General features: G+C 61.5%; 52 protein-coding genes (2 of these 52 only partly in view). 28 read left to right on the top strand and 24 right to left on the bottom strand.

Features of this window, described 5'->3' with window-relative positions; genetic code table 11:
• Positions 1 to 1,241: the 5' portion of a Zn-dependent hydrolase gene (locus BLV61_RS28185; protein ID WP_090468867.1), read on the bottom strand. The gene continues 43 nt to the left of window position 1, outside the view; only the first 1,241 of its 1,284 coding nucleotides appear in the window; it begins with the start codon at positions 1,239 to 1,241; the stop codon falls past the left edge of the window.
• Positions 1,242 to 1,367: 126 nt separating this feature from the next.
• Positions 1,368 to 2,852 carry an NCS1 family nucleobase:cation symporter-1 gene (locus BLV61_RS28180; RefSeq protein ID WP_090468865.1) on the bottom strand — a complete coding sequence of 495 codons (1,485 nt, stop codon included), beginning with the start codon at positions 2,850 to 2,852 and terminating at the stop codon, positions 1,368 to 1,370.
• Between the two features lie 545 nt (positions 2,853 to 3,397).
• On the opposite strand from BLV61_RS28180, the gene hydA reads away from it, so the two are divergent.
• The 3 genes from hydA to preA all read left to right on the top strand — a co-directional run bounded on the left by hydA (position 3,398) and on the right by preA (position 7,638).
• Complete coding sequence (gene hydA / locus BLV61_RS28175; protein ID WP_047528235.1) at positions 3,398 to 4,837, top strand: dihydropyrimidinase; 1,440 nt, start codon at positions 3,398 to 3,400, stop codon at positions 4,835 to 4,837.
• 158 nt (positions 4,838 to 4,995) lie between these two features.
• Positions 4,996 to 6,363: an NAD(P)-dependent oxidoreductase gene (locus BLV61_RS28170; protein ID WP_090470009.1), complete on the top strand. Its 1,368-nt coding sequence runs from the start codon at positions 4,996 to 4,998 to the stop codon at positions 6,361 to 6,363.
• Positions 6,364 to 7,638 carry an NAD-dependent dihydropyrimidine dehydrogenase subunit PreA gene (preA, locus tag BLV61_RS28165; protein WP_047528233.1) on the top strand — a complete coding sequence of 425 codons (1,275 nt, stop codon included), beginning with the start codon at positions 6,364 to 6,366 and terminating at the stop codon, positions 7,636 to 7,638.
• Positions 7,639 to 7,780: 142 nt separating this feature from the next.
• Here preA and BLV61_RS28160 read toward each other — a convergent pair whose 3' ends face one another.
• The gene (locus BLV61_RS28160) at positions 7,781 to 8,401 is read right to left on the bottom strand and encodes a TetR/AcrR family transcriptional regulator (RefSeq protein ID WP_047528232.1); all 621 of its coding nucleotides are present in this window, start codon (positions 8,399 to 8,401) and stop codon (positions 7,781 to 7,783) included.
• 140 nt (positions 8,402 to 8,541) lie between these two features.
• Here BLV61_RS28160 and copC point away from each other — a divergent pair, with 140 nt between their 5' ends.
• The 11 genes from copC to BLV61_RS28105 all read left to right on the top strand — a co-directional run bounded on the left by copC (position 8,542) and on the right by BLV61_RS28105 (position 18,130).
• Positions 8,542 to 8,907: a copper homeostasis periplasmic binding protein CopC gene (gene copC / locus BLV61_RS28155; protein WP_090468863.1), complete on the top strand. Its 366-nt coding sequence runs from the start codon at positions 8,542 to 8,544 to the stop codon at positions 8,905 to 8,907.
• Positions 8,908 to 8,910: 3 nt separating this feature from the next.
• Positions 8,911 to 9,768: a copper homeostasis membrane protein CopD gene (copD, locus tag BLV61_RS28150; RefSeq protein WP_090468861.1), complete on the top strand. Its 858-nt coding sequence runs from the start codon at positions 8,911 to 8,913 to the stop codon at positions 9,766 to 9,768.
• A gap of 285 nt (positions 9,769 to 10,053) precedes the next feature.
• On the top strand, positions 10,054 to 10,437 hold the full coding sequence (locus BLV61_RS28145; protein ID WP_090468859.1) for a hypothetical protein: 384 nt from the start codon (positions 10,054 to 10,056) through the stop codon (positions 10,435 to 10,437).
• A complete protein-coding gene (locus BLV61_RS28140; RefSeq protein WP_139213655.1) occupies positions 10,421 to 10,849 on the top strand; it encodes a hypothetical protein in 429 nt (142 codons plus the stop codon). The genes BLV61_RS28145 and BLV61_RS28140 overlap by 17 nt, the downstream gene beginning before the upstream one ends.
• 127 nt (positions 10,850 to 10,976) lie before the next feature.
• Entirely contained in the window at positions 10,977 to 12,272 is a 1,296-nt protein-coding gene (locus tag BLV61_RS28135) for an OprD family porin (RefSeq protein WP_090468854.1), read from the top strand.
• Positions 12,273 to 12,477: 205 nt separating this feature from the next.
• Positions 12,478 to 13,302, top strand: coding sequence for an NAD-dependent epimerase/dehydratase family protein (locus tag BLV61_RS28130; protein WP_047528221.1), 825 nt, complete (start codon positions 12,478 to 12,480; stop codon positions 13,300 to 13,302).
• Between the two features lie 55 nt (positions 13,303 to 13,357).
• On the top strand, positions 13,358 to 14,245 hold the full coding sequence (locus tag BLV61_RS28125) for an SMP-30/gluconolactonase/LRE family protein (RefSeq protein WP_090468851.1): 888 nt from the start codon (positions 13,358 to 13,360) through the stop codon (positions 14,243 to 14,245).
• A gap of 66 nt (positions 14,246 to 14,311) precedes the next feature.
• Positions 14,312 to 15,295, top strand: a complete 984-nt coding sequence (locus BLV61_RS28120; protein WP_047528217.1) for a TRAP transporter substrate-binding protein — start codon at positions 14,312 to 14,314, stop codon at positions 15,293 to 15,295.
• Positions 15,296 to 15,374: 79 nt separating this feature from the next.
• Positions 15,375 to 15,902: a TRAP transporter small permease gene (locus BLV61_RS28115; RefSeq protein WP_090468849.1), complete on the top strand. Its 528-nt coding sequence runs from the start codon at positions 15,375 to 15,377 to the stop codon at positions 15,900 to 15,902.
• On the top strand, positions 15,903 to 17,183 hold the full coding sequence (locus BLV61_RS28110; protein ID WP_090468847.1) for a TRAP transporter large permease: 1,281 nt from the start codon (positions 15,903 to 15,905) through the stop codon (positions 17,181 to 17,183).
• 77 nt (positions 17,184 to 17,260) lie between these two features.
• Positions 17,261 to 18,130, top strand: a complete 870-nt coding sequence (locus tag BLV61_RS28105; protein WP_090468845.1) for an aldose 1-epimerase — start codon at positions 17,261 to 17,263, stop codon at positions 18,128 to 18,130.
• Here the strand turns inward: BLV61_RS28105 and BLV61_RS28100 are convergent.
• The 13 genes from BLV61_RS28100 to pedF all read right to left on the bottom strand — a co-directional run bounded on the left by BLV61_RS28100 (position 18,127) and on the right by pedF (position 31,601).
• Positions 18,127 to 19,854 carry a PAS domain-containing hybrid sensor histidine kinase/response regulator gene (locus tag BLV61_RS28100; protein WP_047528209.1) on the bottom strand — a complete coding sequence of 576 codons (1,728 nt, stop codon included), beginning with the start codon at positions 19,852 to 19,854 and terminating at the stop codon, positions 18,127 to 18,129. The genes BLV61_RS28105 and BLV61_RS28100 overlap by 4 nt on opposite strands.
• A complete protein-coding gene (gene ercA / locus BLV61_RS28095) occupies positions 19,838 to 21,001 on the bottom strand; it encodes an alcohol dehydrogenase-like regulatory protein ErcA (RefSeq protein WP_090468843.1) in 1,164 nt (387 codons plus the stop codon). The genes BLV61_RS28100 and ercA overlap by 17 nt, the downstream gene beginning before the upstream one ends.
• 235 nt (positions 21,002 to 21,236) lie before the next feature.
• Positions 21,237 to 22,379, bottom strand: a complete 1,143-nt coding sequence (pqqE, locus tag BLV61_RS28090) for a pyrroloquinoline quinone biosynthesis protein PqqE (RefSeq protein WP_047528206.1) — start codon at positions 22,377 to 22,379, stop codon at positions 21,237 to 21,239.
• On the bottom strand, positions 22,357 to 22,629 hold the full coding sequence (pqqD, locus tag BLV61_RS28085; protein WP_090468842.1) for a pyrroloquinoline quinone biosynthesis peptide chaperone PqqD: 273 nt from the start codon (positions 22,627 to 22,629) through the stop codon (positions 22,357 to 22,359). The genes pqqE and pqqD overlap by 23 nt, the downstream gene beginning before the upstream one ends.
• Positions 22,626 to 23,378, bottom strand: coding sequence for a pyrroloquinoline-quinone synthase PqqC (gene pqqC, locus BLV61_RS28080; RefSeq protein ID WP_090468841.1), 753 nt, complete (start codon positions 23,376 to 23,378; stop codon positions 22,626 to 22,628). Before pqqC ends, pqqD begins: the two co-directional genes overlap by 4 nt.
• 50 nt (positions 23,379 to 23,428) lie before the next feature.
• Positions 23,429 to 24,343 carry a pyrroloquinoline quinone biosynthesis protein PqqB gene (gene pqqB / locus BLV61_RS28075; RefSeq protein ID WP_090468839.1) on the bottom strand — a complete coding sequence of 305 codons (915 nt, stop codon included), beginning with the start codon at positions 24,341 to 24,343 and terminating at the stop codon, positions 23,429 to 23,431.
• Between the two features lie 56 nt (positions 24,344 to 24,399).
• Entirely contained in the window at positions 24,400 to 24,471 is a 72-nt protein-coding gene (gene pqqA / locus BLV61_RS28070) for a pyrroloquinoline quinone precursor peptide PqqA (protein ID WP_003253598.1), read from the bottom strand.
• A gap of 258 nt (positions 24,472 to 24,729) precedes the next feature.
• Positions 24,730 to 26,250 carry an acetaldehyde dehydrogenase ExaC gene (gene exaC / locus BLV61_RS28065; RefSeq protein ID WP_090468837.1) on the bottom strand — a complete coding sequence of 507 codons (1,521 nt, stop codon included), beginning with the start codon at positions 26,248 to 26,250 and terminating at the stop codon, positions 24,730 to 24,732.
• Between the two features lie 238 nt (positions 26,251 to 26,488).
• The gene (locus BLV61_RS28060) at positions 26,489 to 28,264 is read right to left on the bottom strand and encodes a PQQ-dependent methanol/ethanol family dehydrogenase (protein ID WP_047528200.1); all 1,776 of its coding nucleotides are present in this window, start codon (positions 28,262 to 28,264) and stop codon (positions 26,489 to 26,491) included.
• A 264-nt stretch (positions 28,265 to 28,528) separates the two neighbouring features.
• On the bottom strand, positions 28,529 to 29,467 hold the full coding sequence (locus tag BLV61_RS28050; protein ID WP_090468834.1) for a quinoprotein relay system zinc metallohydrolase 1: 939 nt from the start codon (positions 29,465 to 29,467) through the stop codon (positions 28,529 to 28,531).
• A gap of 16 nt (positions 29,468 to 29,483) precedes the next feature.
• A complete protein-coding gene (locus tag BLV61_RS28045; RefSeq protein ID WP_090468833.1) occupies positions 29,484 to 30,251 on the bottom strand; it encodes a quinoprotein dehydrogenase-associated SoxYZ-like carrier in 768 nt (255 codons plus the stop codon).
• Positions 30,252 to 30,260: 9 nt separating this feature from the next.
• Complete coding sequence (locus tag BLV61_RS28040; RefSeq protein WP_047528197.1) at positions 30,261 to 31,136, bottom strand: substrate-binding periplasmic protein; 876 nt, start codon at positions 31,134 to 31,136, stop codon at positions 30,261 to 30,263.
• Positions 31,137 to 31,139: 3 nt separating this feature from the next.
• The gene (gene pedF / locus BLV61_RS28035) at positions 31,140 to 31,601 is read right to left on the bottom strand and encodes a cytochrome c-550 PedF (protein ID WP_047528196.1); all 462 of its coding nucleotides are present in this window, start codon (positions 31,599 to 31,601) and stop codon (positions 31,140 to 31,142) included.
• 253 nt (positions 31,602 to 31,854) lie between these two features.
• Here pedF and exaA point away from each other — a divergent pair, with 253 nt between their 5' ends.
• Positions 31,855 to 33,747, top strand: coding sequence for a quinoprotein ethanol dehydrogenase (gene exaA / locus BLV61_RS28030; protein WP_090468832.1), 1,893 nt, complete (start codon positions 31,855 to 31,857; stop codon positions 33,745 to 33,747).
• Positions 33,748 to 33,929: 182 nt separating this feature from the next.
• Positions 33,930 to 34,577, top strand: a complete 648-nt coding sequence (locus BLV61_RS28025; protein ID WP_090468831.1) for a pentapeptide repeat-containing protein — start codon at positions 33,930 to 33,932, stop codon at positions 34,575 to 34,577.
• 539 nt (positions 34,578 to 35,116) lie between these two features.
• Here the strand turns inward: BLV61_RS28025 and BLV61_RS28015 are convergent.
• Genes BLV61_RS28015 through BLV61_RS31910 form a run of 3 tightly spaced genes read right to left on the bottom strand, consistent with a single transcriptional unit; the run spans position 35,117 to position 37,139 of the window.
• Positions 35,117 to 35,755 (bottom strand): response regulator, encoded by a 639-nt coding sequence (locus BLV61_RS28015; RefSeq protein ID WP_090468829.1) that lies wholly within the window; start codon positions 35,753 to 35,755, stop codon positions 35,117 to 35,119.
• A complete protein-coding gene (locus tag BLV61_RS28010; protein WP_047528191.1) occupies positions 35,752 to 37,014 on the bottom strand; it encodes a sensor histidine kinase in 1,263 nt (420 codons plus the stop codon). Before BLV61_RS28010 ends, BLV61_RS28015 begins: the two co-directional genes overlap by 4 nt.
• A 2-nt stretch (positions 37,015 to 37,016) precedes the next feature.
• Positions 37,017 to 37,139, bottom strand: a complete 123-nt coding sequence (locus tag BLV61_RS31910; protein ID WP_262984254.1) for a hypothetical protein — start codon at positions 37,137 to 37,139, stop codon at positions 37,017 to 37,019.
• 157 nt (positions 37,140 to 37,296) lie between these two features.
• Between BLV61_RS31910 and BLV61_RS28005 the strand changes: the two genes are divergently transcribed.
• The 6 genes from BLV61_RS28005 (at position 37,297) to BLV61_RS27980 (ending at position 42,392) form a co-directional block, all read left to right on the top strand.
• Positions 37,297 to 38,481, top strand: coding sequence for an ABC transporter substrate-binding protein (locus BLV61_RS28005; protein WP_047528190.1), 1,185 nt, complete (start codon positions 37,297 to 37,299; stop codon positions 38,479 to 38,481).
• 39 nt (positions 38,482 to 38,520) lie between these two features.
• Positions 38,521 to 39,480, top strand: a complete 960-nt coding sequence (locus BLV61_RS28000; protein WP_047528189.1) for a YVTN family beta-propeller repeat protein — start codon at positions 38,521 to 38,523, stop codon at positions 39,478 to 39,480.
• Complete coding sequence (locus BLV61_RS27995; protein WP_090468828.1) at positions 39,477 to 40,208, top strand: ABC transporter ATP-binding protein; 732 nt, start codon at positions 39,477 to 39,479, stop codon at positions 40,206 to 40,208. The genes BLV61_RS28000 and BLV61_RS27995 overlap by 4 nt, the downstream gene beginning before the upstream one ends.
• Positions 40,205 to 40,996, top strand: coding sequence for an ABC transporter permease (locus BLV61_RS27990; RefSeq protein ID WP_047528186.1), 792 nt, complete (start codon positions 40,205 to 40,207; stop codon positions 40,994 to 40,996). Before BLV61_RS27995 ends, BLV61_RS27990 begins: the two co-directional genes overlap by 4 nt.
• Positions 40,997 to 41,112: 116 nt before the next feature.
• Positions 41,113 to 41,670, top strand: coding sequence for a PQQ-dependent catabolism-associated CXXCW motif protein (locus BLV61_RS27985; protein ID WP_090468826.1), 558 nt, complete (start codon positions 41,113 to 41,115; stop codon positions 41,668 to 41,670).
• 56 nt (positions 41,671 to 41,726) lie between these two features.
• Positions 41,727 to 42,392 (top strand): response regulator transcription factor, encoded by a 666-nt coding sequence (locus BLV61_RS27980; RefSeq protein ID WP_047528184.1) that lies wholly within the window; start codon positions 41,727 to 41,729, stop codon positions 42,390 to 42,392.
• Between the two features lie 396 nt (positions 42,393 to 42,788).
• Here the strand turns inward: BLV61_RS27980 and nahK are convergent, their stop codons facing one another.
• The 3 genes from nahK to BLV61_RS27965 all read right to left on the bottom strand — a co-directional run bounded on the left by nahK (position 42,789) and on the right by BLV61_RS27965 (position 47,976).
• A complete protein-coding gene (gene nahK, locus BLV61_RS27975) occupies positions 42,789 to 45,383 on the bottom strand; it encodes a hybrid sensor histidine kinase/response regulator NahK/ErcS' (protein WP_047528183.1) in 2,595 nt (864 codons plus the stop codon).
• Positions 45,352 to 46,515, bottom strand: a complete 1,164-nt coding sequence (gene nosP / locus BLV61_RS27970) for a nitric oxide-sensing protein NosP (protein ID WP_047528182.1) — start codon at positions 46,513 to 46,515, stop codon at positions 45,352 to 45,354. Before nosP ends, nahK begins: the two co-directional genes overlap by 32 nt.
• A gap of 276 nt (positions 46,516 to 46,791) precedes the next feature.
• Complete coding sequence (locus BLV61_RS27965; protein WP_047528181.1) at positions 46,792 to 47,976, bottom strand: porin; 1,185 nt, start codon at positions 47,974 to 47,976, stop codon at positions 46,792 to 46,794.
• 299 nt (positions 47,977 to 48,275) lie between these two features.
• Here BLV61_RS27965 and BLV61_RS27960 point away from each other — a divergent pair, with 299 nt between their 5' ends.
• Positions 48,276 to 49,139 (top strand): MBL fold metallo-hydrolase, encoded by an 864-nt coding sequence (locus BLV61_RS27960; protein WP_090468824.1) that lies wholly within the window; start codon positions 48,276 to 48,278, stop codon positions 49,137 to 49,139.
• Here BLV61_RS27960 and BLV61_RS27955 read toward each other — a convergent pair.
• Together BLV61_RS27955 and bkdR are read right to left on the bottom strand one after the other, a co-directional pair.
• The gene (locus tag BLV61_RS27955) at positions 49,126 to 50,829 is read right to left on the bottom strand and encodes a phosphatidylinositol-specific phospholipase C domain-containing protein (RefSeq protein ID WP_090468821.1); all 1,704 of its coding nucleotides are present in this window, start codon (positions 50,827 to 50,829) and stop codon (positions 49,126 to 49,128) included. The two genes, BLV61_RS27960 and BLV61_RS27955, sit on opposite strands and share 14 nt — an antisense overlap.
• Positions 50,830 to 50,965: 136 nt before the next feature.
• Positions 50,966 to 51,454, bottom strand: a complete 489-nt coding sequence (bkdR, locus tag BLV61_RS27950; protein ID WP_047528178.1) for a Bkd operon transcriptional regulator BkdR — start codon at positions 51,452 to 51,454, stop codon at positions 50,966 to 50,968.
• A gap of 185 nt (positions 51,455 to 51,639) precedes the next feature.
• Between bkdR and BLV61_RS27945 the strand changes: the two genes are divergently transcribed.
• The 5 genes from BLV61_RS27945 to BLV61_RS27925 all read left to right on the top strand — a co-directional run.
• Positions 51,640 to 52,875, top strand: coding sequence for a 3-methyl-2-oxobutanoate dehydrogenase (2-methylpropanoyl-transferring) subunit alpha (locus BLV61_RS27945; RefSeq protein ID WP_090468819.1), 1,236 nt, complete (start codon positions 51,640 to 51,642; stop codon positions 52,873 to 52,875).
• Position 52,876: 1 nt separating this feature from the next.
• The gene (locus BLV61_RS27940) at positions 52,877 to 53,935 is read left to right on the top strand and encodes an alpha-ketoacid dehydrogenase subunit beta (protein WP_047528172.1); all 1,059 of its coding nucleotides are present in this window, start codon (positions 52,877 to 52,879) and stop codon (positions 53,933 to 53,935) included.
• Positions 53,936 to 55,210, top strand: a complete 1,275-nt coding sequence (locus tag BLV61_RS27935) for a dihydrolipoamide acetyltransferase family protein (protein WP_090468816.1) — start codon at positions 53,936 to 53,938, stop codon at positions 55,208 to 55,210.
• Positions 55,211 to 55,227: 17 nt separating this feature from the next.
• Positions 55,228 to 56,610 (top strand): dihydrolipoyl dehydrogenase, encoded by a 1,383-nt coding sequence (gene lpdA / locus BLV61_RS27930; RefSeq protein ID WP_090468814.1) that lies wholly within the window; start codon positions 55,228 to 55,230, stop codon positions 56,608 to 56,610.
• Between the two features lie 250 nt (positions 56,611 to 56,860).
• Positions 56,861 to 57,197, top strand: the beginning of a protein-coding gene (locus tag BLV61_RS27925; protein ID WP_047528166.1) for a branched-chain amino acid aminotransferase. 683 nt of this gene lie beyond the right edge of the window; the window shows 337 of its 1,020 coding nt (coding positions 1-337); the start codon lies at positions 56,861 to 56,863; its stop codon lies beyond the right edge, outside the window.

Here is a 57,197-nt window from a genome sequence, read left to right as displayed (position 1 = left end):
AGCATGGCCCGCAACAACACCGCACAACCGGCCGCCAGGTCATCCGGCGCGGCGTTTTCGATTTCGTTGTGGCTGATGCCGCCTTCGCAGGGGACAAAGATCATACCGGCGGGTCCGAGTTCAGCGAGGAAGATCGCGTCGTGCCCTGCTCCGCTGACGATGTCCATGTGCGACAGGCCCAATCCTTGCGCCGCACCGCGCACCGCTTCAACGCAGCCCTTGTCGAAGTACAGCGGCGGGAAGTCGGCGGTCGGGGTGAGTTCGTAGGTCAGGCCGTGCTCCTCGCAAGTGGTTTCGATGACTTCGCGGACTTCGGCGATCATCGAGTCCAGCCGTGCCGGATCGAGATGGCGGAAGTCCAGAGTCATGCGCACTTCGCCGGGAATGACGTTGCGTGAACCGGGATAGGCTTGCAGGCAACCGACCGTGCCGCAGGCGTGGGGTTGATGACCGTGGGCGGCGCGATTGACCGCGCCGACGATCACCGCGGCACCGACCAGGGCGTCCTTGCGCAGGTGCATCGGCGTCGGCCCGGCATGGGCTTCGACGCCGCGCAGTTTCAGGTCGAACCATTTCTGCCCGAGCGCGCCCATGACCACGCCAATGGTTTTGTGCTCGTCCTCGAGAATCGGGCCTTGCTCGATATGCGCTTCGAAATAGGCGCCCACCGCGTGGCCACTGACCGCGCGTGCCCCCGCGTAACCAATCGCGCTCAACGCCTCGCCCACGGTAACGCCGTCGGCGTCCACCTTGGCCAGGGTTTCCTCGAGGGTGAATTTTTCCGCGAACACGCCGGAGCCCATCATGCACGGGGCGAAACGCGAGCCTTCTTCGTTGGTCCAGACCACCACTTCCATCGGCGCTTCGGTTTCCACGCCCAGATCATTGAGGGTGCGCAGCACTTCGACCCCGGCCAGCACGCCGAAGCAGCCGTCGAACTTGCCGCCGGTGGGTTGGGTATCGATGTGGCTGCCGGTCATCACCGGCGGCAGGTCCGGGTTGCGCCCGGGGCGCCGGGCGAAGATGTTGCCCACGGCATCGATGCTGACGGTGCAGCCTGCCTCTTCACACCATTTGACGAAAATATCCCGGGCCTGGCGATCAAGGTCGGTCAGGGCCAGGCGACAAACACCGCCCTTGACCGTGGCGCCGAGTTTGGCCAGTTCCATGAGCGACTGCCACAGACGGTCGCGGTTGATGTGCTGATGGGTGGACTGCAGAACCTCTACAGCAGCGTTCATGATGATCTCCTCAAGCAATTCTTATGGTTTCTGTCAGGCATTTCGTCGGTGTGTTTGAGGCCGTCATCGCGAGCAGGCTCGCTCCCACAGGGGTAACGCGTACCCAGCTCGCGATTGGGCCAGCCGCTACACCACCGATTTCACGGCCGACGGCTGCGCCCGCATCGAGCACAACCCGTAATAAATCAACCCGCCCAGGGCCGAGCCGGTGAACCAGCCGTAGCTGTAGAACCAGCTGAAGGCATCGCTGCCCAGCGACAGCAGCGTCAGCGCCACCGGCACACCGAACGCCAGGAACCCATTCCAGTTCCACGCCGGATACACGTCATCGCGGTACAGCCCGGCGAGGTCCAGTTGCTGTTTCTTGATCAGGAAATAGTCCACCACCATGATCCCGGCAATCGGCCCCAATAGACTGGAGTAGCCCAGCAACCAGTTGGAATAGACGGTTTCCAGACTCACGTCAGAAACGATCAGGCCCAGTTTTTTCAGCAGCTCATGGGCCATCAGCGCCAGGCCGACAAACCCGGTCAGCAGTACGGCTTTGGTGCGGTTGATCACCTTGGGGGCGATGTTCTGGAAATCGTTGGTCGGCGAAACGATGTTGGCCGCGGTATTGGTGGACAAGGTAGCGATGATGATCAGCGCCATGGCCAATGCGACCCAGACCGGGCTCTGGATATGGCCGATCAGCGTCACCGGATCGGAGACAGTCACGCCCACCAGTTTCACCGACGCGGCGGTCATCACCACGCCCAGCGAGGCGAACAGGAACATGGTCAGTGGCAAACCGATGATCTGCCCGACAATCTGGTCCTTCTGGCTTTTCGCATAGCGGCTGAAGTCCGGGATGTTCAGCGACAACGTGGCCCAGAAGCCGACCATCGCGGTCAATCCGGCGGCGAAATAACTGGCCACGCCGGCCCCTTCGGGACGCTTGGCCGGAATCGCCAGCAGTTCAGTCATCGACACATTGGGCATGGCCCACACCAGCAAGCCTGCGCCTACCGCCACCAGCAATGGCGCAGACAGGGTTTCCAGCCATTTGATCGACTCGGCGCCACGAATCACCACCCACAGGTTCAGCGCCCAGAAGATCATGAAGCCGATGACTTCACCGGTGCCGCCCAGGGATTTCCAGCCGTCGAACACCGACCCCAGGAACAGGTGAATCGCCAGGCCGCCGAACATGGTTTGAATGCCGAACCAGCCGCACGCCACCAAGGCGCGGATCAGGCACGGAATGTTGGAACCGAGGACGCCGAAGGACGAGCGCAGCAACACCGGAAACGGGATACCGTACTTGGTGCCGGGAAAGGCGTTCAGGGTCAGCGGGATCAATACGATGATGTTGGCAAACAGGATTGCCAGCAGCGCTTCACCGACGCTCAGCCCGAAATAGGCCGTCAGCACGCCGCCCAGGGTGTAGGTCGGCACGCAAACCGCCATTCCGATCCACAAGGCCGTGATGTGCCATTTGTTCCAGGTTCGTTCGCGCACCTTGGTCGGTGCCATGTCGTGGTTGTATCGGGGACTGTCGAGGACGTCGCTGCCGGCCTCCAACTCAAACAAGCCGTCGCGCTCGGTCACGTGTGATCTGATCTGTTGCATGGCCGCTCCATTGTTGTTTTGTATTGCTCATCGAGGGCTGGCGGCATCAATAAACGTGCCGGATACCCCGCTTACGCATCGGGCAGTTCCATAAACGTTTTATAAACAACTGATTATTATCAATTTTATTTATTCAACCATTAAGTCTTCGGTCACTTGCCATGCCACTCAGGCCGAATGCCAAGCAAGTTGTCCGAACAGTCAGGACTCAATCTGGTGCGTGAATCTTTTTTTAAACGTTGCGCATCAACCATAGACCATCCTCAAACAGCTGATTTCACATAAGAAATCTTGACCATATTTGAATCCTGTCAAGTGCGTCAAAATGGTGAGAGGCCTCACCATTTTGGTGATTTTGAATTTTTTCTTTTAAAAATCAATGATTTAAAACCTATATAAGCTTATAAAAATTATTCTTGCTGATTTCAATAACACCAGCTAGCTTTCAATCTTGACAGCGATGACAGGAATACACCTGTGCAACTCGCTTCATATAAAACATTGAGAGCCGGCATCAGCCGGTCATTGCCTGCGAGGAACTCGGAATGTCTCTGTTGATCCGTGGCGCCACCGTTATTACCCATGATGAAAGTTATCGCGCCGATGTGTATTGCGCAGACGGCGTGATCAAGGCCATCGGCGAAGACCTCGAGGCTCCCACAGGTGCCGACATACTCGACGGCAGCGGCCAATACCTGATGCCCGGCGGCATCGACCCGCACACCCACATGCAACTGCCCTTCATGGGCACCGTGGCCAGCGAAGACTTTTACAGCGGCACGGCGGCCGGTCTGGCCGGCGGCACCACGTCGATCATCGACTTCGTGATTCCCAACCCCCAACAATCACTGATGGAAGCGTTCCATCAGTGGCGTGGCTGGGCCGAGAAGTCGGCTTCCGATTACGGCTTCCACGTCGCCATCACTTGGTGGAGCGAGCAGGTCCGCGAAGAAATGGCCGAGTTGGTGAAACACCACGGGGTCAACAGCTTCAAGCATTTCATGGCCTACAAGAATGCGATCATGGCCGCCGACGACACGCTGGTGGCGAGTTTTGAACGCTGCCTGGAGCTCGGCGCGGTGCCCACCGTGCACGCGGAAAACGGCGAGCTGGTCTATCACCTGCAACGCAAGTTGATGGCCCAGGGCATGACCGGGCCGGAGGCGCATCCCCTGTCGCGTCCGTCGCAAGTGGAAGGTGAAGCCGCGAGCCGGGCGATCCGCATCGCCGAAACGCTCGGCACACCGTTGTACCTGGTGCACGTCTCGACCAGGGAAGCCCTCGACGAAATCACCTATGCCCGCGCCAAGGGCCAACCGGTTTACGGCGAAGTACTGGCCGGGCACCTGTTGCTGGACGACAGCGTCTATCGACACCCGGACTGGCAGACCGCCGCCGGTTACGTGATGAGCCCGCCGTTCCGTCCTGTCGGGCATCAGGAAGCGCTCTGGCATGGCCTGCAAGCCGGCAACCTGCACACCACCGCCACCGACCACTGCTGCTTCTGCGCCGAGCAGAAGGCCGCCGGCAAGGACGATTTCAGCAAGATCCCCAATGGCACTGCCGGCATCGAAGACCGCATGGCCGTGCTCTGGGACGAAGGGGTGAACACCGGGCGTTTGTCGATGCAGCACTTCGTTGCGCTGACCTCCACCAACACCGCGAAAATCTTCAATCTCTACCCGCGCAAAGGCGCGATCCGCGTCGGCGCCGATGCCGACCTGGTGCTGTGGGACCCGCAGGGCACGCGCACGATTTCCGCCAAGACCCACCACCAGCAAGTCGACTTCAACATCTTCGAAGGCAAGACCGTGCGCGGCGTGCCCAGCCATACCATCAGCCAGGGCCGGGTGGTCTGGGCTGACGGCGATCTGCGGGCCGAACGCGGAGCCGGGCGCTACATCGAGCGGCCGGCGTATCCGGCGGTGTTTGATTTGCTGAGCAAGCGCGCCGAGTTGAATCAGCCGGTTGCCGTGAAACGCTGAAATCGGCCTTCGACCTATCGCGGGCAATCCCGCTCCCACAGGTTTTGTGAACACCTGAAATCCCTGTGGGAGCCAGCCTGCTGGCGATGGCGTCAGCCCGAACCACACAAAAAAATGCCCGACAGAGGCAGCACCGCCATCACCGTGAGGCCAATACCGTGATCAAGACCCTGAACCACCTCCCCCATCCTGTTGAGCAGGCGGCCGTCCTCGCCAGTCATTTCACCGACCTGGCACCGCCGCTCAACGACCGCCAGGCTCACCTTGAAGCCTCGCGCTGTCTGTATTGCTACGACGCGCCCTGCGTGAACGCCTGCCCGAGCGAGATCGATATTCCATCGTTCATCCGCAATATCCATCAGGACAACGTGCAGGGTGCGGCGCAGAAAATTCTCTCCGCGAACATCCTGGGCGGCAGTTGCGCCCGGGTCTGCCCCACCGAGATCCTCTGCCAGCAAGCCTGCGTGCGTAACAACGCTCAGGAGTGCGCACCGGTGCTGATCGGCCTGCTACAACGTTACGCCGTGGACAACGCGCACTTCAGCGAACACCCCTTCCCCCGCGCCGCCGCCACCGGCAAACGCATCGCCGTGGTCGGTGCCGGGCCGGCGGGTTTGTCCTGCGCCCATCGCAGCGCCATGCACGGCCATGACGTGGTGATTTTCGAGGCACGGGAAAAGGCCGGCGGCCTCAATGAATACGGGATCGCCAAGTACAAACTGGTGGATGACTATGCGCAGAAGGAGCTGGAGTTCCTGCTGCAGATCGGTGGGATCGAGATCCGTCACGGGCAAAAACTCGGCGAGAACCTGAGCCTGACTGAACTGCATCAACAATTCGATGCGGTGTTCCTCGGCCTGGGTCTGGCGGCGAGCAAGCAATTGGGGCTGGCCCATGAAAGCGCGCCGGGGCTGGTGGCCGCGACCGACTACATCCGCGAGCTGCGCCAGGCCGATGACCTGACTCAACTGCCCTTGGCTGATCGTTGCATCGTGCTCGGCGCCGGCAATACCGCCATCGACATGGCCGTGCAAATGGCGCGCCTCGGGGCCCGTGACGTCAATCTGGTGTACCGCCGTGGCGCCGAGGACATGGGTGCCACGCACCACGAACAGGACATCGCCAAGGCCAATCAGGTGCGCCTGATGACCTGGGCACAACCCGAAGAGGTCCTGCTCGATGCCAACGGCCGCGTGCGCGGCATGCGTTTCGCGCGCACGCATCTGGTCGAAGATCGTCTGCAAACCACCGGCGAAACCTTTGAACTGGCCGCCGACGCCATCTTCAAAGCCATCGGCCAGGCCTTCGACAGCAGCGCCCTCGCCGACCCGCTGGCCCGCGAACTCAAGCGCCAGGGCGATCGTATCGAGGTCGATGAACAGCTGCGCACCAGCGTCCCCGGCGTGTATGCCGGCGGCGATTGCACCAGCCTCGACCAGGACCTCACCGTGCAGGCGGTGCAGCACGGCAAACGGGCCGCCGAGGCCATCAACGCTCAACTGATGCTCAACGTGGAGGCTGCGTAAATGGCCGATCTCTCGATTGTCTTCGCCGGCATCAAAAGCCCCAACCCGTTCTGGCTGGCCTCCGCGCCGCCCACCGACAAGGCCTACAACGTGGTCCGCGCCTTCGAGGCCGGATGGGGGGGCGTGGTCTGGAAAACCCTGGGTGAAGACCCGGCGGCGGTCAACGTATCGTCGCGCTACTCGGCGCACTTCGGTCCTAACCGTGAAGTCATGGGCTTCAACAACATCGAACTGATCACCGACCGCTCGCTGGAGATCAACCTGCGGGAAATCACCCAGGTCAAAAAGGACTGGCCGGACCGCGCGCTCATCGTGTCGTTGATGGTGCCGTGCGTCGAAGAATCGTGGAAACACATCCTGCCGCTGGTGGAAGCCACCGGTGCCGACGGCATCGAACTGAACTTCGGTTGCCCCCATGGCATGCCGGAACGCGGGATGGGCGCGGCGGTCGGTCAGGTGCCGGAATACGTCGAACAGGTCACCCGCTGGTGCAAGACCTATTGCTCGCTGCCGGTGATCGTCAAGCTGACGCCGAACATCACCGACATCCGCGTGGCGGCCCGCGCGGCGCACCGTGGCGGCGCGGATGCGGTGTCGCTGATCAACACCATCAACTCGATCACCAGCGTCAACCTGGAGCGCATGGTCGCCAACCCCATGGTCGGCAGCCAGAGCACCCACGGCGGCTACTGCGGCTCGGCGGTCAAGCCGATCGCCTTGAACATGGTCGCCGAAATCGCCCGTGACCCGCAGACCCGAGGCCTGCCCATCAGCGGCATCGGTGGCATCGGCAACTGGCGCGATGCGGCGGAATTCATTGCCCTGGGCTGCGGCTCGGTGCAGGTGTGCACGGCGGCCATGCTGCATGGGTTCCGGATTGTCGAGGAGATGAAGGACGGCCTGTCACGCTGGATGGACAGTCAGGGTTACGCCAGCATTTCAGAGTTTTCCGGGCGTGCCGTGGGCAACACCACCGACTGGAAGTACCTGGACATCAACTATCAGGTCATCGCCAAAATCGACCAGGACGCCTGCATCGGTTGCGGCCGCTGCCACATCGCCTGCGAAGACACCTCGCACCAGGCGGTGGCCAGCCTCAAGCAGGCGGACGGCACGCACAAGTATCAAGTGATCGATGATGAATGCGTGGGCTGCAATCTGTGCCAGATCACCTGCCCGGTGCAGGACTGCATCGAGATGGTGCCGGTGGAAAACGGCAAGCCGTTTCTGGACTGGAACCATGATCCGAGGAATCCCTATCACGTCAGTCCTTGAGAGGTACCGCGCCTGAAACGACGCCTTCGCGGGCAAGCCCGCTCCCACAGGTTTCTCTGGTGTACACAGGCTTTGTGTACGACCTGAAACCCTGTGGGAGCGGGCTTGCCCGCGAAGAGGCCAGCAGCCACACCACCCGACCTCAGGGCTCCAACCCGATCCCGCGCAAAATCACACTGGTCACGGTCTGTATCGCCCGTTCGAACTGCATGTCCGACAGCGGCTGATGGTCGTTGAGGATGTTCACCTGGTGGTCGAAGTCGGCGTAGTGCTGGGTCGAGGCCCAGATCATGTACAGCAGGCTCGAAGGCTCCACCGGCAGGATGCGTTTGTCGTCCACCCACTGGCGGATTTTCGCTTCTTTCATCTTGGCCCAGTCGTACAGGCTCGCATCCAGTGCCTCCCCCAGGGTCGGGGCGCCGTGGATGATTTCGTTGGCCCAGACTTTCGAACCGTAGGGACGGCTGCGGGAGTGGTTCATCTTGGCGCGGATGTAACTGCTGAGCACCACGCGCGGGTCGTCGAACATCTCGAAGCACAGCGCGTCCTGCTTCCAGACTTCCAGCAAGTCGAACAGCACGGCGCTGTACAACTCGGTCTTGGTGCTGAAGTAGTAATGCAGGTTGGAGCGCGGCAGTTGCACTTCGGCGGCGATGTCGGCCATGGCGGTGCTGCCGAAGCCTTTCTCGGCGAAGACCTTCTCGGCCCCCAGCAGAATTTTCTCGACGTTACTGCGACGAATCTCGATCTTGTGATTGCCCATGAGGGCTCCCTGACAACAGCGTTAAACAAGACTAGCATCCGCTCTACCTCGCGGCGACAGGGGAAAACCAAACTTCGTACAACAGGCCTCTGACGGCTAAACTGACGCCCACTTCGCAACGGCCTGACAGGAACCCGACCATGCTGCTCAAAAAAACCCTCTCCACCGCCGCCCTGCTCGGCTCCCTGCTGGCCACCTCGGCGGTGTTCGCCCACGCCCATCTGAAAAGTGAGACACCCGCCGCCGACAGCACCGTGAGCGCGCCGACGGAATTGCGCCTGGTGTTTTCCGAAGGCGTTGAAGCGGCCTTCACCACAGTCACGATCAGCAAGGACGGGGCCAGCGTTGCGGTGAAAAGCCTGGCCACCGAGGGCAGTGACAAAAAGACCCTGGTGGTGACACCGGCTGCGCCGTTGAGCGCAGGTGCCTATAAAGTCGAATGGCACGCCGTGTCGGTCGATACCCATAAAAGCGAAGGCGCCTACAGCTTCAAGGTGGGCCAGTAATACATGGCGAGCGCGTTGGTGCTGTGCCGCTTCCTGCATTTCACCGTGGTACTGATGCTGTTCGGTGCCTGGGTATACAAGCCTCTGTTGCTGGGCCGTGAGAGCACCCTGGACCGGACGTTGACACGCATCAGCCGTTGGCTGGCGGCACTGGCGCTGGTCAGCGGCGTATGTTGGCTGCTGCTGATCACCGCCAGCATGGCCGGCGCCTGGGACGCGGCGCTCGAACCCTCGACCTTGCGCCTGGTGCTGGGCAGCACCTTCTTTGGCCAGGTCTGGAGCTGGCACCTGCTGTTCAACGGATTGCTGCTGGCCTTGCTGCTGACGCCGCTGCGCACCCACCTGCCCTTGCGCCTCATCCTCGGCGGTTCGCTACTGGCAACCCTGGCGCCGGTCGGCCACGGCGCCATGCTCGATGGCGTCGAAGGCCGATGGCTGATGCTCAATCAACTGGTGCACCTGGCCTGCGTCGGCATCTGGCTCGGCGGCCTGATGCTGCTGGTGATGATCCTGCGCCGCCCTGCCGGGCATGACATCCGGGCGCTGTTGCAGCGATTCAGTGGCGTCGGTTACATCGTGGTGGCGGGATTGCTGATCACCGGTCTGATCAACGTACGGGTCCTGACCGGCGCCTTCTGGCCGACGCCCTTGCTGTCCGGGTTTGCCCTGATCCTGTTGATCAAGGTCATGCTGATCGCCACGATGCTCGGCCTGGCGTTGTTCAACCGGCTGCGGATCAAGGACTGCGAACAGCGCCTGTCGGCATTGCGTAAAAGCGTGATCGCCGAATGGTTGCTGGGCATCGGCGCGGTGGCGGCGGTGTCGTTGCTGGGCACCATGCCGCCAATGATTGCTGGCTGACAACCCAATCGCCTGTGGGAGCGAGCCTGTCGAATCGTCGCACCGTCGCGATGGACGTCAACGATAACGCGGGCTGTCTGAATGCCCGCATTGTCCGCACGTTTTTCGCGAGCGGGCTCGCTCCTACAGGGTCCACGCAGATTCTTGTGGGAGCGAGCCTGCTCGCGATGCTCGCCAACGATAACGCGGGCCGGTCTGAATGCCCGCGTTGTCCTGGCGTTTTTCGCGAGCGGGCTCGCTCCTACAGGTTCCACGCAAATCTTTGTAGGAGCGAGCCTGCTCGCGATGGACGTCAACGATAACGCGGGCTGTCTGAATACCCGCATTGTCCGCGCGTTTTTCGCGAGCGGGCTCGCTCCTACAGGTTCCACGCAAATCTTTGTGGGAGCGAGCCTGTCGAATCGTCGCACCGTCGCGATGGACGTCAACGATAACGCGGGCTGTCTGAATGCCCGCATTGTCCTCGCGTTTTTCGCGAGCAAGCTCGCTCCTACAGGTTCCACGCAAATCTTTGTGGGAGCGAGCCTGCTCGCGATGGTCGTCAACGATAACGCGGGGTATCTGAACACCCCGCATTGTCCGCGCGTTTTTCGCGAGCAGGCTCGCTCCTACAGGTTCCACGCAAATCTTTGTGGGAGCGAGCCTGCTCGCGATGGACGTCAACGATAACGCGGGCTGTCTGAATACCCGCATTGCCCGCGCGTTTTTCGCGAGCGGGCTCGCTCCTACAGGTTCCACGCAAATCTTTGTGGGAGCGAGCCTGCTCGCGATGGACGTCAACGATAACGCGGGCTGTCTGAATGCCCGCATTGTCCGCACGTTTTTCGCGAGCGGGCTCGCTCCTACAGGTTCCACGCAAATCTTTGTAGGAGCGAGCCTGCTCGCGATGGACGACAACGATAACGCGGGCTGTCTGGATGCCCACATTGTCCGCGCGTTTTTCGCGAGCAGGCTCGCTCCTACAGGTTCCACGCAAATCTTTGTGGGAGCGAGCCTGCTCGCGATGGACGTCAACGATAACGCGGGGTATCTGAACACCCCGCATTGCCCGCGCGTTTTTCGCGAGCAGGCTCCCACATGAGCATTTGCAGCCGAGGTCATCGTACAACTTCTGATTGACAACACAGAAACGCCACGTAAATAATCGCTCCAATGTTGTACGACGACGTATAACAACTATAAAAACAAAAAAGAAATGGAGCGTTACAGTGAGCAAGCCCGCCCGCAATCCGTCCCCCCGTGCCCCACGCCCACACTTCGTTCGCCGTCATGCCCTGAGCCTGATCGGTTGCAGCAGCCTGGCCATCGCCCTGCCCATGACCAGTCACGCCGAAGGTTTCACCGATGACGCCAAAGCCACGCTGAACCTGCGCAACGCTTACTTCAACCGCAACTTCACCAACCCGGCCTACCCCCAGGGCAAGGCTGAGGAGTGGACACAGAACTTCATCCTCGACGCCAGATCCGGTTTCACCCAGGGCCCGGTCGGCTTCGGTGTGGATGTGTTGGGTCTGTATTCGCAGAAGCTCGATGGCGGCAAGGGCACCGGTGGTACGCAGCTGCTGCCGATCCACAGCGACGGCCGCCCGGCCGACAACTTCGGCCGTCTGGGCGTGGCGCTCAAGGGCAAGATCTCGAAGACCGAAGTCAAGGTCGGTGAATGGATGCCGGTGCTGCCGATCCTGCGCTCGGACGACGGTCGTTCCCTGCCGCAAACCTTCCGTGGTGGTCAGGTCACCTCCACCGAAATCAGCGGCCTGACCCTCTACGGCGGGCAGTTCCGGCAGAACAGCCCGCGCAACGATGCGAGCATGGAAGACATGTTCATGAACGGTAAAGCGGCGTTCACGTCGGACCGTTTCAACTTCGGCGGCGGTGAATATGCCTTCAACGACAAACGCACCCAGATCGGCGTGTGGTACGCGGAACTCAGCGACATCTATCAACAGCAATACTTCAACCTGAGCCACAGCCAACCCATTGGCGACTGGACCCTCGGCGCCAACCTCGGCTACTTCATCGGCAAGGAAGACGGCAGCGCCCTGGCCGGCGACCTCGATAACAAAACCGCGTTCGCCCTGCTCTCGGCCAAGTACGGCGGCAACACCTTCTATGTCGGCCTGCAAAAGCTCACGGGCGATGATGTGTGGATGCGCGTCAACGGCACCAGCGGCGGCACCCTGGCCAACGACAGTTACAACTCCAGCTATGACAATGCCAAGGAAAAATCCTGGCAAGTGCGTCACGACTACAACTTCGTGGCCCTGGGCGTGCCGGGCCTGACCCTGATGAACCGCTACATCAGTGGCGATAACGTGCACACCGGGACCATCACCGACGGCAAGGAATGGGGCCGTGAATCGGAACTGGCCTACACGGTGCAGAGCGGCCCGTTGAAAAACCTCAACGTCAAATGGCGTAACGCAAGCATCCGCAAAAACTTCAGCACCAACGAGTTCGACGAAAACCGCCTCTTCATCAGCTATCCGATTTCGTTGTTGTAAAACGGATCGGCTGATACCGGTCTTGTGGCAAGGGAGCTTGCTCCCTCGCCACAGGTGTAACTTGCCATCGAAAGATGACCCCACCCTTCGTCAAATTCGACGCAAGACACGTTGACAAGAAACGGAAAGCCTTACGATACTCTTGCTAGTCGTACGACAACCTACAACAAATTCAATGACCACCACTGCTTGTCCAGGACGCCCCATGACCACCACTCCCACTGCCCGCGCCCCTTTCAATCGCCTGCTGCTGACCGGTGCCGCCGGTGGCTTGGGCAAGGTCCTTCGCGAAACACTGCGCCCCTACGCCAATGTGATTCGCCTGTCGGACATCGCCGACATCGCGCCAGCCATCGACGACCGTGAAGAAGTCGTGCCGTGCGATCTGGCCGACAAGCAAGCCGTGCATCAACTGGTCGAAGGCGTGGACGCGATCCTGCACTTTGGCGGCGTGTCCACCGAGCGTTCGTTCGAAGAGATCCTCGGCGCCAACATCTGCGGCGTCTTTCACATCTACGAAGCCGCGCGCCGTCATGGCGTGAAGCGCGTGATCTTCGCCAGTTCCAACCACGTGATCGGCTTCTACCAGCAAGATGAAGTCATCGACGCCCACTCCCCTCGTCGCCCGGACAGTTACTACGGCTTGTCCAAGTCCTACGGCGAAGACATGGCCACTTTCTACTTCGATCGCTATGGCATCGAGACCGTCAGCGTGCGCATTGGCTCTTCGTTCCCGGAACCGCAAAACCGCCGGATGATGAGCACCTGGCTGAGCTTCGGCGACCTGACCCAACTGCTCGAACGAGCGTTGTACACCCCGAACGTCGGCCACACCGTGGTCTATGGTGCGTCCGACAACAAGAACGTCTGGTGGGACAACCGTTACGCCACGGTCTTGGGCTATGCGCCGAACGACAGCTCCGAAGTGTTCCGCGAAAAGGTCGAAGCACAGCCGCTTCCAGCCGCCGATGATCCGACGCGGATCTACCAGGGTGGCGCCTTCTGCGTGGCCGGCCCGTTCGGCGACTGAACCGCCAGTGCTTACCGCTTGATCCCCACAACAAAAACCAAGGGAATGAGTTGCCATGCCAGCTGAACTGATTGTCGATGCCCGCAACGCGGTGGGCGAATGCCCGGTGTGGGTCGGTGAAGAAAATGCCCTGTACTGGGTCGATATCCCGGCCGGCGGCCTGCAGCGCTGGAGCGCCGACACCGGCCAGGTGTCGGCGTGGAAAACCCCGGAAATGCTCGCGTGCATTGCCCGTCACGCTGACGGCAGCTGGGTCGCCGGCATGGAGAGCGGCTTCTTCCAGCTGCGCCCGCACAACGACGGCAGCCTCGACAGCGAGCCCCTGGCCGGCATCGATCACAGCCGCCCCGACATGCGCCTCAACGATGGTCGCTGTGACCGTCAGGGGCGTTTCTGGGTCGGCAGCATGGTGCTCGACATGGGTGCCAACGCCGCCGAGGGCAGGCTGTACCGCTACAGCGCCGGACAACGCGGACCGGTCGATGCCCAACTGAGCGGCCTCATCGTGCCCAACGGCCTGGGCTTCAGTCCGGACGGTCGCACGATGTACCTGTCCGACTCCCACCCCGCCGTCCAGCAGATCTGGGCCTTTGACTACGACATCGACAGTGGCACGCCGAGCAATCGCCGGCTGTTCGTCGACATGAATCACTATGCCGGGCGCCCCGATGGTGCCGCGGTCGATGCCGAGGGTGGCTACTGGATCTGTGCCAACGACGCCGGGCTGATTCACCGCTTTACCCCGGACGGACGCCTGGACCGTTCCCTCGCCGTACCGGTGAAAAAACCGAGCATGTGTGCCTTCGGTGGCAGCCGCCTGGACACCTTGTTCGTCACTTCGATCCGCCCCGCAGACGACCACGACGATCAGTCACTGGCCGGTGGCGTGTTCGCCCTCAACCCCGGCGTAAAGGGTTTGCCGGAGCCACTTTTCAACGTCTGACCGCAACCGCTCGTGCTGCAACGCTGTGCCTTGAACACAAAAACAATAAAACAGGAGACACCCCCAATGGACTTCAAACGCACCTTGCTCGCCGCTGCACTCCCCTTCACCGCAGCCCTCGCCTTCTCCCTCAGCAGCGCCGCCCATGCGCTGGAAATCAAATTCGCCGACATTCACCCCGCCGGCTACCCGACCGTAGTGGCCGAGGAACAACTGGGTAAAACCCTGGTGGCCGACAGCGACGGCAAACTGACCTTCAAGATGTTTGCCGGTGGTGTGCTCGGTTCGGAAAAAGAAGTGATCGAACAAGCCCAGGTCGGCGCCATCCAGATGGCCCGGGTCAGCCTCGGCATCGTCGGGCCGGTGGTGCCGGACGTGAACGTGTTCAACATGCCGTTCGTGTTCCGCGACCAGGCGCACATGCGCAAGGTCATCGATGGCGAAGTCGGCGACGCGATCCTCGCCAAAATCACCGACTCCGAGTTCGGCCTGGTCGCCCTGGCCTGGATGGACGGCGGCACGCGCAACCTCTACACCAAGAAACCGGTGCGCAGCCTGGAAGACCTCAAGGGCATGAAGATCCGCGTGCAAGGCAACCCGATGTTCATCGAAACCATCAATGCCATGGGCGGTAACGGCATTGCCATGGACACCGGTGAAATCTTCAGTGCGTTGCAGACCGGGGTGATCGACGGCGCGGAAAATAACCCGCCGACCCTGCTCGAACACAATCACTACCAGAACGCCAGGTTCTACAGCCTGACCGGGCACCTGATCCTGCCAGAACCGATCGTGATGTCGAAAATCACCTGGGAAAAGCTGACGCCCGAGCAACAGGCACTGGTGAAGAAAACCGCCAAGGCCGCGCAGGCACAGGAGCGCGTCCTGTGGGACGCCAAATCGGCCAGCAGCGAAGAGAAGCTCAAGGCGGCGGGCGTCGAATTCATCACCGTCGACAAGAAACCTTTCTATGAGGCCACCGCCTCGATCCGCGAGAAATACGGCGCGCCCTATGCCGACCTGATCAAGCGCATCGAAGCCGTTCAGTAATCCCTCCCTGCATTCAAGAAAGGCCCGGCGCCACTGACAGGGGTGTCTGTCAGTGCGCGCCCGGTTACGGTGAAACCCGATGAAGAATCTACTGCTGCGCATCAACGACAGGATTTACATGACCTGTATCTGGATCGCGGGCCTGTCCGTGCTGGCCATTGCCCTGATCATTCCCTGGGGCGTGTTTGCCCGCTACGTCCTTGGCACCGGTTCCAGTTGGCCGGAGCCCACCGCCATTTTGCTGATGATGGTGTTCACCTTCATTGGCGCCGCCGCCAGCTATCGTTCCGGCTCCCACATGGCGGTGGCGATGCTCACTGATCGCCTGCCACCGAACCTGCGCAAAGCCATGAGCGTGTTTGCGCAATTGCTGATGGCGACCATCAGCCTGTTCATGGCGATCTGGGGGACCAAGCTGTGCCTGTCGACCTGGAACCAGTTCATGAGCGCCCTGCCGACCCTGCGTGTCGGCATTACTTACATGCCGATCCCGATTGGCGGTGTGCTGACGTTGATCTTTGTGCTGGAAAAACTCCTGCTCGGTGACCAGAGCAATCGGCGGGTCGTGCGCTTCGACCTGGTTGAAGAAAACGAAGGGGCTGCCTGAATGGACGCATTGATTCTGCTGGGCAGTTTTATCGCCTTGATCCTGATCGGCATGCCGGTGGCCTACGCCCTGGGGCTTTCGGCCCTGATCGGCGCATGGTGGATTGATATTCCGTTCCAGGCCTTGATGATTCAGGTCGCCGGCGGCGTGAACAAATTCTCCCTGCTGGCGATTCCGTTCTTCGTTCTGGCGGGCGCGATCATGGCCGAAGGCGGCATGTCCCGGCGGCTGGTGGCGTTTGCCGGGGTGCTGGTGGGGTTTGTCCGTGGCGGTCTGTCGCTGGTCAACATCATGGCCTCGACCTTCTTCGGGGCGATCTCCGGCTCTTCGGTAGCGGACACCGCCTCGGTCGGCTCGGTGCTGATTCCCGAAATGGAACGTCGCGGTTATCCACGGGAGTTCGCCACGGCGGTCACCGTCAGCGGCTCGGTGCAAGCGCTGCTGACCCCGCCGAGCCACAACTCGGTGCTCTATTCACTGGCCGCTGGCGGCACGGTGTCGATTGCCTCGCTGTTCATGGCCGGCGTGGTGCCCGGCCTGCTGATGAGCGCGTGCCTGATGGTGCTGTGCCTGATCTTCGCCAAGAAGCGTGACTACCCCAAGGGCGAAGTCATTCCGATGCGCGAAGCGCTGAAGATCTGCGGTGAAGCGCTGTGGGGCCTGATGGCCATGGTGATCATTCTCGGCGGCATTCTGTCGGGGATTTTCACCGCCACCGAGTCGGCGGCGATTGCGGTGCTGTGGTCGTTCTTCGTGACCATGTTCATCTACCGCGACTACAAATGGAGTGAACTGCCGAAACTGATGCACCGCACGGTGCGGACGATCTCGATCGTGATGATCCTGATCGGCTTCGCCGCCAGCTTCGGCTACATCATGACCCTGATGCAGATCCCGGCGAAGATCACCACGATGTTCCTCACGCTGTCGGATAACCGTTACGTGATCCTGATGTGCATCAACGTCATGCTGCTATTGCTCGGCACGGTGATGGACATGGCGCCGCTGATCCTGATCCTCACGCCGATTCTGATGCCGGTGATTCTGGGTATTGGCGTAGACCCGGTGCAGTTCGGCATGATCATGCTGGTCAACCTGGGCATCGGCTTGATCACACCGCCCGTGGGCGCGGTACTCTTTGTGGGGTCGGCCGTGGGCAAGGTCAGTATCGAATCAACCGTCAAAGCGCTGTTGCCGTTCTACGGCGTGCTGTTCCTGGTGCTGATCGCCGTGACTTACATTCCCGCGCTGTCACTGTGGTTGCCGCATCTGGTGCTGTAACGAAGACTCGCAAAACGCTTTGTGGCGAGGGCACTTGCGCCCTCGCCACAACAGCTCATCAACCAGCAGAGAAGGCCATGACGTCAGCAACCCTCGAACTCGAAGACGAATTCACCCGCCTCACCCTCGCCCCTGAACTGGGCGGGAGCATCGTCAACTGGACCGTGCGCGATACCGGCCAGCCCTTGTTGCGCCATACCGACGCCCACGCGCTGAACACCGACCTGCCCGGCAAACTCGCCTGTTTTCCGTTGGCGCCCTGGTCAAACCGCATCGCCGAGGGCGGCTTCGATTGCCCGGATGGCTGGCAGTCGCTGTCACCCAACAGCCTCACCGATCCCCTGCCGATTCATGGCAGTGCGTGGCAGCAGGCGTGGCAAGTGGTGTCCCTGACAGCAAATGAAGCGGTCCTGCAACTCGACAGCAGCACGCCCTTCGCCTATCGCGCTCGCCAGCGCTTCCATTTGAGCGAAGGCAAGCTGAGCATCGAACTGAGCGTCACCCATCTGGCCGAACGCGCAGCCTGGCATGGCCTGGGATTGCACCCGTACTTGCCGCGAACCCCCCATACCCGATTGCAGGCGGCAGCGCGCCAGGTGTGGTTTTGCGACGCGACAAAATTGCCGACACGGCTTGGCGAGTTGCCTGCCGAATGGGATTTCCAGCACCCCGGGGCGTTGCCGGAAACGCTGGTCGACAATGGCTTCTGCGAATGGGACGGCCATTGCCTGATTCAGCAACCGGACCTGGGCTATGAACTGGAGTGCCAGGCCAGCGGCAGCGATTACTACCTGCTCTATTGCCCGCCAGGCCTGGATTTTTTCTGCATCGAGCCGGTCAGCCACCCGGTCAACGCCCACCACCTGCCCGGTCGGCCGGGGCTGCGTTTACTCGAACAAGGACAATCCACCGAACTCGGTTTCACCCTGCACTATCGAGCGCTCTAACCCAGCAGTTGACTCAACACCGCACGCAGCTTGCCGGGCTTCACCGGTTTGTTGAGTAACGGCGCATTCAGGCGTTGCAACGCACGCCGACACTGATCGGTTCGGTCGGCGGTGATGATCACGGCGGGGATGGTCTGATGAAAATGTTCGCGCAGATGCCGGACCACATCACAACCGACCACCGCGTGATCGAGGTGATAGTCCGCCAGGATCAATTCCGGTGCCTGCCCGCGCAAGGCATCGATCGCCGAGGCTTCGTCGGTGGCGGTGACAACGTCGCAGCCCCACTGCCCGAGCAACGCGCTCATGCTTTGCAGAATGCTCACTTCATTGTCGAGCACCAGCAAACGCCGGCCCGGCAGCGGATTGCCCGTCCCGGGCTGCGGCGCGGCCAGGCTGACAGGCAACGGCATTTCCGCGGAAATCGGTACATCGATGCTGAACATCGAGCCGCGCCCCGGCAGCGAATGCACGCCGATCTTGTAGCCGAGGATCTTGGCGATGCGTTCGACGATGGCCAGCCCCAGGCCCACCCCCTTGCGGTCGGCGGCGCGGCCAACGTCCAACTGGTTGAACTCGAGGAAAATCGAATCGAGCCGATCCGCAGCGATGCCGCGCCCGGTGTCCCAGACTTCCAGGCGCAGCATCTCACCCCGGCGCCTGGCTCCCAGCAGGATGCAGCCTTCGTCGGTATAGCGGCAGGCATTGCTGAGGAAATTGCGCAGGATCCGTGTCATCAGGCGCAAGTCGGTACTGATGGCGTAATGGCCCATGTGCACACGCAGATTCAACCCCGCGGCCTCGGCGACCGACTGAAATTCCGACACCAGCGGCCCGAGCAGTTCGTCGAGGCGGTAGACGGCGACGTCGGGCTTGACCGCCGACTGATCGAGCCGGGAAATGTCGAGCAAGTCGGTCAGCAGGTCTTCGGCGCCTTCCAGTGCCTGGTGGGTGCGTTCGACCAGCACCTGCTCGACCTCCGGCAGCTTGCGCTCGCGCAGGGTCGAGATCAGCAAGCGCGCAGCGTTCAAAGGTTGCAGCAAATCATGACTGGCAGCGGCGAGGTATTTGTCCTTGCTGCGATTGGCCGCCTCGGCGGCATCACGGGCATCGCGCAAGGCCTGCGCGATCTGCTGACGCTGGGTGATCTGCTGCTGCAGGTTGCGGTTGGCTTCCAGCAGTTCATCGGTGCGCGCACTGACCCGTTGTTCCAGTTCGTCGTTGAGTTGTTGCAGGCGCTGCTGGGCCAGTTTGCGTTCGGTGATGTCGGCGACAAAACCTTCCACCAGGCCTTCCTGATCGGGCTTGAGCAGCAGGTTCATGAGCACATCGAGGTGGCTGCCGTCCTTGCGCCGCAAACGGGTTTCGTAACCGTGCAGGCTGCGTTGCTGCCTGAGGATTTCACCAATGCTTTGCAGCTCCGCCACGCCACCGGAAAACAGGTGGCTGGCCAGATCGGTCAGGGAAAACAGGACTTCCTGCGGGTCCTGATAACCGAGCATGCGCGCCAGTGCCGGGTTGGCCGCACGCATGCCGTCTTGCAGGCTGGCCTGGAAAATCCCTTGGACCGCGTTTTCGAACAGCCATTTGTAGCGGTTGCGCTCGGCTTCCAGCTCGTCCAGGCGCGCGGCCAGCTCGGGGTAATGGCTCTTGCGCGCCGAATGGCTGCCTAACCCCAGCAGCCCGGCCAGCGCCCGTTGTTGCTCGTCAGAGGGCTTCGCCATACACGACCTCGACGTCACGCTGACTGGATTCGCGCGGGTTGGTCAGGATGCACGGATCGTCCATCGCGTGTTGCGACAGGAACGGAATGTCCGCGGAGCTGACCCCGTGCAACCCGAGGGTTTCGTGGAAACCGATGGCGTGTTTCAACGCGATCAGGTGCTCCACCAGTCGCCCGCAGATCTGCCGGTGATTGAGGCCACGGCAGTCGATGCCGAAGGTCTCGGCAATCACCTTGAAACGTTCCGGTGCCGAGTTGTAGTTGAACGCGACGACGTGCTCCACCAACACCGCGTTGCACAAGCCGTGGGGCAGATCGAGAAAGCCGCCCAGGCTGTGGGACATGGCATGCACCGCGCCCAGGATCGCATTGGAGAAGGCCAGCCCGGCCTGCATGCTGCCCAGCATGATTTTCTCGCGCAGCGCGATGTCCGTCGGGTTGGCGATCATTTGCACCAGGTTGCCATTGATCAGGCGCATGGCTTCCAGCGCATGGGGATCGGTCAACGGCCCGTGCCCGGTGGACACGAAGGCTTCGATGGCATGCACCAGCGCGTCGATGCCGGTACAGGCCGACAGGAACGGGTCCATGCTCAGGGTGGTTTCCGGGTCGATCAGCGAAACGTCGGGCACCACGGCCTTGCTGACGATGGAGAACTTCATGCGCTCCTGCTGGTTGGAAATGATCACGAATTGCGAAACATCCGCCGACGTGCCGGCGGTGGTCGGAATCAGGATCAGCGGCGGGCTGGGCACGCGGATGGTGTCCACGCCCTCGAACTCGAGAATGCTGCGACCGTGGGCGACGACAATGCCGATGCCTTTGCCGCAATCCATCGGGCTGCCACCGCCGACGGCGACGATCACATCGCAGTGATTTTCCCGGTACATCTCGGCACCGAGCATCACTTCTTCGACACGCGGGTTGGGCGACACCGCGCTGTACAGGCAGTATTCGATGCCCAGGGCTTGCAGGCTGGCCTCGACATCGGCCACCCAACCGGCGGCAATCACCCCGGGATCGCTGACCACCAGGACCTTGCGGGCGCCAAAGGTCTTGGCATAGTTGCCGACGTTGTGCCGGCAACCGGCACCAAAGATGATTTCAGGCGAAACGAATTTACGCAGCTGGCTGAGATTCTGGCTCATTGGAAAGCCTGTTTTTTATTGTTTTGAAAGGTAGCGCTCACACTAAAGCATCCAGCTGCGAATGCAATCAGACCAATGGCCGGATTCACTGCAGATCCTGATGGGGGGTTGGGTGTGTACCTGGATTTTCGCGTCAACCAATGCCCCTGTAGGAGCGAGCCTGCTCGCGATGGAGTGTCAGTCGCCGCGCCTTTTACTGATACACCATCGCGAGCAGGCTCGCTCCTACAGCCAATCAGCCGCGATAGATCAGCCGCGAAGCCTTCTCGTTGCGCAAGGTCAGGTGTTCCATGCCCAGCCCCGGCGCCTCGGCCTCCTCCCGCGCCTTGAGGATGACCCCGTGATGGGGCGACTTACTGCACACGGGGTCGGCGTTGGCGGCATCGCCCGTCAGCATGAAGGCCTGACAACGACAGCCGCCCAGGTCCTTGTGCTTCTCATCGCAGGAGCGGCACGGCTCCTTCATCCAGTCATCGCCGCGAAAACGATTGAAGCCGAACGAGTGGTTCCAGATGTGCTCGATGCTGTGTTCGCGCACGTTGGGAAACGGCACCGGCAACTGCCGGGCACTGTGACAAGGCAAGGCCGTGCCGTCCGGGGTGATGTCGAGAAACAGGTTGGCCCAGCCGTTCATGCAGGTCTTGGGCCGCTCTTCGTAATAGTCCGGGGTGACGAAGATCAACTTGCACGGGTGCCCCTGGGCCTCGAGACGTTCGCGATACTCGTTGGTGATGCGCTCGGCTCGCTGCAATTGCTCGCGCGTCGGCAACAGCCCGACGCGGTTGAGCTCGGCCCAGCCATAGAACTGGCACGTGGCCAATTCGACGAAATCCGCTTCCAGCTCCAGGCACAGGTCAATGATCTGTTCGATGCGGTCGATGTTGTGCCGATGGGTGACGAAGTTCAGCACCATCGGATAGCCCTGGGCTTTTACCGCCCGGGCCATGGCCAGTTTCTGCGCGAAGGCCTTGCGCGAACCGGCGAGCAGGTTGTTCACCGCTTCGTCGGCGGCCTGGAAGCTGATCTGGATGTGATCGAGCCCGGCAACCTTGAAGTCACGCACTTTCTGTTCGGTCAGGCCGATGCCCGAGGTGATCAGGTTGGTGTAGTACCCCATGTCCCGGGCGGCCTTGATCAGCTCGGCCAGGTCCTGGCGAACCAGTGGCTCGCCACCGGAAAAACCCAATTGGGCGGCGCCCATTTCCCGCGCCTCGCGGAACACCCGAATCCATTCTTCGGTGCTCAACTCCTCGCCTTGCCCGGCGAAGTCCAGAGGATTGGAGCAATAAGGGCATTGCAAGGGACAGCGATACGTCAGTTCCGCCAGCAGCCACAGCGGCGGCCCCGGTAGCGCGTCACTCGATCCAGAACTGCGCATGGGCCACCTCCAGAAACGCCAACACATCCTCGTCGATCCCCGGCACACCGGGGAAACTCGCGGTCAATTGATCGATGATCGTGGCCACGCTGCGCTGGCCGTCCAGCCGTTCAAGGATCTGCCCGGCGCTGGCGTTGAGCTTGATCATGCCTTCGGGGTACAGCAGCACGTGGCAGTCCTGGCGGGGTTCCCATTGCAGGCGAAACCCCCGGCGCAAGGACAAGGTCTGGTCGCGACGGATCGGGCTCACAGGGCTATCCCCCGGTGCCAGACGTTGTCGCGGGTCACGGTGTGGTACGGCGGACGCTCCAGTTCATAGGCCATGCTCATGGCATCGAGCATGCTCCACAGCACGTCGAGCTTGAACTGGAGAATGTCCAGCATGCGCTGCTGCGCCTCGGCGGTGGTGTAATACGCCAGGGTGATGCGCAAACCGTGCTCGACATCGCGTCGGGCCTGGCTCAGGCGGGTGCGGAAATAGTCATAGCCGGCGACATCGATCCACGGGTAATGGGTTGGCCAGGCATCGAGTCGCGATTGATGGATCTGTGGCGCGAACAGCTCGGTCAGCGAGCTGCTGGCCGCTTCCTGCCAGCAGGCACGACGGGCAAAATTGACGTAGGCGTCCACGGCAAACCGCACACCGGGCAACACCAGTTCCTGGGACAGAATCCGTTCACGCTCAAGCCCCACCGCCTCGCCCAGACGCAACCAGGCCTCGATGCCACCCTCGCTGCCGGGTGCGCCGTCATGATCGATGATGCGTTGCAGCCATTCCCGGCGCACGTCGCGGTCCGGGCAGTTGGCCAGAATCGCGGCATCCTTCAACGGGATGTTCACCTGATAGTAAAAGCGATTGGCAACCCAGCCCTGGATCTGCTCACGCGTGGAGCGCCCGGCGTACATGGCTTGGTGGAACGGGTGATGGATGTGGTAATAGGCGCCTTTGGCACGCAGGGCTTGCTCGAATTCGCCGGGGGTCATTGCTGCATCAGTCATTGCGGTTTCTCCTGGAAGCCCTGCGGTGTCTGGTCTGGCCACATCGTCGGCTACAGCTCAATGCTCATGCCGTCATACGCCACTTCGATGCCCCGCCGCTCCAGCAGCGCCCGTTCGGCCGAGTCTTCATCGAGGATCGGATTGGTGTTGTTGATGTGAATCAGCACCTTGCGCTGACGGGGGAAGCCTTCCAGCACTTCGAGCATGCCGCCGGGCCCGCTTTGCGACAGATGCCCCATGTCGCTGCCCAGGCTCTGGCCGACTTCACACACGCGCATTTCATCGTCGCGCCACAGGGTGCCGTCCACCATCAGGCAATCGGCGCGCTGCATCCAGCCCAGCACCTCTTCGTCAATTTGCCCCAGGCCTGGCGCGTAGAACAGCGACGCACCGCTGCGCAGGTCTTCAATGAACAGGCCGATGGTGTCGCCTGGCTGCGGGTTGCCGCGATTGGGTGAATACGGTGGCGCGTTGCTCACCAGGGGAATCGCCCGGAACTGCAAATGCGCGCAGGCCGGGATGCTGAATGGCTGGCGATCCAGGCCAAGGGGTTGCCAGTGCAACCCGCCGTTCCAATGGGCAAGCATGTTGAACAACGGGAAACCCGTGCTCAGGTCCTGATGAACCCGTTCGGTGCACCAGACGTCATGCGGGCAGCCTTCACGCAGGCTCAGCAGGCCGGTGCAATGGTCGATCTGGCTGTCCATCAGCACCACGCCAGCAATGGCGGTGTCGCGCAGGCGACGAGCCGGTTGCAACGGCGCGAAACTCTCGAGTTGCGCACGGATGTCCGGTGAAGCATTGCACAGCACCCACGCCACGCCGTCGTCGCTCAGGGCAATCGATGACTGGGTACGCCGTTGCGCGCGCAGGCTGCCATTGCGCATACCGGCGCATTGCCGGCAGTTGCAGTTCCATTGCGGAAAGCCACCACCGGCGGCGGAACCGAGAACGCGGATGTGCATGGGCAATGCTCCCTAAAGGCAGGCCCGGCCAACACCCTGGCTGGCCGGGTGAACCATCAACGGTTGGCGAAGTACATCGTCACTTCGAAGCCAATGCGCAGGTCGGTAAACGCGGGTTTAGTCCACATGGGTCAATCCTCTTGTTGTGCCGGGCGATTCCGGTAGAACCATTAATGCACGGGGCGCCGGGCGCCCGAATGCTACTTTCGAAGGAGGTTTGGGGGGGATTTGGTAGGGGGGGGTGACGAGATTTTCAGCAATACCATCGGACCTGTGGGAGCGGGCTTGCCCGCGATAGCGGTCGGACAGTCAACATTGATGTTGAATGTACCGGCCCCATCGCGGGCAAGCCCGCTCCCACAGGTTTCGGTGGTGTTATTACGAGGTTAGAAGAACCCCAGCGGGTTGATGTCGTAGCTCACCAGCAGGTTTTTGGTCTGCTGATAATGGTCGAGCATCATCTTGTGGTTCTCCCGGCCGACGCCGGACTTCTTGTAGCCACCGAACGCGGCGTGCGCCGGGTACAGGTGGTAGCAGTTGGTCCATACACGCCCGGCCTTGATCGCCCGGCCCATGCGGTAAGCGCGGTTGATGTCGCGGGTCCAGAGGCCGGCGCCCAGGCCGAACTCGGTGTCGTTGGCGATGGCCAGGGCTTCGGCTTCGTCCTTGAAGGTGGTGATGCCTACCACCGGACCGAAGATTTCTTCCTGGAACACGCGCATGTTGTTCGTGCCCTTGAGCAGCGTCGGCTGGATGTAATAGCCGCTGGACAAGTCACCCTGAAGACGTTCGGCCGCGCCACCGGTGAGCAGTTCGGCACCCTCTTCCTGGGCGATGGTCAGGTACGAGAGGATCTTGTCGTATTGCTGCTCCGACGCCTGGGCGCCGACCATGGTGTCGGTGTCCAGCGGATTGCCGCGCTTGATCTTGACGATTTTCTTCATGACTTCGGCCATGAACGGTTCGTAGATCGACTCCTGCACCAGCGCCCGGGAAGGACAGGTGCACACTTCGCCCTGGTTGAAGAACGCCAGTACCAGGCCTTCGGCGGCTTTTTCGATGAACGCAGGCTCGGCGTTCATGATGTCTTCGAAGAAGATGTTCGGCGACTTGCCGCCCAGTTCCACGGTGCTTGGAATGATGTTTTCGGCGGCGCAATGCATGATGTGCGCGCCGATCGGAGTCGACCCGGTGAAGGCGATCTTGGCGATGCGCTTGCTGGTGGCCAGGGCCTCGCCGGCTTCACGGCCGAAACCCTGGACGATGTTCAGCACGCCCGGCGGCAGCAGATCGGCGATCAGCTCGGCAAACACCATGATCGACAGCGGCGTCTGTTCGGCCGGCTTGAGCACGATGCAGTTGCCGGCAGCCAGGGCCGGGGCGAGTTTCCAGGCCGCCATCAGCAGCGGAAAGTTCCACGGAATGATCTGCCCGACCACGCCCAATGGCTCGTGGAAGTGATAAGCGGTGGTCAGCTCGTTGATCTCGGCGGCACCGCCTTCCTGAGCGCGGATGCAACCGGCGAAGTAACGGAAATGGTCGGCGGCCAGCGGCACGTCGGCGTTGAGGGTTTCGCGCACGGCCTTGCCGTTGTCCCAGGTTTCGGTGACGGCGAGGATTTCCAGGTTTTGCTCAATGCGATCGGCGATTTTCAACAGCACCAGGGAGCGGTCCTGGGCCGAGGTCTTGCCCCAGGCGTCGGCGGCGGCATGGGCCGCGTCGAGGGCCTTGTCGATGTCGGCGGCGCTGGAGCGCGGAAACTCGGCAATCACTTCACCGTTGACCGGCGAGGTATTGGTGAAGTACTCGCCATTGACCGGCGCGACGAACTCGCCGCCTATGAAGTTGCCGTAGCGTGGTTTGAAGGAAACGACTGAGCCTGGTGTTCCGGGTTTCGCGTAGATCATGGTGGGCCTCTGTCTGGGTCGATGCCTGTCGAACCAACAGGCGATGAACCGATACTAGAGAGCCCCGCGCGCCAGACGAATGCGCCGTTGGCAGGGGGGGCTCTCGTTATTTGGTCGTAGGAGCGAGCCTGCTCGCGAAAAACCTGAGAGCACCGCGGGATATCAGGAATCCAGCGTTATCGTTGACGACCATCGCGAGCAAGCTCGCTCCTACAGGGGTTATGCGGTGGATTCGCAATCAGTGCTTGGCCACCAGATCCTTCGGCAGCTTGAAGGTCCAGAGCATGCCGCCCTGGTTGAAGTCCTTGACGCGCTTGGCCACCTCGCCACCCCACAGCGGTACGGCGCCGCCCCAACCCGAGAGGACCGAGACGTACTGTTCGCCGTCCATTTCCCAGGTCACGGGCGAGCCCAGCACGCCGGAACCGGTCTGGAACTCCCAGACTTTCTCGCCGGTCTTGGCATTGAACGCTTGCAGGAACCCTTCCGGCGTACCGGTGAACACCAGGTTGCCCTTGGTGGTCAGTACCCCGCCCCACAGCGGCGCGTAGTTCTTGTGGCGCCAGACTTCCTTGCCGGTTTTCGGATCGATCGCCCGCAGCACGCCGATGTAGTCTTCATTCAATGGCTTGATGGTGAATCCGGCGCCGAGGAACGCCGCGCCTTTCTTGTAGGCGATGCCTTCGTTCCAGATGTCCATGCCCCATTCATTGGACGGCACATAGAACAGACCGGTGTCGCGGTTGTACGCCATCGGCATCCAGTTTTTCGCGCCGAGGAAGGCCGGTGCCACGAACACTGAACTGCCCTTGGCTTCGGTGCCCGGTGCGCCAGGACGACTGGCTTCGTTGTAGATCGGCCGGCCGTCCTTATCGAGCCCGGTGGCCCAGGTGATTTTGTCCACGAACGGGAAGCCGCGGATGAATTTGCCGTTGGTACGATCCAGCACGTAGAAGAAGCCGTTACGGTCGGCGGTCGCCGCCGCTTTGATTTCCTTGCCACCCTCGGTGTAGTTGAACGACACCAGTTCGTTCACGCCGTCGTAGTCCCAGCCGTCGTGGGGCGTGCTCTGGAAGTGCCATTTGATGGTGCCGTCGTCCGGGTTGAGCGCCAGGCGCGACGAGGAGTAAAGGTTGTCGCCAGGGCGCAGGTGCGAGTTCCACGGCGCCGGGTTACCGGTGCCGAACAGCAGCAGATTGGTTTCAGGGTCGTAGTAGCCGCCCAGCCAGGGTGCTGCACCGCCGGTTTTCCAGAGGTCGCCCGGCCAGGTCTTGCCGGCCTCGCCGCCGGAGATACCGTTCTCCACAGCCTTGCCGTCCTTGTAGACGTAGCCCATGTGGCCTTCAACGGTGGGACGGGTCCACAGCAGGTCGCCGTTTTTCGGGTCATAGGCTTCGATCTTGCCCACCACGCCGAATTCGCCACCGGCCACGCCTGTGATCAATTTGCCGTTGATCACCAGTGGCGCGGCACTGATCGAGTAGCCTTCTTTGTGGTCAGCAACTTTTTTGCTCCAGACCACCTTGCCGGTGTCCTTGTTCAGCGCCACGAGCTTGGCGTCGAGGGTGCCGAAGATCACCAGGTCGCCATACAACGCCACCCCACGGTTGATCACGTCGCAGCAGGGACGGATGTCATCTGGCAGGCGCGCATCGTATTGCCAGAGTTTCTTGCCGGTGCGCGCATCCACGGCGAAGACCCGCGAGTAGGAGCCGGTCATGTACATCACGCCGTCCTTGATCATCGGCTGTGCTTGCTGACCGCGCTGCTTTTCACCGCCGAAGGAGAAGGCCCAGACTGGCCGCAACTCCTTCACGTTGCCGACGTTGAGGATATCCAGCGGGCTATAGCGCTGACCCTGAACGCCCAGGCCGTTGGTGACGATCTGCTCAGGGTTCTTGGGGTCCTGGAGAATGTCTTGATCGGTGACGCCGGCCAATGCCTGGCCGGATAACAGCATGGCACTGAGCAACAGGCTCAAGACGAAGGGCTGGCGACGTGCGGGTTGAGTCATGACGGCTACCTCTGCGGTTTTTGTTATGCCCGGGAAATTTTCCCGGTGTGATGCAGATTCTTGGGCGCCGCCGCCCTTACAACAATGACCCGCTGTGTGGAGATTTCTAGTTCCTTGGTAGGGGGTTGGGTGTGGAGATGGCGCACTTCCCGTGTAGGAGCGAGCCTGCTCGCGATAAACCTGAGAACGCCGCGGGGTGTCAGGTTTCCAGCGTAATCGTTGACCACCATCGCGAGCAGGCTCGCTCCTACAAAGGGGCGTTGATCATTGCTGCGTGGCGGAATCGACGCGCTTCATTTGCGTGCGCTCATAGCGCGGGTACAGGTGGCTGACGCTGCGGATGAGTTCATAGCGGCTCAGGCTGATCCCGGCGAAACGTTCGGGAATGGGGCTGCGGATCATCTCGGCCATGTCGCTGCCCTGGGCGGCGCCGTCGCGCATCAACTGGTCGAGCCAGCTCAGGTAATCGCGCATCTGCTCGAAAGGCTGTGGATCGCTGGCCACCGGCCCGTGGCCGGGCACGATCAGCGTCCAGGGCAACGCTTGCAGGGTGGCGATGTCCGCCAGCCACACCGATAACCCCGGACTGTTGGGCGTGGTCAGCGCCCGTTGATAAAACACCAGATCCCCGGCAAATAGCACACCGGTTTTCTGGTCGAGAATAGCCAGATCCGCACCCGTATGCCCACCCAGGCTCAGCAGCTGCAGATCGTGGTTCCCAAAACGTTGCACGCCGGCGGTCAGCGTCCGGGTCGGCAACACCACCTCGGTGCCGCGCATCCAGTCACCCACCAGCCGATACATGTTTTGCGCCATGGCATCACCCTGTTGATGCAACAGTTCGGTGGTGCCGGCCAGCGCACCGATCGGCACATCGGTGAACGCCTGGTTGCCCAGCACGTGGTCCGGGTGATGGTGCGTCAGCAGCACCTCGATCACCGGTTTATCCGTGACGGCGGCAATCGCCCGGTGCATGGCTTCGCCGTAGCGCTTCGATGGCCCGGTATCGATCACCACCACGCCACGTTCGGTGACGATGAACGCGGTATTGACGATGTTGCCGCCGTTGGCCGTGGCGAAATTGTCCGTGCTGCCTTCCAGCAGCCAGGTGTCTTCGGCGATCTGCCGGGGCTTGAGCGCATAGTCGAGATCGGCCATGGCCGGCAGGCTCAGGCTCATGAACAACAACAGCATCCAGCGCATGACGCGCTCCTTGGGGTCAGGGTATCGACGCATCGAATTCATTGCCGCTGTTGTCGCGCAACACCAGGCGCGTCTGCCCTGCCCCTTCAATATCAAAGGCCAGGTTGGGGTTTTCACTGACCGCGGGAAACAGTTCCAGGCGGGCCATTACTTGATTGTTCGAGTCCCGTAGTTCGGCATGGTTGATGAAAAACTCCGGAATGCCGCTGACCATGCCGTTGTCCATCGGGTGGGCCACCTGCAATCGCAAGCGGCTGAAATCACCCCGTGGATAACGACCGCCCAGTACTTCGCCTATGTGTTCCTCCCAGCCTGGCTGGGTACGCACCACACTGGGCGCGGTACAGCCTCCGCCCGCTGCGTCGATCAGGGTCGAACCGACATGCCACAGCCCGTCGCGGGTCAGCACCGCGGCGCGCAACGGGGTCGCCTGTTCAACGCGAATACGCACCGACAGCCACGGCAACACACCGGACACCGGCTCGAAGTCGACGATTTTCGGTAAAGGGTTGAGTTCGGCCCAGGCGAGTATTCGCACCACCTCGCCCTTGAACGCCCGGGCGTCGATTTCCACGGGCACTTGTCGGGCGTCCTCGGCAAAGGGCGGTGCCAGCAGCTTGACCCGTTCATCGAACACGAACGGCGCGTCGCCCAGCATTTGCTTGTGATAGAACGACCACATGACCGACGGCACCGGGTCCTTGCCCGATTCAATCCCGGCAGCCTGTGCGGCCTGGCCCAGGCTCAAACAGCAGGCCAACAGACAACTCGCTCGCCAGGTCATTGCCCGCTCCTATTGATACATCTCGGGTACGTCATAACGCAGGCCGTAATGGCCATAGATCGTTTTCACCGAACCCTCGCGGATCAGGCCTTCCAGCGCCTCTTCCACGGCATAGGCCAGTTGTCGGTTGCTTTCGTGCACGGCCATGCCGATTTCCCAGAGCTGTTTGCCCATGTTCGGATAAGCGTTTTCCGCCAGCGCCACTTGCGGGTCGGCAGCCTCGTGCACCTGCCAGTCGATCTCGCCGCGCATGGCCATCACCGCGTCGACCTCACCGGCCTTCATCGCCGCAAACGCCTGGGGTACGCCCGGGTAGTGATGGGTCTTGCCGGCGAGCATGCCGTTGAACACCGAGGTCAGGTAGAACGACGGCACGCTGTCGACTTCGACGCCGATCGGGTGCTGCTCGAACACCGCGACACTGCCGACCTTGTCCAGTCGCCGACGGTCGTAGGCCACTTGCCATTGCTCATTCTGGTAAGGCCCGAACATCACCACATGACCGTTTTCCATCTCGCCGAATTCGTTGCGCTTCTGCGCGTAATCGCGGTCGTAGGGCACGCGCATCATCAGATCGGCCAGTTGCTGCTTGTGCAGTTGGCTGGCACGCCAGATGTAGTCGCGCAGGTCGTCGTCGAGTTTTTCCCCGGCCGGCGCCCAGATCAGTGTCAGGCGCACACCCAGTGCCTTGGCCAGCGCCTGGGCGAGTTCGACATCAACACCCCGGGGCTGCCCGGCGTCTTCAAAACTGTAGGGCGCGAAGTCCTTGTAGACCGCTACCTTCAGTTCCCCGGCGGCGATCATTTCGTCATAGTTGCGCACCTGCGCCTGCACCGGCTGGCAGCACAGCCACACAACGCTGATCAACACCGCGAGCAGGCGCATGGGTTATTCCTCGACGTGGACGCTGTCCAGATAAGTGCGGACCGCCCACAGGGCTTCCTGGCTCAGGTAGTCGGCCATTTTCGGCATGTAGACCCGACCGTCACGCACGGCCCCGTGACGTACCCGTTCGACGAACCATTCATCACCGGCGTCGCCAACATCGAGCATGCGCAAGTCCGGTGCGATACCGCCCGACTTGGCTTCCAGGCCGTGACAGGCCGCGCAGTTCTGGTTATAGGCCGATGAGCCGATTTCCAGGGCCTTGTCGTGTTCAGGAGAATTGCGGTACGGGTTCACGGCGGCCCAGCCATCGCCATCCACCTTCACCCCGGCATCCTTGATGGGCGTCAGGCCTTTGGTTTCGACGGCTTGTGGCACCACGTTGCCGTGGGCCCATACGGAACCTGCACTGATAAAGCCGGCCAGCAGTCCGGCAACGAGCAAGGCGTTGCGTTTTGTTGTCATTGTTATGCCCTCAGGATTGCACGCAAAACCTCTTGGCAGAGGCTATGGCAACCATCTTAGGAACCCCGCCGCGCTGGCCCCATGCTGCTTTGGTGGTCGCGGCCCAGTACCTTGGTAGTAGGGCTTGTGGCGCACACCCAAATCAGGTGCGGTACGGGAAGTCTTCCCGGCCACAGCGGGACTTTTTCCGTATCCGGCAAACGCTGCGCGCACCAACCTGTGCAGGCCAAAACCTCCACTGGGAACTGCAACCATGACAATAAGATCGCTACCCGCCCTTTCCCCGCTGACACTCGCCGTGCAGGCTTTTCTGCTGGTGGGCAGTGTGTCCCTGAGCGCGGCCAGCTACGCCGCGACAGCCCCCGCTGCCCCCACCGGCAATGTGAGTTGGGAAGACATTGCCAACGATCACCTGACCACCAAGGATGTGCTGCAATACGGCATGGGCACCAACGCCCAGCGCTGGAGCCCGCTGGCCCAGGTCAACGACAAGAACGTGTTCAAGCTGACGCCGGCCTGGTCCTACTCGTTCGGCGATGAGAAGCAACGCGGCCAGGAATCCCAGGCCATCGTCAGCGAAGGCGTGGTGTACGTCACCGGTTCCTACTCGCGGGTATTTGCCCTGGACGCCAAGACCGGCAAGCGCCTGTGGACCTATAACCATCGCTTGCCGGACAACATTCGCCCGTGCTGCGACGTGGTCAATCGCGGCGCCGCCATCTATGGCGACAAGATCTACTTCGGCACCCTCGATGCACGGCTGATCGCCCTGGACAAGAACACCGGCAAGGTGGTCTGGAACAAGAAGTTCGGCGACCACGCCGCCGGCTACACCATGACCGGCGCCCCGGTGCTGATCAAAGACAAGACCAGTGGCAAGGTGCTGCTGATTCACGGCAGCTCCGGTGATGAGTTCGGCGTCGTCGGGCAATTGTTTGCCCGCGACCCGGACACAGGCGAAGAAGTCTGGATGCGGCCCTTCGTCGAAGGCCACATGGGCCGTTTGAACGGCAAGGACAGCACCCCGACCGGCGACGTCAAGGCACCGTCCTGGCCGAATGACCCGACCACCGAAACCGGCAAGGTCGAGGCCTGGAGCCATGGCGGTGGCGCCCCTTGGCAGAGCGCCAGTTTCGACCCGGAGACCAACACCATCATCGTTGGCGCCGGTAACCCCGGGCCGTGGAACACCTGGGCGCGCACCTCCAAGGACGGCAATCCCCACGACTACGACAGCCTCTACACCTCGGGCCAGGTCGGCGTCGACCCGAGTACCGGCGAGGTGAAATGGTTCTACCAGCACACCCCGAACGATGCCTGGGACTTCTCCGGCAACAATGAGCTGGTGCTGTTCGACTACAAGGACAAGGACGGTAAAACGGTCAAGGCCACCGGCCACGCGGACCGTAACGGCTTCTTCTACGTGGTCGATCGCAACAACGGCAAATTGCAGAACGCGTTTCCCTTCGTCGACAACATCACCTGGGCCAGCCACATCGACCTCAAGACCGGACGCCCGGTAGAGAACGAGGGCCAGCGTCCGGCCAAGCCACTGCCGGGCGAGACCAAAGGCAAACCGGTGGAAGTCTCGCCGCCGTTCCTCGGCGGCAAAAACTGGAACCCGATGGCCTACAGCCAGGACACGGGGCTGTTCTACATTCCGGGCAACCAGTGGAAAGAGGAATACTGGACCGAAGAGGTCAGCTACAAGAAGGGCTCGGCGTATCTGGGCATGGGATTCCGCATCAAGCGCATGTACGACGATCACGTCGGCACCCTGCGGGCGATGAACCCGACCACGGGCAAAGTGGTGTGGGAGCACAAGGAGCATCTGCCATTGTGGGCCGGCGTACTGGCGACCAAGGGCAACCTAGTGTTCACCGGTACCGGCGACGGCTTCTTCAAGGCCTTCGACGCCAAAACCGGCAAGGAGCTGTGGAAGTTCCAGACCGGCAGCGGCATCGTCTCGCCACCGATCACCTGGGAACAGGATGGCGAGCAGTACATCGGCGTGACCGTCGGTTATGGCGGCGCCGTACCGTTGTGGGGCGGCGACATGGCCGAACTGACCAAACCCGTGGCACAGGGCGGGTCGTTCTGGGTGTTCAAGATTCCGAGCTGGGATAACAAGACCGCCCAGAAGTAAGCCTTCCGAGAATGCGGGGCCGCCTTTGTGGCGAGGGAGCTTGCTCCCGTCGGGCTGCGAAGCGGCCCCGGCATTCCTTCAGCCACACCCTGCGCTCAGGTCTTGTGACTGCTGCGCCGCCGAGCGGGACGATTCGACACGTCGACAAGCTCCCTCGCCACCGGAACACCAGAGGTCTCGTGATGAAATACCTGCCCTTCCTACTGCTCTTGAGTTTTTCCCTGGCCCAGGCCGATGAGGGCGACGACGCCCCGCTGGTCATCAACGGCTGCACCCTCGCCGAACACAGTCAGTGCCCCGGCGCCAATCTCAGGGGCGCCAACCTGAGCAATCAGGACTTGCGCAACATGAACCTGGCCGGCGCCGACCTGCGCGATGCCGACCTGCGCCACGCCAACCTCGACCTGGCCAATCTGGAAAAAGCCCGGCTGCAGGGCGCCAACCTGACTCGCGCCAGCCTGCAGCAAAGCAATCTGCGGTTAGCTGATTTCAGCGGCGCAACATTGATCGCGATCCAGGGCTGGGGCCTGTTCGCCCAGGGCGCGCAGCTCCAGGACGCCAACCTCAGCGGCGCTTACCTGCAATTCGCCCGCCTCTCCGGGGCCAAACTGCACAACGCCAACCTGCGGGCCGCCGATCTGGAAATGACCTGGCTGAGCAAGGCCGATCTCAAAGGCGCGAATCTCAGTGATGCCAATCTGCAAGAAGCCAAGCTGGGCGAAAGCAACCTGGAAGGCGCCAACCTCAACGGCTCGCGCCAGCACTACGCGAATTTTCAGGATGCAAACATGGAGGGCTGCAGCGGCTGCCCGACCACCTGGAATCGCTAACCCCCCCTCTTCTGCAGGAGCGAGCCTGCTCGCGAAAAACCCGAGAGCGCCACGGGGCATCAGGCTCCCCGCGTTATCGTTGACGTTCTTCGCGAGCAGATGTCGATGCTTGCTCTTTTGTAGGAGCGAGCCTGCTCGCGAAAAACCCGAGAGCGCCACGGGGCATCAGACTCCCCGCGTTATCGTTGACGTTCTTCGCGAGCAGATGTCGATGCTTGCTCTTTTGTAGGAGCGAGCCTGCTCGCGAAAAACCCGAGAGCGCCGCGGGGCATCAGGCTCCCCGCGTTATCGTTGACGTTCTTCGCAAGCAGATGTCGATGCTTGCTCTTTTGTAGGAGCGAGCCTGCTCGCGAAGAACCTGAGCGCGCCGCGGGGCATCAGGCTCCCCGCGTTATCGTTGACGTTCTTCGCGAGCAGGCTCGCTCCTACACAGGCACAAGCGAAAAACCCGAGAGCGCCACGGGGCATCAGGCTCGCCCGCGTTTTCGTTGACGTTCTTCGCGAGCAGGCTCGCTCCTACACAGGCACAAGGCGGTGAATCAGCCGGCCACCCGTACCACCCCCATGTCGATGCCCAGGTGCACCAGTTCGGCATGGGACGAGACCTGCAACTTGCTCTTGAGCAACGTCAAGTGATTGGAGACTGTTTTGCTGCTGATGCTCAGCTGTTCGGCAATCATCCGGGCCGGGGTGCCTTTGGCGATCATCACGAAAATTTCCAGCTCGCGCTGGGTCATGCTCTGCAAACGCGGATCGCTGGCGTCCTGTTGCGGGTGGCAGGCCAGTTGGGTGGCCAGGGGCTGTTCGATGTAGGCATGGCCCGCGAGAATCCGCCGCACCGCTTCGATCAGCACTTGCGGCGCCGAGCTTTTGGTGAGGTAGCCCGAGGCACCGGCGTCCAGTGCCTGACGCACCAGGGGCAGCTCGTCGTGCATGCTGAAAAACAGCACCCGCAACTGTGGCAGGCGCTGACGCAGGCGTCGTGTGGTTTCCAGGCCGCTGATCCCCGGCAAACCGAAATCCATGATCACCAGATTCGGCACAGCCTCCTGCACCCTGGCCAGCGCTTCCTCGCCGGTCGCCGCTTCTCGCACGTCCATTGCCGGCAGCACCGCGCGCAACAGACTCGCGTAGCCCTGGCGGACCACCGCATGGTCATCGACCAACAGAATATTCATGACACCTCCAAAGGCATGCTCAAGGCCAGCGCCCAACCGGCGCCGGGCCGGCTGATCACCCGCAGCTCGCCGCCCAGGCTGCGGGCGCGCTCGAACATCGAATGCAAACCGACACCCGAGCGGGGTGGCTGTTGGGCGCCGCGACCGTTATCGCGAATCAGCAAGCGCAGATGGCCGCCATGATGTTGCAGGCGAACCCGCACCTCACTGGCGCCGGCGTGACGGCTAATGTTGGTCAGGGCTTCCTGCAACAGGCGGTAGAGATGAGTCTTGTCCGGTGCGGACAACGGCGGCAACTGCGCGCTGACCCTCAACTGGCAATCGATCCCCTGCCGACCTTGCCATTGCTCGACCAGCAAGCCAAAGGCTTCGGACAATGACAGATGTTGCAACACCACCGGATAGAGGCCATGCACCAGCGCCCGAAAGCCCTGTTGCAGGTGTTCGCAGTTGTGTTCGAGCTCACGCACTGTGCGTTCCACGGTGTCTGGCTGATCCGCCACCAGCCGCAGCAGGCAGGCCTGGGCGCGAATCCCCGCCAGGTATTGTCCGAGGTCGTCGTGCAGGGTCTGCGCCAGTTGCGTGCGTTCCTGTTCCTGCACCGCCAGCAACGTCTGGGTCAGTTCGGTGTTGTCGGCCCGCGCCTGTTCCAGTGCGTCGGTCATGCGGTTGAAATGCGTCGCCAGTTGCCGCGCCTCCGGCAGGCCCTGCGCACGCAAACGCACATTGAGCTGGCCGCCGGAGACCTGCTGCAGGGCGCGCAGCAAGTCGTCGAGCAGGCCCAGGCCCCGACGTACGGCCCAGCGAATGGTCAGCAGACTCAACGCTAACGCCAGGCCGCAAAGGCTCAGCAATTGTTGGAGAGAATCCCAGACTTCGTCGATTTCATCCCGTGGATCGACCACGATCTGCACGCGGCGGCCGTCCTGCAATTGGAGAACCCGTTCACTGTGTCGGGCCTCGGCAAACAACAGCCGTCCGAGCCAGGCATCGAGCCCGTCCTGCACCGGCAGCCGTTCCGCTTCGCCCGGCTCGAGCCAGCGCACCCGCACGTGACGCAAACTGCGCGTCAGCCGTGGTTGCAGGCTGGCAGGATCGCGCTCGGCGGTTTCACTCAGGTACTCGACCACCGCTTCGGCGGATTGCAGTTCACGCTCCACATCCGCCAGTGCCTGATGCACCAGCAACCCCATGCACGCCAAAGTGACCAGGGCGAAAAAACCGCACACCCAGAGGTTGATCCGCCACAGGGCCGACATGCCTAGCGTCCCGGTGTCGCGGGCATGACGAGCAACGGCGCGGGGCGCGGGCCGTGAAGCTTGTCGACACCGATCAGGCTCAGGACCAGTAAAAACGGCAGGAGCAGCGCTTTAAGAATTCGCATGATCGATTGCCTCCAGGGTCATGGCCGTTTTAGCCCATGCTAAAACCGCACCGCGCGGTGCGAGCTACTACCTTGGTACTGCCTCGCTGGTACTTTCTGCATATTTCATCCGGCCTTCAGGCTTCCTATGCTGGCGCTACCTGTAATGGAGTGCCCTATGCGCCAGCTTGCCCCTTACGCCTTGTTCTACGTGCTGGCGATTGCCTGCGCGGCGGGGCTGGCGACTCAAAGCCAGGCCGCCGATGCGCCGTTGCAGGTGCGTATCGGCTACCTGGGCTATCGCCCCGACCCGGGTCCGCTGCTGTCGAACGTCATTCCCGAACCGACCGATGCCGGGTTGCGCGGTGCTGAACTGGCGATCACTGACAGCAACAGCACCGGGCGTTTTCTCAACCACAGCTACAGCCTGGTAAGTGCCAGCGTCGACAGCCCGGATGCGTTGATCCATGCCGCCCAGGCCCAGCACGAACAGGGCCTGCGCCTGTTTGTGGTCAATGCGCCGGCAGAGACCCTGCGCCGGCTCAGTGCGGTACTTCCCGACAGCCTGCTGTTCAACGCCGGCAGCCCGGACGACAGCCTGCGCACCACCGATTGCTTGCCGAATGTGCTGCACAGCCTGCCCAGCCGGGCGATGCTCGCCGATGCCCTGGGGCAATTCCTGGTGGTGCGCAAATGGCAGCGAGCACTGCTCATCGTCGGCCCGACCGCAGACGATCAAGCCTACGCCGCCGCCCTGCGCCGCGCGGCCAAACGCTTCGGCGTGCAACTGGTGGCGGAAAAAGCCTGGAGTTTCGACAACGATCAACGACGCAGCGCCCAGGCCGACATGCCGCTGTTCACCCAGACCGCTGAATACGACGTGGTGTTGGTGGCCGACGAACGCGGCGACTTTGGTGAATACGTGCCGTACCAGACCTGGTATCCGCGCCCGGTGGCGGGCACCCAGGGCCTGACCCCGGTGGGCTGGCACAAAACCGTGGAAACCTACGGTGCCGCGCAGTTACAGAAACGTTTCGAAGCCCTGACCGGGCGCTGGATGAACGACCGTGATTTCGCCGCATGGATGGCCGTGCGCAGCATTGCCAGCGCCGTGAGCAAACTGCGCCAGACCGAGCCCATGGCGATCCGTCAGCTGGAAATCAGCGATCAACTGCCGCTGGACGGCTTCAAGGGGCGCAAGCTCAGTTATCGGCCGTGGAACGGCCAGTTGCGCCAGCCGATCCCCATCGTGCAACCCCGTGCGCTGGTCAGCACCTCGCCGCAGGATGGCTTTCTGCACCCCTTCAACGAAATGGACAGCCTGGGCTACGACAAGCCCGAGGTCAGCTGCCGCTTTCCCTGATCCTTTTTTCACTACAACGACAACAATAAGGAATCTGCCATGCGCCGCACCCTGCTTTCCTGCGCCCTGCTGCTCGCTGCGGGACACGCCGCGGCCAGCACCGCCTGGGTCTCCAACGAAAAGGACAACAGCCTGAGCCTGATCGACATGCAGACCCTGCAAGTCACCGAGACCTTGCCCGTCGGCCAGCGTCCGCGTGGCCTGCTGCTGTCCCATGACAACAAGTTGCTGTACATCTGCGCCAGCGACTCGGACCGGGTGCAGGTGATGGACGTGGCCACGCGCAAGATCATCAAGGAACTGCCGTCGGGCAAGGATCCCGAGCAATTCGCCCTGCACCCCAACAATCGCTGGTTGTATGTGTCCAACGAAGACGATGCGCTGGTCACGGTAATCGACACCGAAACCTCCAAGGTCCTCAGCCAGATCAACGTCGGCGTCGAACCCGAAGGCATGGCCGTCAGTCCCGATGGCAAGTGGGCGGTGAACACCAGCGAAACGACCAACATGCTGCACTGGATCGACACCAGCACCCAGACCCTGGCTGACAGCACCCTGGTGGATCAGCGCCCGCGTTTCGTCGAGTTTTCAGCGGACGGTTCGCAGCTGTGGGCCTCGGCGGAAATCGGCGGCACCGTGACCATTCTCGACGTGGCCAGCCGCAAGATCCTCAAGACCCTGAACTTCCAGATCAAGGGCGTGCACCCGGACAAGGTCCAACCGGTGGGCGTCAAACTCAGCGCCGACGGCAAGTACGGCTTCGTCGCGCTGGGCCCGGCCAACCATGTAGCGGTGATCGATGCCAAGACCTTCGAAATTCTCGACTACCTGCTGGTGGGGCGACGGGTCTGGCAGATGGCGTTTACCCCGGATCAAAAACAGTTGCTGGCCACCAACGGCGTCAGCGGTGACGTCTCGGTGATCGATGTCGAAAGCCTCAAGGTCATCAAATCGGTGAAGGTCGGCCGTTATCCCTGGGGCGTGGTGGTGACCCCATGAACGCCCTGGAGGTCAGCGACCTGAGCTTCGCCTACGGTGCCCGGGAGGCCTTGCGCCAAGTGAGTTTCAGCCTGGCTCCGGGACGCTTCGCGGCGCTGCTGGGGCCTAACGGCGCCGGCAAATCAACCCTGATCGCCCTGCTCACCCGGCTCTATGACGTGCAGCACGGTGACATCCACATCGGTGGCTGTTCGTTGTCCAGAACGCCACGCCCGGCGCTCCGGCAGTTAGGCGTGGTGTTTCAACAAAGCACCCTCGACCTGGACCTCAGCGTCGAGCAGAACCTGCGTTATCACGCGGCGCTGCATGGCCTGTCCAGGCGCCAGAGCGCCCTGCGGGTCGAGGCGGAACTGGCCCGCCAGGCCCTGACCGAACGCCGGCGCGAACGGGTACGCGAACTCAATGGCGGGCATCGCCGGCGGGTGGAAATTGCCCGCGCCCTGCTGCATGAGCCACGTCTTCTGCTGCTGGACGAAGCCAGCGCCGGACTCGACCCGGCCAGTCGCCTGGCGCTCAACCAGCACATTCGCAACCTGTGCCGTGAGCAGCGCATCAGCGTGCTCTGGACCACCCATTTGCTCGACGAAGTGCAGCCCAGCGATGACTTGCTGATTCTCCATCAAGGCCGGCTGGTCGCCAGTGGGCAGGCCGATGCGCTGAGCCTGGAACATGGCGGCGACCTGGGTTCGGCCTTCACCCGTCTCACGACTTCCGGAGCTGCCCGATGAATGCGTACTGGCAATGTTTCAGCGGCATCGTGCTGCGCGAATGGCTGCGTTTCGTTCTGCAGCGCACGCGGTTTCTCAGCGCGCTGGTGCGGCCCTTGTTATGGCTGCTGGTGTTCGCCGCGGGTTTTCGTGCGGCCCTCGGCATCGCGATCATCGAGCCCTACGACACCTATATTCCGTACGAGGTGTACATCATTCCGGGCCTGGCCTGCATGATCCTGCTGTTCAACGGCATGCAGGGTTCGCTGTCGATGGTCTACGACCGCGAGATGGGCAGCATGCGCGTGCTGTTGACCAGCCCCCTGCCCCGGACCTTTCTGCTGTGCAGCAAGCTGTTGGCCACGGCGCTGATTTCGTTGTTGCAGGTGTATGCGTTTCTGGCGATCGCCTGGGTCTATGGTGTGCGACCGCCGGCCATGGGCCTGTTGTGGGCCTTGCCGGCGTTGTTGCTGGTGGCGCTGATGCTCAGTGCCCTGGGCCTTTTGCTGTCGAACGCGATCCGCCAGTTGGAAAACTTTGCCGGGGTCATGAATTTCGTGATTTTCCCGCTGTTTTTTCTGTCTTCGGCCCTGTATCCGCTGTGGAAGATGCGCGAGTCCAGTGAATGGTTGTACTGGCTGTGTGCCCTGAACCCGTTCACCCATGCCGTGGAACTGGTGCGGTTTGCCTTGTATGAACGCTTCAATGCCCTGGCGCTGGCGGTGTGCGTGGGGCTGACCCTGCTGTTTTCGCTGCTGGCCGTGTTGACGTTCAACCCGCAACACGCCGCCCTGCGCAAATCCGGCTGACAGATCTGCTGCAGGACCAAAATTACTACTTTAGTACTGGTTTTCCTGTCTATCGTCGCATTCCAAACGCAGCGCGACTGGCATGTAATGGGTCCATAACGATAAGGATTGAACCCATGCCGCATGCCCGACGTCGCCTGCTGCGACTCTCTCTTGCTGCGTTGTCGCTGAGCCTGTGGCTGGGCAACGCCCACGCTGAAGCCGCGTTGTTTTCCGCAGAGGGCTATCGCATTGACCTGTACCGCAGCCCGACGCCCCATGAGTTGCAGGGCGCGACCCTCGTCGACACACCGGCCCTGCAAACCCTGCTGGAACAAACCCCGCGCCCGCTGCTGATCGACGTTTACCGCCGCCCATGGCTGCAAGGCCAGTTCATCGAAGACCAGCCCCACGAAAACCTGCCTGGCAGCCATTGGCTGGCCAATACCGGTGATGGTGAGCTGACGCCACAGTGGCAAGACTATTTCGCGCACAACCTGAAAAAACTGACCGCCGGTGACCCGACGCAACCACTGGTCTTTTACTGCCGCTCCGACTGCTGGTTGAGCTGGAACGCGGTCAAACGCGCGGCCAGCCTGGGCTATAAGACACTGTACTGGTACCGTGACGGTGTGGACGCCTGGCAGGCGGCCAACCTGCCGGTGGCGCCGGCCCGGCCCGAACCCTTTCCCTGAGCTTTACGCGTGCGTGTTGTTGCCACACCATAATCAAAATAATGAGGTGAAAGGCTATGTACAAAATTCTGATTGCCGATGATCACCCGCTGTTTCGCGAAGCCATCCATAACGTCATCAGCGACGGCTTTGCCGGCAGCGAAGTGATGGAAACCGCCGACCTGGACAGCGCCCTGGCCCTGACCCAGGAACACGATGACCTGGACCTGATCCTGCTCGACCTGAATATGCCCGGCATGCACGGGCTCAATGGCTTGATCAACCTGCGCAACGAAGCACCGACCATTCCGGTGGTGATCGTGTCCGCCGAGCAAGACAAGCAAATCGTCCTGCAAGCCATCACTTACGGCGCGGTGGGCTTCATCACCAAATCCTCGCCCCGCAGCCAGATGACCGATGCGATCCAGCAGATTCTCAACGGCAACGTCTACTTGCCTCCGGACATTATCCGCTCGGCCAGAACCGGTACGCACCGGCGGATGAACGACACCCCGAGTTTCCCGCCGGAGCTGCTCCAGGCCCTGACCCGCAAGCAATTGCAAGTGCTGGAACGCATGACCAAAGGCGAGTCCAACAAACAGATCGCCTACACCCTGGAAATCGCCGAAACCACGGTCAAGGCCCACGTCTCGGCGATCCTGCGCAAGCTCAACGTGCACAACCGGGTGCAGGCGATCCTGAGTGCCGGGGACATTGATTTCGGGTCGTATCTGCGGCGGTGAGGCTTGCCTGAAGAGCGCATAACGACCATCGTCGGAACGCCGCCCGGAGCAAACTCGCTCCTACAGGAATTGGTGAGCGTCACAGCCCACCAATCACCCGCAGGTGCACCCCAACCACTGTAGGAGCGAGCCTGCTCGCGATAAACGTCAGGGCAATGCGGGCATTCAGACAACCCGCGTCATCGTTGAAGACCATCGCGAGCTGGCTCGCTCCTACAGGAATTGGTGAGCGTCACAGCCCACCAATCACCCGCAGGTGCTCCCCAACCACTGTAGGAGCGAGCCTGCTCGCGATAAACGTCAGGGCAACGCGGGCATTCAGACAGCCCGCGTCATCGTTGAAGACCATCGCGAGCTGGCTCGCTCCTACAGGGGGAGGCACCCACACCGGAGAAGTCACGGCCGAGCGAGCAAATGACTCATGGCTGTCTTAAGCTTCATCGGCCGTACCGGCTTGTGCATCAGGGTGTGCCCGAGTTCGCGGATCTGCTGCTTAAGCTCGATGCTGTAGTTGGCGGTGATCATCATCGCCGGGATCGGTGAGCCGCGCCGGGCATTGATCCGGGCCACGGCGTCCACACCATTCTGATCGTTGTCCAGGTGATAGTCGGCGATCAGCAGGTCCGCGTCGGCGTGGTAGTTGTCCACTTGCCGTGCCAGGTCCTCTTCCGACAGCGCCGTGACCACCCGGCAGCCCCAACCTTCCAGCAGCGTGCGCATGCCGGCGCAAATGGTTGCATCGTTATCCAGTACCCAGATCCGCGCCCCGCGCAGCCGTTCGAGCATTGGCTCGCTCATCAGCAAAGCGGGGGCTGCCTGCGGTGCGGTGGCGCTTAACGGCACTTCGACGCAGAACATCGAGCCCTTGCCCGGCCAAGAGCGAACCTGAACCCGATGCCCGAGAATGCCGGCGATCTTTTCGACGATCGCCAGGCCCAGCCCGAGGCCGCGGTCCTGATCCGGACGTTGCACATCGCCACGCTTGAACTCCTGGAAAATCTCCTCCAGGCGATTTTCGTCAATGCCCATGCCGCTGTCCCAGACCTGAATCGACAGGCGCTGGTGATGGCGCCTGCAACCGAGCACCACGCGACCGCTGTAGGTGTAGCGAATGGCATTGCTCAACAGGTTGCGCAGGATGCGCGCCAATAACTGGATATCGCTGCGCACCAGCGCCGAACAGGCAATGAAATGCAGCTCCAGGCCTTCGCTGCGAGCGACCTGGGTGTATTCCGCCGCCAGGGTGTCCAACAGCTCGCTCAGGGCGAACGGCGCGATGTCCGCCTTGATCACCCCGGCATCGAGCTTGGAAATATCCACCAGGGTGCCCAACAGGTTTTCCACGTCTTCCAGGGAGTTGCTGACATTGCGCACCAGCACCTCGTTGCTGACCGCCTCCCGGCGCTCCAGCAAGGCACTGGTGAACAACCGTGCCGCGTTCAAGGGTTGCAGCAAGTCATGGCTGACCGCCGCGAGAAACTTGGTCTTCGACAGATTGGCTTGCTCGGCCTCCTGCTTGGCCTCGCGCAAGCGAGATTCGACCCGGCGACGCTCCTCGATCTCACGCAACAACTGGTCGTTGAGGGTGGTCAGTTCCGCGGTGCGTTCGCGCACCCGCAGCTCCAGATTCTGGTAGGCCTGATGCAACGCCTCGGCGGTGCGGCGGCGTTCGGTGATGTCGCGGATCAATACGAAAATCCCCACCACCTCGCCGCTGGCCAGCCGATTGGGTACGTAGGAACGCAGCATGTAGCGTTCCTGATTATTGACGTTGGTTTCGGCGACCTCGAACGTCACGCTCTCGCCGGCCAACGCCCTGGCCACGTAGGACTCCAGGCGCTGGTAATGCTGTTCGCTGTGCACTTCACGCAAGCTTTGGCCAAGCATCACGCCCCGTGGCCAGCAGTACCATTCTTCGTAGACCTTGTTGGTGAATTCGTAGACCAGGTCGGCGTTCAGATAGGCAATCAACGCCGGCACATGGTCGGTGATCAGGCGAATCCAGCGCTCGCTTTCGCTCAGGGCTTCGGCGTGCTGGTAGCGTTCGGTGATGTCGGTGAAGGTGTTGACGAATCCGCCCGTGGGCAGCGGATGGGTGCGAATCTCCAGGACCCGGCCATCGTAGAGGCGTTGTTCGCATTCCTGCGTGGGCCGCCCGTTGGCGTCGCGGCTGGCCGGGGTCAGCAGGGTCAATTCGCTGTCGGCGATCACTTCGGCAAACGGACGATGGGCCGCGACCGGTGCCAGGCCACTGAGTTCGAGGAACCGGCGGTTCCACAGTTCCAGGATGCCGTCGGCGTTGACCATCGCCACCCCTTGGGAGAGGTTGTCGACCGCCCGTTGCAACAGGTGCGACTTCTGCGCCACCGCTTGCTCGCGGCGCACGGTTTCACTGAGTTTGACGTCGGTAATGTCGGTGAACAGAATCACCCGCCCGCCTTCCTGGGTGGGCCGCTCGCTGACTTGCAACCAGCGACCGTCCTGCAAGCGATACAGCAGGTTTTCGTCGGCTTGCCCGCGCGGCTCTTCGGTGAACAGACCGTTGTTCATCATCAGACGCTTGACCTCGGTCAGGCGCATGCCGGCGCTGATCCGCACCCGGCTGTTGCTCCAGAAGGCCTTGAAGCGGCTGTTGAACAGGACGATGCATTGCTGGGCATCGAACAGCACGAAGGCGTCGGAGATGCTCTCGATCGCGTCGATAAGGTGTTGATGAGCCGTTTCTGCGCGCAAGCGCGCTTCGCTGAGCAAGTGGTTGCCTGCCTTGAGTTCGGCCATGGCCTGGTTCAAGGCGTCGGTGCGCTCTCGCACCTGCTCGGCCAGCACCACCGAATGCTGGAACGCGGCGTAGGGATCATTGCCCCGGGTAATGCCGGACTCGATACGTTCGATCAACGCGGCGTTGATGCGTTGCAGTTTCTGGTTGTCGTGTTGCAGGCCGGCGATCTGTGCCCGCAGTTCAGCGCAGTCCGAGGGACCGCCCTCGGGCAATGGCGACGCCGGTGAATGTCTGGTTGATGTGCATGCCATTGAACTGTTCTCCGTAGGTGTTGAACCCCATCACCCGCTGCTCGCGCAAAAAGGCGCCGATCTGCTCGAGGCTGCCGTCGTCCTCCAGCTCCAGGCGCCGCAGAAAACAATCGCAGCCAATGGTCAGCAGCAAATCACCGAGACGCTCCTGCAAGCCGTCGAACAGGCTTTGCAGGTTCGGCAGCATGGGACCGGGGGTCATGGCGGTGAGGACGATGCCGTTCTCCACGGCGCAATAGAAACTCAGGCTCAAATCGGCATGAACCTGCTGAATGGCACGCACGTAATACTGCTCATTGATCCGCACCGCCAAGGGGTGCGCGGCGAAGATCCGGTGATCGAGCTCGGCCACCGGCACGCCGATGTGTCGGGCGTACTCGGCGGCGGCCGGCTCGGCATTGAGTTCGAAGACCCGCCGCGAAGCGCTGTCGGCTCCGGTGACCACCAGTTTTTCCTCCCGGGGCAGGATGTGATGGGTGGTGAACACTTCGAAGTCCAGCCACGTATTGACCAACACCACGACTGCCGCGCCGCTGTGAAACTCGCCGTCGAAGTAGACATGGGTGTGGGTCAGGTAGTTGTCGTCGCCGGCCGAACCGCCGAAATGGGGAATGTCGCCCAGCGCGGCGCTCAAGGCCGCCAGGACCATTTCTTCGCGGCTGGACAGGCCATCGAGCAAGGTCAGTGCAAAGCTGTTGCCCTTGATCGGTGCCAGGGTATTGCTGCGACAGCCGCCGACCAGGCGCTCGACCATTTGCTGGGCGTCGATCAGGCTGAAGCGTTCCATTTCGTCGATCAGTTCGAGGGCGATGGAGAAGTGCCGGTGATCGAAACCGACCGCCGTCACGCAATTACGTCCATACCCCAGCGGAGTGATTTCCCCGGCGCTGGTGCAGCCCGCCAGGCGAATGCCGCCGAAGCTCTGTTGCAAGGCCTGCCCCAGCGCCTGCAAATCGTACTCGGCGGAACAGAAGAACAGCACGAACCCAAGGTGCGGATGCAATAACTGTCGCGCCAGCTCCTGCGCCACCTGTTGGGCATCGGTGGCCTGGGACATCGCGCTGACGATACCTTCGTTCTGGACCTGCTGCATCGTCGCCTCCCGCAGGTGCGCATGTATGAGGTACGAGTGTACGAAGCCTGTTTGGTGCGACCTATGCTACTTGGGTAGCGGTCAGGCGCTTCGATGGGATGAGAGCCGGAGCGTGGAAACTGGATGGCGGGTTTTTTTGTGGCGAGGGCGCTTGCCCCCGCCGGGCGACGAAGCAGCCCCTGCTTGGCCGATGCGCGACCAGAAGCAGGGGCCGCTTCGCGACCCAAAGCGGGAGCAAGCGCCCTCACCACAGGGAAGGGTTAGACGATCAACCCCTTACCAGGTGAGTACAGCCCCCACCGCAAACGTGTCGGTGTCTTCGTTCTGGGCACTGGTATCGTGCCCGTTGATTTTGAACTGATTGTATTCGGCCACCAGCTTGAGGTTGTCGTTCACGTCATGGAACAGCGCGACGCCGCGGGTTTCATAGTCGGCGCCACTGCCGACCACGCCGTTGCCATCGTCATTGGTCTTGCCGTAGGACAGCGCCAGGCGGTTTTTCCCCAGTTTGTAGGAGCCCTGCAACAGATAACCGTCGCTGTCGACGTTGCGCAGGGTCGGTTCCCCGGCATTGTTGGTGAAGAAGGGGTTGATGCCCTTGGCCTGGAAACCGGAACCGACCAGGGTCAGCCCGCCCATTTTCGCCTGCACCCCGTAACCGACGCCTTTTGAGGTGACGCTGTTGACGGTGGAGTCGGTATTGTCGGACGTCTGGTAGCTGCCGTTGACCCAGCTATAGATCTGCGCGCCGGCCAGGTCGAACTGGTAGGTGATTTCGCTCTCGGTGCGCGGGTTCTCCTGATAGGCCTTGCCGGTCGGGCTGCTGTCGTTGGTGTCCACCGGGTCCATGATGCCCACCGCCACGCGCAGACCGTCCATCACCGGTGTGCGGTAAGTGATCTGCGACGTCGGGAAAGGATAGGGATAACCGGTGCCAATGTTGCCGAACGAGACCCCGCCACCGTCCACCAGCCCCAGGGTGTCGCTGACCTGGCCGTACCCGGCCAGCAGTTCATCGAGCAGGATGTTGGAACGGGCAAACAGGCCGAAGTCCTTGCCGATCAGCACTTCGCCCCATTGCGGGTTGGCCACGGTGCCGTAGAACTGGCGGACATCGATGGCGGTGTCGGTGCCGTTGGTTTGGCTGTCGTTGATGGTCACCCAGAACGAAGCCCGGGCGCCGAGCTTGAGATCATCGACCTGTTTGCCCATGTTGAAGCCCAGGTAGTTGGGCAGGAACCCCATCTTCACCCGCGCCTGTCGACGGTCGTACTGGTCCCCTTCACGGTTCACGTTACTGTTCACGTAAAAGGCGTTGATATAGCCGTCAGTGGAGAACGTGGTCTGGTCCTTGTCGTACAGCATGATCTCGGCCTCGGCCATCGAGCTCAGGCCAAGGGCCGGCAGGCTGGCGATGAAGACCGGTAAAAGACGATGCTTGAAGTTCTTATTGTTGTGCATGGCGCGCTCCGCGACTGGTGACGAGGTGTCGGAGGCGATTATCGAAAGCGGACCGGCGGCGCCATACGCTGCCTTGGAGGCGAATTGCAGCTGCTTTGGAGCGGCCGGCGATGCGCAACAAGTTCGGCGTAAGACCGCTCGTCGGCAGGGTCCGCAACTTAAGGTGTAGGGCCTGTGGACCCCGAGGCGGGGCCACAGGAACCGCTACTGACTGGACAGCCGCCTTCAATAGCGTGCAGGCCACCACCACGGGGAAAATGAAACTACCCTCAATACTCGTCCAGACAGAAACAGCCACCATGCCCGCCTTGATTGAAGCCTTCCTCGACCCGGCCTCCTCGACCTACAGTTACGTGGTCTATGAAGCCGATGGCAGTCAGTGCGCAATCGTCGACCCCGTGCTCGACTACGACCCGGCCGCGGGCCGCACCGCCAGCACCCAGGCCGACCGGATCATCGCGTTCGTTCGCGAACACCGGTTGCAAGTGCAATGGCTGCTGGAAACCCATGCCCATGCCGACCACCTGTCAGCCGCGCCCTATTTGCGTCGGGAGCTGGGCGGCCAGATTGCCATCGGCGCATCGATCAGCAAGGTCCAGAAGGTGTTCAAGGCGCTGTTCAATCTTGAGCCGGAGTTCTGCGTGGACGGTTCGCAGTTCGACCATCTGTTCGCCCCGGACGAATCCTTCAACATCGGCCAGCTCAAGGCCACCGCGTTGCATGTCCCTGGGCATACGCCGGCCGACATGGCGTACCTGGTCGATGGCGAAGCGATTCTGGTGGGCGACACGCTGTTCATGCCGGACGTGGGCACCGCGCGTTGCGACTTCCCCGGCGGCAACGCTCATCATCTGTACGCTTCGATCCAGAAGCTGCTGGCCTTCCCCGCCGATGTGAAACTCTACGTCTGCCACGACTACCCGCCCGAAGGTCGGCGAGCGCAATGCCAGAGCACCGTTGGCGAGCAACGAAAAAGCAACGTCCATGTGCATGACGGCATCGACGAAAACACCTTCGTCGCCATGCGCACCCGGCGCGACAGGGGGCTGGGGATGCCGACACTGTTGCTGCCGGCGATCCAGGTGAATGTGCGGGCGGGGAACATGCCGCCCGCGGAAGACAATGGCGTGGTCTACCTGAAAATCCCGATCAATCAGATGTAGCGTTCGTCAAAACCGGCTCCATACTCCAGCCGCCAGCATGCTCGTCGTAGGTGAATGCAAGCGTCTGACCCGCCGAAATGACATGCTCGATTTCATCCGCCCCCCGGGCATGACATATCCTGGTTTCGTAGGGTGCCTCGCTGACGACCAAAACGACGCCATTCGCTGCCGCCACGGCCGGTAGATACACCAAGGGCAAATAGTTGCCGTAGGACACAGTGTATCGAACAAACTTTTCTCCATCGCAGGGTGCGGGAATCGAGTACGAATGATCATCAGGCGAACAGTCGCGGACCTGTAACTTCCATTGCTCGCTACCGTCGAGACAGACGAAGGCCACGGCATCACCTGCTGACAGCGTCACCCGAGCCATCGGGACATCACTGTTGCGCATATCCAGTACGCATTCAGCGCTGGCGTCCGAGCGGACCAGCAGCCTGTGTGATTCCTCACTCAGGATGGGAGGCAGTGAGACCGTCGGCGACCAGTGCTCGTCACTGATTCTGAACAGCATGTGGCGGGCCGAGGGCAGGCTTTTGGCACGTGCGACAGTCGGGTGGGCCTGTTCGACATCCTGAAGCCCCAACGTACGTGCACGAAACTGATTCGAATAGATGATGTTATCGACCAGTCGATGCCTGAGCGACCAATCTGTATTGATGATGTAGTACTTCATGATAGGAGAATGGGCATTACCGGCCGCAAACCATGACATCAGTGAGCCCGATATGTCTTTCGGCACAAAAAAAGGAAACACCATACGGGCGGCCTGAATCGACCTGAGCTCACCCGCAGGCTTGACCTCTTTACCCACCTTATCGATGAACTCCTTGAGAGCGGAGTCCGACGGGGTGTTGGAACCAATCCAGCATTGATTGACACCCGGCCAGAAACTGGGGTCTCGCTCGCCAGCGTTATAAGACACGACAACATTTTTGAATCCCGGCAAGCCCCAGATCTGAGACACACTCAAATTTTTATACGTTGGGGAAATAATCGACTCGCCGAAAGCAGACTTCAAAATACCTATAAGTTCTGCATGCGCAGCCTGGGTAAATTTCCGGAATTGATGGAAATTCACAATCACGATTTCTCTTCGACGGTCCCATCCCGAACCGAAGTGAAAGGACTTGATTCCGTTAATGATGTCGCCCTGAATGGTTCGACCATTGGTTGTACTGTGATAAATCATGAATCGCCGGGGATCACCCGACAGGTACCCGGCATAATGGTGAACCCTGATATCCAGCACTCGAATACCCGCGTTCAGTTGTTCATGAGGCGAAACATCCTGGCAAACTTCCGAAGTAGGAGCGAACTGGGCCTTCTCATCAAACCCCGAGTTATGTGTGCCTGGCAAAATGGCCAGATCTATCGGTAAATTCCGCACGCCCGTGTAAGTGCTCATCCAGTGCGTACGATTATTACTGAAAGGCTTGCATACGCCATCGCTCCAGCTTCCTCCCGGACACCAGCCGCCCATTATTCCGATCTCGAACTCATCGCTGGTGGATGCCGGCCCGTGATTCAGAAGCGATTGTGGATCTACCGACTGTATGACCGCCGCACTTTCAAAGTAAGGTCCAAAAACGGGAGACCGGTATTCTTTTATATGACCGAGCGCATCCAGATCATCAGCACTCACATCCAGCGAACTGGCCAATGCAACTTTATCCAATAGGGAATTCATCTTGTACCTCAACCGTTAATTAACAATGGAGGAAACAACATAAACGGAGCCCTATCCGATAAACATGGACCCAAACTGTAGATCGGCGTTGTACAGTTGTGACCTATTGATTCAATAACAACAACGCCATCGAACGTTATTTATCCAGCGTCATTCCATTGGCCGGCAACGGCAGCGCCGTCTTGTATCGCACCTGCTTGAGCGCAAAGCTCGAACGGATGTTCGCCACCCCCGGCACCTTGGTCAGAAAGTCCATCATGAAGCGCTCCAGCGACTGGATGGTCGGCACCAGCACGCGGATCAGGTAGTCCGGGTCTCCCGCCATCAGGTAGCACTCCATGACTTCCGGGCGATCGGAAATCGCCTCTTCGAAATGCTGCAACGCCTCCTCCACCTGTTTTTCCAGGCTGACATGGATGAACACGTTCACGTGCAACCCCAGCAGGTCGGCATCGAGCAGGGTCACTTGCTCGCGAATCAGGCCCAGCTCCTCCATCGCCTTGACCCGGTTGAAGCACGGTGTCGGCGAGAGGTTCACCGAGCGGGCGAGGTCGGCGTTGGTGATCCGCGCGTTCTCCTGAAGGCTGTTGAGAATGCCGATATCGGTACGGTCCAGTTTGCGCATGAGACAAATCCACCTGTTTTTTATGTTTATGCAGATTTTTTATCTGCAAATGATCGTCAGCGCAACGAAACAGAGAGAAATATTCTTCTTGGCCGGGCCTATGATGTTTGTAGGACAAGATTTCTTCCACAGAACGAAATCTGTCAGCTCACTACAAGAAATTCACAAGATCGAGCGTAGAAGCCATGAACCAAGCGTACGAACCGCTGCGTCTGCACGTTCCCGAACCCTCGGGCCGTCCCGGCTGTAAAACCGACTTCTCCTACCTGCGTCTGACCGACGCCGGCACGGTGCGCAAACCCTCCATCGACGTTGAACCGGCCGATACCGCCGATCTGGCCAAGGGCCTGATTCGCGTGCTCGACGACCAGGGTAATGCCCTCGGTCCATGGGCTGAAGGCGTGCCGGTCGAGATCCTGCGCAAAGGCATGCGCGCCATGCTCAAGACGCGGATCTATGACAACCGCATGGTGGTCGCCCAGCGCCAGAAGAAAATGTCGTTCTATATGCAGAGCCTCGGCGAAGAAGCCATTGGCAGCGGCCAGGCCCTGGCGTTGAACATCGACGACATGTGCTTCCCGACCTACCGTCAGCAAAGCATCCTGATGGCCCGCGAAGTGCCGCTGGTGGACCTGATCTGCCAATTGCTGTCCAACGAGCGCGATCCGCTCAAGGGCCGTCAGCTGCCGATCATGTATTCGGTCAAGGACTCCGGTTTCTTCACCATCTCCGGCAACCTCGCCACCCAGTTCGTGCAAGCGGTGGGCTGGGGTATGGCCTCGGCGATCAAGGGCGACACCAAAATCGCCTCAGCCTGGATCGGCGACGGCGCTACCGCCGAATCGGACTTCCATACCGCCCTGACTTTCGCCCACGTGTACCGCGCGCCGGTGATCCTCAACGTGGTCAACAACCAGTGGGCGATCTCCACCTTCCAGGCGATCGCCGGTGGTGAAGCGACCACCTTCGCCGGTCGTGGCGTGGGTTGCGGCATCGCTTCGCTGCGGGTCGACGGCAACGATTTCTATGCGGTCTACGCCGCTTCTGCCTGGGCCGCCGAACGCGCCCGCCGCAACCTCGGCCCGACCATGATCGAATGGGTCACCTACCGTGCCGGTCCGCACTCGACCTCCGACGATCCGTCCAAATACCGTCCTGCCGACGACTGGAGTCATTTCCCGTTGGGCGACCCGATCGCGCGCCTCAAGCAGCACCTGATCAAGGTCGGACACTGGTCCGAAGAGGAACACGCCGCCGTCAGCGCCGAGCTGGAAGCCGAAGTGATCGCCGCGCAGAAAGAAGCCGAACAGTACGGCACCCTCGCCGGCGGCCAGATTCCAAGCGCAGCGACCATGTTCGAAGACGTCTACAAAGAGATGCCGGAGCACTTGAAGCGCCAGCGTCAGGAACTGGGGATCTGACATGAACGATCACAACAACAATATTCAGTTGGACACCGCCATGACCACGACCACCATGACCATGATCCAGGCCCTGCGCTCGGCCATGGATGTGATGCTTGAGCGTGACGACAACGTCGTGGTGTTCGGTCAGGACGTCGGCTACTTCGGCGGCGTGTTCCGTTGCACCGAAGGCCTGCAGACCAAGTACGGCACCTCGCGGGTGTTCGATGCGCCGATCTCCGAAAGCGGCATCGTCGGCACTGCCGTGGGCATGGGCGCCTATGGCCTGCGGCCGGTGGTGGAGATCCAGTTCGCCGACTACGTCTACCCGGCCTACGACCAGATCATTTCCGAAGCCGCCCGCCTGCGTTATCGCTCGGCCGGCGAATTCACCGCGCCGCTGACCCTGCGCATGCCCTGTGGCGGCGGCATCTACGGTGGCCAGACCCACAGCCAGAGCATCGAGGCGCTGTTCACTCAAGTGTGCGGCCTGCGCACCGTCATGCCGTCCAACCCCTACGATGCCAAGGGACTGTTGATCGCCTCCATCGAAAACGATGACCCGGTGATCTTCCTGGAGCCCAAGCGCCTGTACAACGGCCCGTTCGACGGCCACCACGACCGTCCGGTGACCCCTTGGTCGAAACACCCCGCCGCTCAGGTTCCGGACGGCTACTACACCGTGCCGCTGGACGTTGCCGCCATTGCCCGTCCGGGCAAGGATGTCACCGTACTGACCTACGGCACTACTGTGTACGTGTCGCTGGTCGCCGCCGAAGAAAGCGGCGTGGATGCCGAAGTCATCGACCTGCGCAGCCTGTGGCCGCTGGACCTGGAAACCATCGTCAAGTCGGTGAAGAAAACCGGGCGCTGTGTGGTGGTCCATGAAGCCACCCGCACCTGCGGTTTCGGTGCCGAGCTGGTGGCGCTGGTGCAAGAGCACTGCTTCCACCACCTGGAAGCGCCGATCGAACGCGTCACCGGTTGGGACACCCCCTACCCGCACGCGCAGGAGTGGGCGTATTTCCCTGGTCCGTCCCGAGTGGGCGCGGCGTTGAAACGGGTCATGGAGGTCTGAATGGGCACGCACGTTATTAAAATGCCGGACATTGGCGAAGGCATTGCAGAAGTTGAACTGTCGGTGTGGCACGTCAAGGTCGGCGACATGGTCGTCGAGGATCAGGTGTTGGCCGATGTCATGACCGACAAGGCGATGGTCGATATCCCGTCGCCGGTGCATGGCAAAGTCATCGCCCTTGGCGGCCAGCCAGGCGAAGTCATGGCGGTCGGCAGTGTGCTGATCAGCATTGAAGTCGAAGGCGCGGGCAACGTTAAAGAGTCGACTCAGCCAGCGGCCGCTGTAAAAGAAGCACCGGTTGCAGCCCCGAAAGTTGAAGCCGTGGTCGAAAGCAAACCGGTCGCTGCCGCCGCGCCGCGCCCGGCCGTGTGCCAGGGCCCGCTGGTGGCCCGTGAGGCGAATGAGCGTCCGTTGGCGTCCCCGGCCGTGCGCAAGCATGCGCTGGACCTGGGTATTGCGTTGCGTCTGGTACGCGGCACCGGCCCGGCCGGTCGGGTGCTGCACGATGACCTCGAGGCCTACCTGGCCCAGGGCCAGTCGAATGCCTCGAGCGTCAGCAGCGCCTACGCCCAGCGCAACGATGAAGCGCAGATCCCGGTGATCGGCATGCGCCGCAAGATCGCCCAGCGCATGCAGGACGCCACGCAACGCGCCGCGCATTTCAGCTACGTCGAAGAAATCGACGTCACTGCTGTTGAAGAGCTGCGCGCGCACCTCAACGAAAAACACGGCGCGACCCGTGGCAAGCTGACCTTGCTACCGTTCCTGGTCCGCGCCCTGGTCGTTGCCCTGCGCGACTTCCCGCAGATCAACGCCCGTTACGACGACGAAGCCCAGGTCATCACCCGCCTCGGCGCGGTGCACGTGGGTATCGCCACCCAGGCCGACATCGGCTTGATGGTGCCGGTGGTGCGCCACGCCGAAGCCCGCAGCCTATGGGACAGCGCGGCGGAAATCGCCCGACTCGCCACGGCCGCACGCAATGGCAAGGCCAGCCGCGATGAACTGTCCGGCTCGAGCATCACCCTGACCAGCCTCGGCGCCCTCGGCGGCATCGTCAGCACCCCGGTGCTGAACCTGCCTGAAGTGGCCATCGTCGGCGTCAACAAGATCGTCGAACGACCGATGGTGATCAAAGGCCAGATCGTGATCCGCAAGATGATGAACCTCTCCAGCTCCTTTGATCACCGCGTGGTCGACGGCATGGACGCGGCGCAATTCATCCAGGCCGTGCGCGGCCTGCTCGAACAACCCGCCACCCTGTTCGTGGACTGATTATTAGAGAGGCATGCATGCAAACTCTGCACACCACGCTGCTGATCATTGGCGGCGGCCCCGGCGGTTATGTAACGGCGATCCGTGCTGGCCAGTTGGGCATTTCGACCATTCTGGTAGAAGGCCAGTCCCTGGGCGGCACCTGCCTGAACATCGGCTGCATTCCGTCCAAGGCGCTGATCCACGTCGCCGAACAGTTTCACCAGACGCAACAGCACAGCCAGCATTCGGCCCTGGGCATCAGCGTGTCGGCGCCGACCCTGGACATCGGCAAGAGCGTCGAGTGGAAAGACGGCATCGTTGATCGCCTGACCACCGGGGTCGCCGCGCTGTTGAAAAAGAACAAGGTCCAGGTCATTCAAGGCTGGGCCAAGGTCATCGACGGCAAGACCGTTGAAGTAGGCGACACGCGAATTCAATGCGAGCATCTGGTGCTGGCGACCGGTTCCAAAAGCGTGAACCTGCCGATGCTGCCGATTGGCGGGCCGATCATTTCGTCCACCGAAGCCCTGGCGCCGAAATCAGTCCCGAAACGGCTGATCGTGGTGGGGGGCGGTTACATCGGTCTGGAGCTGGGCATCGCCTATCGCAAGCTCGGTGCCGAGGTCAGCGTGGTCGAGGCGCAGGAGCGGATTCTGCCGGCCTACGACGCCGAACTGACCCAGCCTGTGCATGACGAACTGAAAAAGCTCGGCGTGACACTTTACTTGAAGCACAGCGTTCAAGGCTTTGATTTCAAATCAAATACCCTGCAAGTGCTTGCCCCCAACGGCGACACCCTGAACCTGGAAACCGATCAGGTGCTGGTGGCCGTCGGTCGCAAGCCGAACACCCAGGGCTGGAACCTTGAGGCGCTGGGCCTGGCGATGAACGGCGCGTCGATCAAGATCGACCATCGTTGCCAGACCAGCATGCACAACGTCTACGCCATCGGCGACCTCAGCGGCGAACCGATGCTCGCTCACCGGGCCATGGCCCAGGGCGAGATGGTCGCCGAGCTGATCAGCGGCAAGTCCCGCGAGTTCAACCCGACCGCCATCGCCGCCGTGTGCTTCACCGACCCGGAACTGGTGGTGGTCGGCCAGACACCGGACGAGGCCAGGGCTGCCGGGCTGGATTGCATCGTTTCCAGCTTCCCGTTCGCCGCCAATGGCCGGGCGATGACCCTGGAATCGAAAAGCGGCTTCGTGCGCGTGGTCGCCCGTCGCGACAATCATGTGATCGTGGGCTGGCAAGCGGTAGGCGTCGGGGTGTCCGAATTGTCCACGGCATTCGCGCAAAGCCTGGAAATGGGCGCGCAGCTGGAAGACATCGGTGGCACCATTCATGCGCATCCGACGCTCGGCGAGGCGGTGCAGGAAGCGGCGTTGCGGGCCCTTGGCCACGCGTTGCACCTGTGAGTCAGGGAAATCGAGGGTGGCAGTCCAGGCCCCATCGCGAGCAAGCTCGCTCCCACAGGGTTATGTGAACGCCACAAATCCAATGTGGGAGCGAGCTTGCTCGCGATTTCTCAAGGACAACACGATTTCTAGCCTTGAGCCGATAGTCTGGGCTGCGATTTAGCCCAAGAATGAAGTATTGTTGTGCCCATCCGGAAAAATGTCAGAAGCCTTGAACCGTTTCGGCGATTGTTAAGTGATAGAGGGTGTCATGGGTAACGAAAGCATCAATTGGGACAAGCTGGGTTTTGACTACATCAAGACCGATAAGCGCTATCTGTCGCACTGGCGTAATGGCGAGTGGGACAAAGGCACCCTGACCGAAGACAACGTGCTGCACATCAGCGAAGGCTCCACTGCCCTTCACTATGGCCAGCAATGCTTCGAAGGCCTGAAGGCCTATCGTTGCAAAGACGGCTCGATCAACCTGTTCCGCCCGGACCAGAACGCCGCGCGCATGCAACGCAGCTGCGCCCGCCTGCTGATGCCGCATGTGTCCACCGAGCAGTTCATCGAAGCGTGCAAGGAAGTGGTCCGCGCCAACGAGC

It is taken from the genome of Pseudomonas mohnii, from assembly GCF_900105115.1.
In the GTDB taxonomy this organism is placed as follows: domain Bacteria; phylum Pseudomonadota; class Gammaproteobacteria; order Pseudomonadales; family Pseudomonadaceae; genus Aquipseudomonas; species Aquipseudomonas mohnii.
This window is presented reverse-complemented; position numbering and strand designations above follow the sequence as displayed.

What these genes read in the sequence shown, in the direction of transcription:
- BLV61_RS28180 (WP_090468865.1), bottom strand. Translation starts at nt 2,852, where the DNA reads ATGCAACAGATCAGATCACACGTGACCGAGCGCGACGGCTTGTTTGAG.
- hydA (WP_047528235.1), top strand. Translation starts at nt 3,398, where the DNA reads ATGTCTCTGTTGATCCGTGGCGCCACCGTTATTACCCATGATGAAAGT.
- preA (WP_047528233.1), top strand. Translation starts at nt 6,364, where the DNA reads ATGGCCGATCTCTCGATTGTCTTCGCCGGCATCAAAAGCCCCAACCCG.
- BLV61_RS28160 (WP_047528232.1), bottom strand. Translation starts at nt 8,401, where the DNA reads ATGGGCAATCACAAGATCGAGATTCGTCGCAGTAACGTCGAGAAAATT.
- copC (WP_090468863.1), top strand. Translation starts at nt 8,542, where the DNA reads ATGCTGCTCAAAAAAACCCTCTCCACCGCCGCCCTGCTCGGCTCCCTG.
- copD (WP_090468861.1), top strand. Translation starts at nt 8,911, where the DNA reads ATGGCGAGCGCGTTGGTGCTGTGCCGCTTCCTGCATTTCACCGTGGTA.
- BLV61_RS28145 (WP_090468859.1), top strand. Translation starts at nt 10,054, where the DNA reads ATGGACGTCAACGATAACGCGGGCTGTCTGAATACCCGCATTGTCCGC.
- BLV61_RS28140 (WP_139213655.1), top strand. Translation starts at nt 10,421, where the DNA reads ATGGACGTCAACGATAACGCGGGCTGTCTGAATACCCGCATTGCCCGC.
- BLV61_RS28130 (WP_047528221.1), top strand. Translation starts at nt 12,478, where the DNA reads ATGACCACCACTCCCACTGCCCGCGCCCCTTTCAATCGCCTGCTGCTG.
- BLV61_RS28125 (WP_090468851.1), top strand. Translation starts at nt 13,358, where the DNA reads ATGCCAGCTGAACTGATTGTCGATGCCCGCAACGCGGTGGGCGAATGC.
- BLV61_RS28120 (WP_047528217.1), top strand. Translation starts at nt 14,312, where the DNA reads ATGGACTTCAAACGCACCTTGCTCGCCGCTGCACTCCCCTTCACCGCA.
- BLV61_RS28115 (WP_090468849.1), top strand. Translation starts at nt 15,375, where the DNA reads ATGAAGAATCTACTGCTGCGCATCAACGACAGGATTTACATGACCTGT.
- BLV61_RS28110 (WP_090468847.1), top strand. Translation starts at nt 15,903, where the DNA reads ATGGACGCATTGATTCTGCTGGGCAGTTTTATCGCCTTGATCCTGATC.
- BLV61_RS28105 (WP_090468845.1), top strand. Translation starts at nt 17,261, where the DNA reads ATGACGTCAGCAACCCTCGAACTCGAAGACGAATTCACCCGCCTCACC.
- BLV61_RS28100 (WP_047528209.1), bottom strand. Translation starts at nt 19,854, where the DNA reads ATGGCGAAGCCCTCTGACGAGCAACAACGGGCGCTGGCCGGGCTGCTG.
- ercA (WP_090468843.1), bottom strand. Translation starts at nt 21,001, where the DNA reads ATGAGCCAGAATCTCAGCCAGCTGCGTAAATTCGTTTCGCCTGAAATC.
- pqqE (WP_047528206.1), bottom strand. Translation starts at nt 22,379, where the DNA reads ATGCGCAGTTCTGGATCGAGTGACGCGCTACCGGGGCCGCCGCTGTGG.
- pqqC (WP_090468841.1), bottom strand. Translation starts at nt 23,378, where the DNA reads ATGACTGATGCAGCAATGACCCCCGGCGAATTCGAGCAAGCCCTGCGT.
- pqqB (WP_090468839.1), bottom strand. Translation starts at nt 24,343, where the DNA reads ATGCACATCCGCGTTCTCGGTTCCGCCGCCGGTGGTGGCTTTCCGCAA.
- exaC (WP_090468837.1), bottom strand. Translation starts at nt 26,250, where the DNA reads ATGATCTACGCGAAACCCGGAACACCAGGCTCAGTCGTTTCCTTCAAA.
- BLV61_RS28060 (WP_047528200.1), bottom strand. Translation starts at nt 28,264, where the DNA reads ATGACTCAACCCGCACGTCGCCAGCCCTTCGTCTTGAGCCTGTTGCTC.
- BLV61_RS28050 (WP_090468834.1), bottom strand. Translation starts at nt 29,467, where the DNA reads ATGCGCTGGATGCTGTTGTTGTTCATGAGCCTGAGCCTGCCGGCCATG.
- BLV61_RS28045 (WP_090468833.1), bottom strand. Translation starts at nt 30,251, where the DNA reads ATGACCTGGCGAGCGAGTTGTCTGTTGGCCTGCTGTTTGAGCCTGGGC.
- BLV61_RS28040 (WP_047528197.1), bottom strand. Translation starts at nt 31,136, where the DNA reads ATGCGCCTGCTCGCGGTGTTGATCAGCGTTGTGTGGCTGTGCTGCCAG.
- pedF (WP_047528196.1), bottom strand. Translation starts at nt 31,601, where the DNA reads ATGACAACAAAACGCAACGCCTTGCTCGTTGCCGGACTGCTGGCCGGC.
- exaA (WP_090468832.1), top strand. Translation starts at nt 31,855, where the DNA reads ATGACAATAAGATCGCTACCCGCCCTTTCCCCGCTGACACTCGCCGTG.
- BLV61_RS28025 (WP_090468831.1), top strand. Translation starts at nt 33,930, where the DNA reads ATGAAATACCTGCCCTTCCTACTGCTCTTGAGTTTTTCCCTGGCCCAG.
- BLV61_RS28015 (WP_090468829.1), bottom strand. Translation starts at nt 35,755, where the DNA reads ATGAATATTCTGTTGGTCGATGACCATGCGGTGGTCCGCCAGGGCTAC.
- BLV61_RS28010 (WP_047528191.1), bottom strand. Translation starts at nt 37,014, where the DNA reads ATGTCGGCCCTGTGGCGGATCAACCTCTGGGTGTGCGGTTTTTTCGCC.
- BLV61_RS31910 (WP_262984254.1), bottom strand. Translation starts at nt 37,139, where the DNA reads ATGCGAATTCTTAAAGCGCTGCTCCTGCCGTTTTTACTGGTCCTGAGC.
- BLV61_RS28005 (WP_047528190.1), top strand. Translation starts at nt 37,297, where the DNA reads ATGCGCCAGCTTGCCCCTTACGCCTTGTTCTACGTGCTGGCGATTGCC.
- BLV61_RS28000 (WP_047528189.1), top strand. Translation starts at nt 38,521, where the DNA reads ATGCGCCGCACCCTGCTTTCCTGCGCCCTGCTGCTCGCTGCGGGACAC.
- BLV61_RS27995 (WP_090468828.1), top strand. Translation starts at nt 39,477, where the DNA reads ATGAACGCCCTGGAGGTCAGCGACCTGAGCTTCGCCTACGGTGCCCGG.
- BLV61_RS27990 (WP_047528186.1), top strand. Translation starts at nt 40,205, where the DNA reads ATGAATGCGTACTGGCAATGTTTCAGCGGCATCGTGCTGCGCGAATGG.
- BLV61_RS27985 (WP_090468826.1), top strand. Translation starts at nt 41,113, where the DNA reads ATGCCGCATGCCCGACGTCGCCTGCTGCGACTCTCTCTTGCTGCGTTG.
- BLV61_RS27980 (WP_047528184.1), top strand. Translation starts at nt 41,727, where the DNA reads ATGTACAAAATTCTGATTGCCGATGATCACCCGCTGTTTCGCGAAGCC.
- nosP (WP_047528182.1), bottom strand. Translation starts at nt 46,515, where the DNA reads ATGCAGCAGGTCCAGAACGAAGGTATCGTCAGCGCGATGTCCCAGGCC.
- BLV61_RS27965 (WP_047528181.1), bottom strand. Translation starts at nt 47,976, where the DNA reads ATGCACAACAATAAGAACTTCAAGCATCGTCTTTTACCGGTCTTCATC.
- BLV61_RS27960 (WP_090468824.1), top strand. Translation starts at nt 48,276, where the DNA reads ATGCCCGCCTTGATTGAAGCCTTCCTCGACCCGGCCTCCTCGACCTAC.
- BLV61_RS27955 (WP_090468821.1), bottom strand. Translation starts at nt 50,829, where the DNA reads ATGAATTCCCTATTGGATAAAGTTGCATTGGCCAGTTCGCTGGATGTG.
- bkdR (WP_047528178.1), bottom strand. Translation starts at nt 51,454, where the DNA reads ATGCGCAAACTGGACCGTACCGATATCGGCATTCTCAACAGCCTTCAG.
- BLV61_RS27945 (WP_090468819.1), top strand. Translation starts at nt 51,640, where the DNA reads ATGAACCAAGCGTACGAACCGCTGCGTCTGCACGTTCCCGAACCCTCG.
- BLV61_RS27940 (WP_047528172.1), top strand. Translation starts at nt 52,877, where the DNA reads ATGAACGATCACAACAACAATATTCAGTTGGACACCGCCATGACCACG.
- BLV61_RS27935 (WP_090468816.1), top strand. Translation starts at nt 53,936, where the DNA reads ATGGGCACGCACGTTATTAAAATGCCGGACATTGGCGAAGGCATTGCA.
- lpdA (WP_090468814.1), top strand. Translation starts at nt 55,228, where the DNA reads ATGCAAACTCTGCACACCACGCTGCTGATCATTGGCGGCGGCCCCGGC.